This window comes from Kosakonia sp. (genome assembly GCF_032052965.1).
Taxonomy (GTDB): Bacteria; Pseudomonadota; Gammaproteobacteria; order Enterobacterales; family Enterobacteriaceae; genus Kosakonia.
In genome coordinates, this window is record NZ_DAMBVN010000005.1 from 173014 (window position 1) to 230074 (window position 57061).

57 protein-coding genes and 1 other RNA gene (2 of these 58 running past the window's edge) are annotated in these 57061 nt (G+C 53.6%); 31 read left to right on the forward strand and 27 right to left on the reverse strand.

Going from position 1 to position 57061, the window contains the following annotated elements; translation table 11 throughout:
* The 7 genes from cyoE to RTX30_RS09010 all read right to left on the reverse strand — a co-directional run.
* Window positions 1-161 carry the beginning of a heme o synthase gene (gene cyoE, locus RTX30_RS08980; RefSeq protein ID WP_263097803.1) on the reverse strand. 727 nt of this gene lie to the left of the window's left edge, so the window shows 161 of its 888 coding nt (coding positions 1-161); it begins with the start codon at window positions 159-161; its stop codon lies beyond the left edge, outside the window.
* Between the two features lie 11 nt (window positions 162-172).
* Entirely contained in the window at window positions 173-499 is a 327-nt protein-coding gene (locus tag RTX30_RS08985; protein ID WP_312689001.1) for a cytochrome o ubiquinol oxidase subunit IV, read from the reverse strand.
* Window positions 499-1113: a cytochrome o ubiquinol oxidase subunit III gene (locus RTX30_RS08990; RefSeq protein WP_312689003.1), complete on the reverse strand. Its 615-nt coding sequence runs from the start codon at window positions 1111-1113 to the stop codon at window positions 499-501. Before RTX30_RS08990 ends, RTX30_RS08985 begins: the two co-directional genes overlap by 1 nt.
* Window positions 1103-3094: a cytochrome o ubiquinol oxidase subunit I gene (gene cyoB / locus RTX30_RS08995; RefSeq protein WP_312689004.1), complete on the reverse strand. Its 1992-nt coding sequence runs from the start codon at window positions 3092-3094 to the stop codon at window positions 1103-1105. Before cyoB ends, RTX30_RS08990 begins: the two co-directional genes overlap by 11 nt.
* A gap of 19 nt (window positions 3095-3113) precedes the next feature.
* A complete protein-coding gene (gene cyoA, locus RTX30_RS09000; RefSeq protein WP_312689005.1) occupies window positions 3114-4061 on the reverse strand; it encodes a cytochrome o ubiquinol oxidase subunit II in 948 nt (315 codons plus the stop codon).
* 603 nt (window positions 4062-4664) lie between these two features.
* A complete protein-coding gene (gene ampG, locus RTX30_RS09005) occupies window positions 4665-6140 on the reverse strand; it encodes a muropeptide MFS transporter AmpG (protein WP_312689006.1) in 1476 nt (491 codons plus the stop codon).
* Between the two features lie 39 nt (window positions 6141-6179).
* On the reverse strand, window positions 6180-6758 hold the full coding sequence (locus RTX30_RS09010) for a lipoprotein (RefSeq protein WP_312689007.1): 579 nt from the start codon (window positions 6756-6758) through the stop codon (window positions 6180-6182).
* A 303-nt stretch (window positions 6759-7061) separates the two neighbouring features.
* Between RTX30_RS09010 and bolA the strand changes: the two genes are divergently transcribed.
* The 9 genes from bolA to RTX30_RS09055 all read left to right on the forward strand — a co-directional run bounded on the left by bolA (window position 7062) and on the right by RTX30_RS09055 (window position 17480).
* Window positions 7062-7379: a transcriptional regulator BolA gene (bolA, locus tag RTX30_RS09015; protein WP_312689009.1), complete on the forward strand. Its 318-nt coding sequence runs from the start codon at window positions 7062-7064 to the stop codon at window positions 7377-7379.
* A gap of 350 nt (window positions 7380-7729) precedes the next feature.
* On the forward strand, window positions 7730-9028 hold the full coding sequence (gene tig / locus RTX30_RS09020) for a trigger factor (protein WP_312689011.1): 1299 nt from the start codon (window positions 7730-7732) through the stop codon (window positions 9026-9028).
* Between the two features lie 284 nt (window positions 9029-9312).
* Entirely contained in the window at window positions 9313-9936 is a 624-nt protein-coding gene (gene clpP / locus RTX30_RS09025; protein ID WP_017458886.1) for an ATP-dependent Clp endopeptidase proteolytic subunit ClpP, read from the forward strand.
* Window positions 9937-10063: 127 nt separating this feature from the next.
* Window positions 10064-11338 (forward strand): ATP-dependent protease ATP-binding subunit ClpX, encoded by a 1275-nt coding sequence (gene clpX, locus RTX30_RS09030; RefSeq protein WP_263097794.1) that lies wholly within the window; start codon window positions 10064-10066, stop codon window positions 11336-11338.
* Between the two features lie 183 nt (window positions 11339-11521).
* Entirely contained in the window at window positions 11522-13876 is a 2355-nt protein-coding gene (gene lon, locus RTX30_RS09035) for an endopeptidase La (RefSeq protein WP_312689015.1), read from the forward strand.
* 210 nt (window positions 13877-14086) lie between these two features.
* On the forward strand, window positions 14087-14359 hold the full coding sequence (gene hupB / locus RTX30_RS09040) for a nucleoid-associated protein HU-beta (RefSeq protein WP_312689017.1): 273 nt from the start codon (window positions 14087-14089) through the stop codon (window positions 14357-14359).
* A 207-nt stretch (window positions 14360-14566) separates the two neighbouring features.
* A complete protein-coding gene (ppiD, locus tag RTX30_RS09045; protein ID WP_312689019.1) occupies window positions 14567-16441 on the forward strand; it encodes a peptidylprolyl isomerase in 1875 nt (624 codons plus the stop codon).
* Between the two features lie 156 nt (window positions 16442-16597).
* Window positions 16598-16978 (forward strand): helix-hairpin-helix domain-containing protein, encoded by a 381-nt coding sequence (locus tag RTX30_RS09050; protein ID WP_312689021.1) that lies wholly within the window; start codon window positions 16598-16600, stop codon window positions 16976-16978.
* A 94-nt stretch (window positions 16979-17072) separates the two neighbouring features.
* Window positions 17073-17480: a YbgC/FadM family acyl-CoA thioesterase gene (locus RTX30_RS09055; RefSeq protein ID WP_312689023.1), complete on the forward strand. Its 408-nt coding sequence runs from the start codon at window positions 17073-17075 to the stop codon at window positions 17478-17480.
* Between the two features lie 95 nt (window positions 17481-17575).
* On the opposite strand, the gene queC is transcribed toward RTX30_RS09055, so the two are convergent.
* Both queC and RTX30_RS09065 read right to left on the reverse strand, forming a co-directional pair.
* Window positions 17576-18271: a 7-cyano-7-deazaguanine synthase QueC gene (queC, locus tag RTX30_RS09060; RefSeq protein ID WP_312689025.1), complete on the reverse strand. Its 696-nt coding sequence runs from the start codon at window positions 18269-18271 to the stop codon at window positions 17576-17578.
* Window positions 18272-18318: 47 nt separating this feature from the next.
* Window positions 18319-20034, reverse strand: coding sequence for an SgrR family transcriptional regulator (locus RTX30_RS09065; RefSeq protein ID WP_312689026.1), 1716 nt, complete (start codon window positions 20032-20034; stop codon window positions 18319-18321).
* Between the two features lie 97 nt (window positions 20035-20131).
* Between RTX30_RS09065 and cof the strand changes: the two genes are divergently transcribed.
* Window positions 20132-20950, forward strand: a complete 819-nt coding sequence (gene cof, locus RTX30_RS09070) for an HMP-PP phosphatase (protein WP_312689028.1) — start codon at window positions 20132-20134, stop codon at window positions 20948-20950.
* A gap of 56 nt (window positions 20951-21006) precedes the next feature.
* Here the strand turns inward: cof and RTX30_RS09075 are convergent, their stop codons facing one another.
* Window positions 21007-22062, reverse strand: a complete 1056-nt coding sequence (locus RTX30_RS09075; protein ID WP_312689030.1) for a PLP-dependent cysteine synthase family protein — start codon at window positions 22060-22062, stop codon at window positions 21007-21009.
* 115 nt (window positions 22063-22177) lie between these two features.
* Between RTX30_RS09075 and RTX30_RS09080 the strand changes: the two genes are divergently transcribed.
* The 5 genes from RTX30_RS09080 (at window position 22178) to amtB (ending at window position 28134) form a co-directional block, all read left to right on the forward strand.
* On the forward strand, window positions 22178-22636 hold the full coding sequence (locus RTX30_RS09080) for an Lrp/AsnC family transcriptional regulator (RefSeq protein ID WP_312689032.1): 459 nt from the start codon (window positions 22178-22180) through the stop codon (window positions 22634-22636).
* 52 nt (window positions 22637-22688) lie between these two features.
* Entirely contained in the window at window positions 22689-24452 is a 1764-nt protein-coding gene (locus RTX30_RS09085) for a SmdA family multidrug ABC transporter permease/ATP-binding protein (protein ID WP_312689034.1), read from the forward strand.
* Window positions 24445-26223 carry a SmdB family multidrug efflux ABC transporter permease/ATP-binding protein gene (locus RTX30_RS09090; protein ID WP_312689036.1) on the forward strand — a complete coding sequence of 593 codons (1779 nt, stop codon included), beginning with the start codon at window positions 24445-24447 and terminating at the stop codon, window positions 26221-26223. The genes RTX30_RS09085 and RTX30_RS09090 overlap by 8 nt, the downstream gene beginning before the upstream one ends.
* A gap of 255 nt (window positions 26224-26478) precedes the next feature.
* The gene (gene glnK / locus RTX30_RS09095; RefSeq protein WP_002891893.1) at window positions 26479-26817 is read left to right on the forward strand and encodes a P-II family nitrogen regulator; all 339 of its coding nucleotides are present in this window, start codon (window positions 26479-26481) and stop codon (window positions 26815-26817) included.
* 30 nt (window positions 26818-26847) lie between these two features.
* Window positions 26848-28134, forward strand: coding sequence for an ammonium transporter AmtB (amtB, locus tag RTX30_RS09100; RefSeq protein WP_312689038.1), 1287 nt, complete (start codon window positions 26848-26850; stop codon window positions 28132-28134).
* A gap of 105 nt (window positions 28135-28239) precedes the next feature.
* On the opposite strand, the gene tesB is transcribed toward amtB, so the two are convergent.
* Complete coding sequence (gene tesB, locus RTX30_RS09105; RefSeq protein ID WP_312689040.1) at window positions 28240-29100, reverse strand: acyl-CoA thioesterase II; 861 nt, start codon at window positions 29098-29100, stop codon at window positions 28240-28242.
* Window positions 29101-29317: 217 nt separating this feature from the next.
* Here tesB and RTX30_RS09110 point away from each other — a divergent pair, with 217 nt between their 5' ends.
* Window positions 29318-29887, forward strand: a complete 570-nt coding sequence (locus tag RTX30_RS09110; RefSeq protein ID WP_312689042.1) for a YbaY family lipoprotein — start codon at window positions 29318-29320, stop codon at window positions 29885-29887.
* Between the two features lie 33 nt (window positions 29888-29920).
* Here the strand turns inward: RTX30_RS09110 and RTX30_RS09115 are convergent, their stop codons facing one another.
* On the reverse strand, window positions 29921-30232 hold the full coding sequence (locus RTX30_RS09115; protein WP_312689137.1) for an MGMT family protein: 312 nt from the start codon (window positions 30230-30232) through the stop codon (window positions 29921-29923).
* 166 nt (window positions 30233-30398) lie between these two features.
* Here RTX30_RS09115 and ffs point away from each other — a divergent pair.
* Window positions 30399-30495: signal recognition particle sRNA small type (gene ffs / locus RTX30_RS09120), an RNA gene on the forward strand.
* Window positions 30496-30513: 18 nt separating this feature from the next.
* Here the strand turns inward: ffs and RTX30_RS09125 are convergent.
* Window positions 30514-30924, reverse strand: a complete 411-nt coding sequence (locus tag RTX30_RS09125; RefSeq protein ID WP_312689044.1) for a GFA family protein — start codon at window positions 30922-30924, stop codon at window positions 30514-30516.
* A 172-nt stretch (window positions 30925-31096) separates the two neighbouring features.
* Here RTX30_RS09125 and RTX30_RS09130 point away from each other — a divergent pair, with 172 nt between their 5' ends.
* A complete protein-coding gene (locus RTX30_RS09130; RefSeq protein WP_312689045.1) occupies window positions 31097-31690 on the forward strand; it encodes a hypothetical protein in 594 nt (197 codons plus the stop codon).
* 3 nt (window positions 31691-31693) lie between these two features.
* Here the strand turns inward: RTX30_RS09130 and RTX30_RS09135 are convergent, their stop codons facing one another.
* Entirely contained in the window at window positions 31694-33115 is a 1422-nt protein-coding gene (locus RTX30_RS09135; protein ID WP_312689046.1) for a PLP-dependent aminotransferase family protein, read from the reverse strand.
* Window positions 33116-33199: 84 nt separating this feature from the next.
* On the opposite strand from RTX30_RS09135, the gene RTX30_RS09140 reads away from it, so the two are divergent.
* The 8 genes from RTX30_RS09140 to RTX30_RS09175 all read left to right on the forward strand — a co-directional run bounded on the left by RTX30_RS09140 (window position 33200) and on the right by RTX30_RS09175 (window position 40623).
* Window positions 33200-33811 carry a hypothetical protein gene (locus tag RTX30_RS09140; RefSeq protein ID WP_312689048.1) on the forward strand — a complete coding sequence of 204 codons (612 nt, stop codon included), beginning with the start codon at window positions 33200-33202 and terminating at the stop codon, window positions 33809-33811.
* Between the two features lie 139 nt (window positions 33812-33950).
* Complete coding sequence (locus RTX30_RS09145; protein ID WP_312689050.1) at window positions 33951-34418, forward strand: hypothetical protein; 468 nt, start codon at window positions 33951-33953, stop codon at window positions 34416-34418.
* A gap of 30 nt (window positions 34419-34448) precedes the next feature.
* Window positions 34449-34994, forward strand: coding sequence for a GNAT family N-acetyltransferase (locus RTX30_RS09150; RefSeq protein WP_312689052.1), 546 nt, complete (start codon window positions 34449-34451; stop codon window positions 34992-34994).
* A gap of 234 nt (window positions 34995-35228) precedes the next feature.
* Window positions 35229-35480 carry a hypothetical protein gene (locus tag RTX30_RS09155; protein ID WP_312689054.1) on the forward strand — a complete coding sequence of 84 codons (252 nt, stop codon included), beginning with the start codon at window positions 35229-35231 and terminating at the stop codon, window positions 35478-35480.
* Complete coding sequence (locus RTX30_RS09160; protein WP_312689055.1) at window positions 35477-35695, forward strand: hypothetical protein; 219 nt, start codon at window positions 35477-35479, stop codon at window positions 35693-35695. The genes RTX30_RS09155 and RTX30_RS09160 overlap by 4 nt, the downstream gene beginning before the upstream one ends.
* A gap of 253 nt (window positions 35696-35948) precedes the next feature.
* Window positions 35949-37028, forward strand: coding sequence for a LacI family DNA-binding transcriptional regulator (locus tag RTX30_RS09165; protein ID WP_312689057.1), 1080 nt, complete (start codon window positions 35949-35951; stop codon window positions 37026-37028).
* Window positions 37029-37135: 107 nt separating this feature from the next.
* Window positions 37136-40210, forward strand: coding sequence for a beta-galactosidase (locus tag RTX30_RS09170; protein ID WP_312689059.1), 3075 nt, complete (start codon window positions 37136-37138; stop codon window positions 40208-40210).
* A gap of 59 nt (window positions 40211-40269) precedes the next feature.
* Entirely contained in the window at window positions 40270-40623 is a 354-nt protein-coding gene (locus RTX30_RS09175) for a DUF1428 family protein (protein WP_312689061.1), read from the forward strand.
* A 5-nt stretch (window positions 40624-40628) separates the two neighbouring features.
* Here the strand turns inward: RTX30_RS09175 and RTX30_RS09180 are convergent, their stop codons facing one another.
* Together RTX30_RS09180 and RTX30_RS09185 are read right to left on the reverse strand one after the other, a co-directional pair.
* Window positions 40629-41174, reverse strand: a complete 546-nt coding sequence (locus RTX30_RS09180) for a flavin reductase family protein (RefSeq protein ID WP_312689063.1) — start codon at window positions 41172-41174, stop codon at window positions 40629-40631.
* Window positions 41175-41216: 42 nt separating this feature from the next.
* Window positions 41217-42776 carry an EAL domain-containing protein gene (locus RTX30_RS09185; protein WP_312689139.1) on the reverse strand — a complete coding sequence of 520 codons (1560 nt, stop codon included), beginning with the start codon at window positions 42774-42776 and terminating at the stop codon, window positions 41217-41219.
* 99 nt (window positions 42777-42875) lie between these two features.
* Between RTX30_RS09185 and RTX30_RS09190 the strand changes: the two genes are divergently transcribed.
* Window positions 42876-43592: a GntR family transcriptional regulator gene (locus RTX30_RS09190; RefSeq protein ID WP_312689064.1), complete on the forward strand. Its 717-nt coding sequence runs from the start codon at window positions 42876-42878 to the stop codon at window positions 43590-43592.
* A 3-nt stretch (window positions 43593-43595) separates the two neighbouring features.
* Here the strand turns inward: RTX30_RS09190 and RTX30_RS09195 are convergent, their stop codons facing one another.
* Entirely contained in the window at window positions 43596-44795 is a 1200-nt protein-coding gene (locus tag RTX30_RS09195; RefSeq protein ID WP_312689065.1) for an enolase C-terminal domain-like protein, read from the reverse strand.
* A gap of 277 nt (window positions 44796-45072) precedes the next feature.
* Here RTX30_RS09195 and RTX30_RS09200 point away from each other — a divergent pair, with 277 nt between their 5' ends.
* On the forward strand, window positions 45073-46443 hold the full coding sequence (locus RTX30_RS09200; protein WP_312689067.1) for a PTS transporter subunit EIIC: 1371 nt from the start codon (window positions 45073-45075) through the stop codon (window positions 46441-46443).
* A 1-nt stretch (window position 46444) separates the two neighbouring features.
* On the opposite strand, the gene RTX30_RS09205 is transcribed toward RTX30_RS09200, so the two are convergent.
* Genes RTX30_RS09205 through RTX30_RS09220 form a run of 4 tightly spaced genes read right to left on the reverse strand, consistent with a single transcriptional unit; the run spans window position 46445 to window position 49746 of the window.
* A complete protein-coding gene (locus tag RTX30_RS09205; RefSeq protein ID WP_312689141.1) occupies window positions 46445-47104 on the reverse strand; it encodes a methionine ABC transporter permease in 660 nt (219 codons plus the stop codon).
* Window positions 47101-47892 carry an ATP-binding cassette domain-containing protein gene (locus tag RTX30_RS09210; protein WP_312689069.1) on the reverse strand — a complete coding sequence of 264 codons (792 nt, stop codon included), beginning with the start codon at window positions 47890-47892 and terminating at the stop codon, window positions 47101-47103. Before RTX30_RS09210 ends, RTX30_RS09205 begins: the two co-directional genes overlap by 4 nt.
* The gene (locus RTX30_RS09215; RefSeq protein WP_312689071.1) at window positions 47889-48695 is read right to left on the reverse strand and encodes a MetQ/NlpA family ABC transporter substrate-binding protein; all 807 of its coding nucleotides are present in this window, start codon (window positions 48693-48695) and stop codon (window positions 47889-47891) included. Before RTX30_RS09215 ends, RTX30_RS09210 begins: the two co-directional genes overlap by 4 nt.
* Before the next feature lie 25 nt (window positions 48696-48720).
* A complete protein-coding gene (locus RTX30_RS09220) occupies window positions 48721-49746 on the reverse strand; it encodes an isopenicillin N synthase family oxygenase (RefSeq protein WP_312689073.1) in 1026 nt (341 codons plus the stop codon).
* Between the two features lie 263 nt (window positions 49747-50009).
* Here RTX30_RS09220 and RTX30_RS09225 point away from each other — a divergent pair, with 263 nt between their 5' ends.
* Window positions 50010-50270 (forward strand): type B 50S ribosomal protein L31, encoded by a 261-nt coding sequence (locus RTX30_RS09225; RefSeq protein ID WP_312689075.1) that lies wholly within the window; start codon window positions 50010-50012, stop codon window positions 50268-50270.
* Between the two features lie 3 nt (window positions 50271-50273).
* Window positions 50274-50414 carry a type B 50S ribosomal protein L36 gene (gene ykgO / locus RTX30_RS09230; RefSeq protein ID WP_006818844.1) on the forward strand — a complete coding sequence of 47 codons (141 nt, stop codon included), beginning with the start codon at window positions 50274-50276 and terminating at the stop codon, window positions 50412-50414.
* Here ykgO and RTX30_RS09235 read toward each other — a convergent pair.
* Window positions 50411-51112, reverse strand: a complete 702-nt coding sequence (locus RTX30_RS09235; RefSeq protein ID WP_312689078.1) for a GNAT family protein — start codon at window positions 51110-51112, stop codon at window positions 50411-50413. The genes ykgO and RTX30_RS09235 overlap by 4 nt on opposite strands.
* Before the next feature lie 100 nt (window positions 51113-51212).
* On the opposite strand from RTX30_RS09235, the gene RTX30_RS09240 reads away from it, so the two are divergent.
* The gene (locus RTX30_RS09240) at window positions 51213-52661 is read left to right on the forward strand and encodes a PLP-dependent aminotransferase family protein (protein WP_312689080.1); all 1449 of its coding nucleotides are present in this window, start codon (window positions 51213-51215) and stop codon (window positions 52659-52661) included.
* Here RTX30_RS09240 and RTX30_RS09245 read toward each other — a convergent pair.
* The 5 genes from RTX30_RS09245 to acrB form a co-directional block, all read right to left on the reverse strand.
* Window positions 52627-53106 carry a YlaC family protein gene (locus RTX30_RS09245; protein ID WP_312689082.1) on the reverse strand — a complete coding sequence of 160 codons (480 nt, stop codon included), beginning with the start codon at window positions 53104-53106 and terminating at the stop codon, window positions 52627-52629. The two genes, RTX30_RS09240 and RTX30_RS09245, sit on opposite strands and share 35 nt — an antisense overlap.
* A 100-nt stretch (window positions 53107-53206) precedes the next feature.
* Window positions 53207-53773, reverse strand: a complete 567-nt coding sequence (maa, locus tag RTX30_RS09250) for a maltose O-acetyltransferase (RefSeq protein ID WP_312689083.1) — start codon at window positions 53771-53773, stop codon at window positions 53207-53209.
* 75 nt (window positions 53774-53848) lie between these two features.
* Window positions 53849-54067, reverse strand: coding sequence for an HHA domain-containing protein (locus tag RTX30_RS09255; protein WP_061497097.1), 219 nt, complete (start codon window positions 54065-54067; stop codon window positions 53849-53851).
* A gap of 23 nt (window positions 54068-54090) precedes the next feature.
* On the reverse strand, window positions 54091-54465 hold the full coding sequence (tomB, locus tag RTX30_RS09260; RefSeq protein ID WP_312689088.1) for an Hha toxicity modulator TomB: 375 nt from the start codon (window positions 54463-54465) through the stop codon (window positions 54091-54093).
* A 510-nt stretch (window positions 54466-54975) separates the two neighbouring features.
* On the reverse strand, window positions 54976-57061 hold the 3' portion of the coding sequence (acrB, locus tag RTX30_RS09265; RefSeq protein WP_312689090.1) for a multidrug efflux RND transporter permease subunit AcrB. The gene runs 1064 nt beyond the window's last position; 2086 of the gene's 3150 nt are visible here — the last part of the coding sequence; its start codon lies beyond the right edge, outside the window; it ends in the stop codon at window positions 54976-54978.

A 57061-nucleotide genomic window follows, 5' to 3' on the forward strand; every position in this document is an offset into this window, starting at 1 on the left:
ACACAACCCGAGGCGACCACCAACGACACGCCAATCAGCGTGTAGACGAACAGGGGATAATCAATGTGGCCTTTGGAAGCCAGCAAGAACCCCCCGATCACGGAGATCAGATTGCCAAAAATAATGCCCGGTTTCGTTACTTGCAGGTATTGCTTAAACATACTCGCCGCTCTTAGTGAACCATCATGTTGTAGTTCAGGTTCCACATAATCCAGATTGAACCCACTACCAGGATAGCGATGATAATCACGGTAAAGATAAAGGCGGTCAGGTTCCAGCCTTCATCAGACTTGGTGTTCATGTGCAGGAAGCAAACCAGATGCACCAGAATCTGAACTACGGCAGTCACCAGGATCGTCCCCAGAATGACCGACTTAGAAGCAGAACCGTTCATCACCATCCAGAACGGGATCACCGTCAGGATGATCGACAGGATAAACCCTGTCATGTAGGTTTTTACGCTGCCATGGGAAGCGCCATGATCGTTAGAATGACTCATTACATCGCCCCCATCAGATAGACTACAGAGAACACGCAAATCCATACCACGTCCAGGAAGTGCCAGAACAGGCTCAGGCACATGATGCGGGTACGGTTAGTGCTGGTCAGGCCGCGACGGGATACCTGGAACATCAGTACCGCCATCCAGATCAGGCCAGACGTCACGTGCAGACCGTGGGTGCCCACCAGCGCAAAGAACGCTGAAAGGAAGCCGCTGCGATCCGGACCCATACCTTCGGCAATCAAGTGATGGAATTCATAGATTTCCATCCCGATAAAGCCCGCACCAAACAACCAGGTCAACGCCAGCCAGGAGACAACCTGGCTTTTGTTGTTGTTGTGCATGGCGATAGCCGCCATGCCGTAGGTGATGGAGCTGAACAACAGCAGCGCTGTTTCGACCAGAACGAACGGCAGCTCAAAGATGTCCTTACCTGTCGGGCCGCCCGCAGTGCCGTTCACCAGAACGGCATAGGTCGCGAACAGACAGCAGAACAGAATGCAGTCGCTCATCAGGTAGATCCAGAAACCGAAGACTTTATTCGGCCCTGCATCATGATGCCCATGTTCGTGCGCGTGGGCGTGCGCGTTGGTCAGAGTATCAGTTGCCATTTTTCAGCCCTGCTTTAGTGATCTCATCGAAATGCTGGTTTTCCAGTTTCTCGATTTCTGCAACCGGTACGTAGTAATCCACGTCCTCATCGAAGCTCTTGACAATCCAGCTAATGACGATACCTGCGAAGCTGGCGATCGCCATCCACCAGATGTGCCAGATCATGGCGAAACCGAATACCGTTGCAAAGGCAGCGATGACAATGCCAGCACCGCTATTTTTCGGCATATGAATTTCTTCATAGTGCGCAGGCTGTTTGTACGCTTCGCCTTTCTCTTTCATTTCCCAGAATGCATCGCGCTCATGAATGTGCGGAACATGGGCAAAGTTGTAGAACGGCGGAGGAGAGGAGGTTGCCCACTCCAGCGTACGGCCACCCCACGGGTCACCGGTCAGGTCGCGGTTCTTCTCGCGGTCGCGAATAGAAACGGCAATCTGAATCAGCAAGCACAGGATACCAATAGCAATCAGCGCTGCGCCAACCGCGGCCACCATCAGCATGGCGTGGAACTGCGGATCAATCTGCTGGCTCAGACGACGGGTCATGCCCATAAAGCCCAGCACGTACAGCGGCATAAATGCCACGAAGAAACCGATGATCCAGAACCAGAATGCGCGTTTACCCCAGGTTTCATTCAGGGTGTAGCCAAAGGCTTTCGGCCACCAGTAAGTCAGACCTGCGAAGCAACCGAACACCACGCCGCCGATGATAACGTTATGGAAGTGCGCAATCAGGAACAGGCTGTTATGCAGAACAAAGTCTGCGCCTGGTACAGCCAGCAGCACACCGGTCATCCCACCTACGGAGAAGGTGACGATAAAGCCGATAGTCCACAGCATGGAAGAGTGGAAAACGATACGGCCCTGGTACATGGTGAACAGCCAGTTGAAGATCTTCACCCCGGTCGGGATGGCGATAATCATCGTGGTAATACCGAAGAAGGCGTTAACGTTCGCACCGGCACCCATGGTGAAGAAGTGGTGCAGCCAAACGATAAACGACAGTACGGTAATACAGACGGTCGCCCATACCAGCGAGGTGTAGCCAAACAGGCGTTTACGCGAGAAGGTGGCGGTAATTTCAGAGAATACCCCGAACACCGGCAGCACCAGAATGTACACTTCCGGGTGGCCCCATGCCCAAATCAGGTTGATGTACATCATCATGTTGCCACCCATATCATTGGTAAAGAAATGGGTACCCAGATAACGATCCAGGGTCAACAAGGCGATGGTCACCGTCAGAATTGGGAACGATGCGATGATCAGCACGTTGGCGCACAAAGATGCCCAGGTAAAGACCGGCATTTTGAACATTGTCATGCCCGGCGCACGCATCTTCAAAATGGTTACGAAGAAGTTGATACCGGTCAGCGTCGTACCAATACCGGACAGCTGGAGACTCCAGATCCAATAATCGACCCCGACACCAGGGCTGTATTCAATTCCCGATAGCGGCGGGTAAGCCAGCCAACCTGTCTGTGCGAATTCACCCACGCCCAGAGAGATGTTAACCAGAATCACACCGACAACCGTGAACCAGAAGCTCAGATTGTTCAGGAACGGGAATGCAACGTCGCGCGCACCGATCTGTAACGGAACCACCAGGTTCATCAGACCGATAACGAATGGCATTGCCACGAAGAAGATCATGATCACGCCGTGGGCGGTAAAGATCTGATCATAGTGGTGAGGCGGCAGGAAGCCCGCTTCACCTGCAGAGGCCAGCGCCTGCTGGCTACGCATCATGACTGCATCGGCAAAGCCGCGCAGCAGCATTACGACCGCCACGAGGACGTACATAATACCAAGACGTTTATGGTCAACGGAGGTCAACCATTCTTTCCACAGCCAGGACCACTTACCGAAGTAAGAGATCAGGCCGACTACCGCCAAACCACCGACGATAATCGCAGCGATCGTAACCATGATAATGGGTTCATGGTACGGCACTGAATCCAGTGTAAGTTTTCCGAACATCGTTTTCTTCCTCGGCCCCTTAGTGAGAGCTTTCCGCGTGGCTCATGTCCATGCCTTCCATACCTTCGTGCGCGCTATGCTCGCCTTCAGGCTGGGTCATGTCCATGCTCTTGCCGTGGCCCATAAATTTGTTGATAACGTCTTTGAACAAATCGGGTTTCACGCTGGAGAAGTATTCAACCTTGTTGTATTCGCTCGGCGCAGCAAGCTTCTCGTACGCAGTCATGTCTGACAGGGTGTTTGAAGATTGTTTCGCTTTAGCGACCCACTGGTCAAATGCGGCGCGGTCAGGCGTAGCAATGGCTTTAAACTTCATTCCGGAGAAGCCAGGGCCACTATAGCTGGCGGAGATGCCATCATAAGTACCGGCTTCGTTGGCGATGAGATGCAGTTTGGTCTGCATACCCGCCATCGCGTAGATCTGGCTACCCAGACGCGGGATAAAGAACGAGTTCATCACGGAGTTCGAGGTCACTTTGAATTCCACCGGTGTGTTCGCCGGGAAGGCGATCTCATTGACGGTGGCAATGCCCTGTTCCGGATAGATGAAGAACCATTTCCAGTCCATAGCGACCACTTCAATCGTAATTGGGTGTTCGTCATGTGCCAGTGGTTTGCTCGGCTCGAGCGAGTGGGTGGTCTTCCAGGTCAATACCGCGAGGAACAGGATGATCAGAATCGGCACCGTCCAGACCACAGCTTCCACTTTATTGGAGTGTGACCAGTTAGGGCTATACTTCGCATCTTTATTGCTCGCACGGTACTTCCAGGCGAAACCAACGGCCATCAAAATGGCGGGAATCACGACGATCAACATCAGGCCAAAAGCCGTCAGTATCAACGAACGTTGCTCCAGTCCAATCTGTCCTTTGGGGTCAAGAAGTGCAGAATCGCAGCCACTGAGTAATACAGTACCGGCGATTAATGACAACCATCCCAAACTTTTATTGTATTTCCTGAGTCTCATTTAACGACCTCAATTCCACGGGATCTGGTGGCGCTTAAAGTGTGCGGGCATTTTACGGAAAGGTTACGTTACTGTAAACATACTTGGCTCTGTGTCAGTAAGGTGTTACTGGGTTCTGCCGTTTATGTCACACGGAATGCAACAATCTGTAAAATCGGGCATTCGCACAGCCAGAAGTTGCGATTATAACGAAAAGCTTACGTTATGATCAGCGTTGAGGGTAAATTGGTATAACCAATCAATTAAATAAACATTCAATTAACATATATTCAGCAATTACCGCACATTATTGGAACCAATCTGAAACCAAAAAATTAATTTCAGTGCTGAATCGTTAAAGAATAGACTTTAATTTATAGCGCACAAAATAATTAAGAAAAATTCATTAAAACGCATTAAAACGTAATTATGACTTCAGACATTAAATCGCCGTAATAATAACGGTAGTGAATTGTTTTTACCCGTTGTTATCCTTGACGTTGATTTTACAACGAAATATCCGACAGTGATTTTTTCGGCTGTCTGGAAAATATATCGCGCATTATTTAACCAAATATAAAACCAATGACGAAGAGATAAAAAAGGCGCACATCGGCGCCTTCGTTAAAGCAGCTGTGTTTTGCGCAGCGCCAGCAAATCCAACACGCCGCCAAAGACAATCCCCGTGATAGCCAGTGCCGCTCCCCATTCCAGCAACAGCGTTGCATGCTGCCAGTTTGCGAGGCCAGTAGCGTTAATGATCACCCCGACCAGCCAGCCACCCAGCAACAGACAGCCCACTGCAAGTATGCGCAATGCTATGCGGTAGGCCGCCGTGTATTCGGTACGTGGCATAAAGCGCTCGGTTTGTTGTGTAAAGGCCAGTGTCTTTTTGCAGACAATCAACAACACTAAGCCTGGAATCGCCGCTGCAATCGAAAAGAGATAGAACGTTGGCCAGTTGTATGTCTCCACGAACCAGCCTGCAATCGGCCCCACATAGACTCGCCCAACGGCAGACAACGCCGACAGCAGAGCAAACTGCGTGGCAGAAAATGATTTATTGCACAGCGACATCAATAATGCGACGAACGCTGCAGTTCCCATACCGCCGCAAAGGTTTTCAAAAAACACGGCGGCGCCCATGGTGGTGATCTCTTTCGCCGTGACCGACAACAGCCAGTATCCCGCGTTGGAAATGGCCTGCAATACGCCAAAAATCAACAATGCGCGGAACAATGAGAGCCGCTGCATTAATACGCCGCCAAACAGCGCGCCGACAATGGTAGCAATAAGCCCCAGGGTTTTGTTCACTACGCCCACTTCGCCAGCGTCGAAACCCACACCACGGATCAGGAACGTCGTGGTAAGACTCATGGCGAAGGCATCACCCAGCTTATAAAGGACAATCAGCAACAGGATCAGCCAGGCATTGTTGCGGCCAAAGAAATCACGCAGCGGTTCGACGACTGCACGCTCAAGCGATTTGGGCACCGGAATAACCTCATCCGGTTCCGGCGCAAGCAGGGTGGCGATGATGCAAGGAACCAGCAGCGCGGCCATTAACCAGTACATGCCCTGCCAGCCAAGGAAACGATCTGCGAGCCACAGCGCCAGGCCACCGGAAACCAGCATCCCAAGCCGATATCCCAGCACACTTATCGCCGCGCCTGCGCCACGCTCTTCAAGCGGCAGCACATCAGTTTTCCACGCATCAAAGACAATGTCCTGTGAGGCTGAGCAGAAGGCAATGACCACTGCCAGCGCCGCCATCCAGCGCAGGTGGTTGGCTGGATCAAGAAAACCCATTCCGCAAATGGCGACTAACAACAGAAGCTGGGTCAGTAGCAGCCAGCCCCGGCGACGCCCGAGCAGCGGCGGGGTATAGCGATCCATCAACGGTGACCACAAAAATTTAAACACGTAAGCCTGACCGACCAACGAGAAGAAGCCGATGGTTTTTAAATCGATATTCTCGACGGTCATCCATGCTTGCAGCGTGCCGCTGGTTAAGGCAAGCGGTAAACCGGATGCGAAGCCCAGTATCAGCAATATGGCTGATTTGGGTTGCGTAAAAATGCGTAAGTAGTGACTGGACATGAGTAAGAGACTGGCCCGGAAACCCCGGGCCAGAAAAGATTAACGGGCGTTTTGCTTGATGAAGTCGTGAATACTGGTGTCCTGAGACATATCCGCGATGGTATCGGTCAACACGCTATTAACCGCCTTGGCAATTTTATCGTTAGAGGCCTGGAACGCGCCTTCAACGTTATAGCTGGCACGGTAGTTTTTGGTCATCTTATTGCCATTTGCAGCAGTTGCAATGATGGCGATATCGGCCTTGGTGGCGATGTTGTAACGTACGTTGCCCTGAGACACGTCCGCATACAGCTGATTAACGATGATCTGCAGATTGACTGCGCCGTTCGGCCCAATCATATAACCGCGTGCTGTCATCTGTTTCTCCAGCACTTCCTGCAACAGGAAACGCAGATCGCGGGAAGCGGTTAACGTCACCAGCTGGTTTTCACGGGTCACTTTGGCCAGCGCCTGATCCTGACGCTGGTCGGCGCCGTTAATGCTGACGGTCACGCCCATCAGGCTCGGATCCTGCTGTGGCAGCGTAATTTTAGGAGAAACATCGATGGTGGATGGCGGGGTAGCGCACCCTGCCAGCATAAATAATGCGACCAACGGGAAGAGAAGTTTTTTTAACATGTTCATGCTCTCAAGAGATCGTAAGCTTTTATGGGAAAAATTCTCGCCATCATAACATTGCCGCCGTCAAGAGGAAGGCCTCAACGCATGTAAATTCATCGTCTTGTCCTTTTTTTCAGCGCAGTAGCGATCTTTGCCGCGAAAGCAAGGCAAAACCACTAGCGCTTTCAGTAGAGATCATGCGCTTGACGGGGAAAATCAGACGAACGCTAATTTTTTGTTGTTTTCTTGTTATGGAGACGGTAAAAGCGGCTAACATTTAAAGAGATGGCTGTCATCTCAGCGTTGTCGGAGGTGTATATCATGATGATGCGTGAACAAATTGAAGAGAAGCTTAAAGCTGAATTTGAACCCCTGTTCCTGGAGGTTGTTGATGAGAGCTATCGTCACAATGTTCCGGCCGGTTCTGAAAGTCATTTCAAAGTGGTCCTGGTCAGCGATCGTTTTACCGGCGAGCGTTTCCTTAATCGCCATCGCATGATCTACGGTACGTTGACAGCGGAGCTGTCTTCAACGGTACATGCGCTTGCGCTGCATACCTACACAACGAAAGAGTGGGAAGGATTGCAGGATACCATTTTTGCTTCGCCACCTTGTCGCGGTGCCGGGAGCATTGCCTAGAAAACCAGGTTGCAACAGGCTGAACTTTTCCAGTATGTTGCATGCAGATTATGTAAAAACGGCCTGCGGGCCGTTTTGTTTTGTCTGAATTTTGAGCGAGAAACGCAGTTTTTTGGGCGAAATTGCTTCAGAAGTGTGAAAAATGGCGCAGCATTGCGGCATTCCCGTTCTCGACTCATATCTGTGATGCCGCTATAATGCTGCGTCTTATTTTTCGGAATGTCTCCGGGATGATTCTGACGACAGGGAATGTATATCTGATTTGAGAGAACATTCCGGTTCTGCAAAGCGAAAAGGTTTGCTTCGCAGAGTAGAGTTGACCGAGCACTGTGATTTTTTGAGGTAACAAGATGCAAGTTTCAGTTGAAACCACTCAGGGCCTTGGGCGCCGCGTAACGATTACAATCGCTGCTGACAGCATCGAGACCGCTGTGAAGAGCGAGCTGGTCAACGTAGCGAAGAAAGTTCGCATTGACGGCTTCCGTAAGGGCAAAGTACCGATGACTGTCGTTGCTCAACGTTATGGCGCTTCTGTTCGCCAGGACGTACTGGGCGACCTGATGAGCCGTAACTTCATCGACGCGATCATTCAGGAAAAAATCAATCCGGCTGGCGCACCGAACTATGTGCCGGGCGAATACAAACTGGGTGAAGACTTCACTTACTCCGTTGAGTTTGAAGTGTATCCGGAAGTTGAACTGAAAGCGCTGGACACCATCGAAGTTGAAAAACCGGTTGTAGAAGTTACCGATGCTGACGTTGACACCATGCTGGAAACCCTGCGCAAACAACAGGCGACCTGGAAAGATAAAGATGGCGCAGCTGACGCAGAAGATCGTGTGACCATCGACTTCAACGGTTCTGTTGACGGCGAAGAGTTTGAAGGCGGCAAAGCGACTGATTTCGTACTGGCAATGGGTCAGGGTCGTATGATCCCGGGCTTTGAAGACGGTATCAAAGGTCACAAAGCTGGCGAAGAGTTCACCATCGACGTGACCTTCCCGGAAGAGTACCACGCTGAAAACCTGAAAGGTAAAGCAGCGAAGTTCGCCATCAATCTGAAGAAAGTTGAAGAGCGTGAACTGCCGGAACTGACCGAAGACTTCATCAAACGTTTCGGCGTAGAAGATGGTTCAGTTGCTGGCCTGCGTGCTGAAGTGCGTAAAAACATGGAACGCGAACTGAAAGGCGCCGTGCGTAACCGTGTTAAGTCTCAGGCAATCGACGGTCTGGTGAAAGCGAACGAAATCGAGATCCCAGCGGCCCTGATCGACAGCGAAATCGACGTGCTGCGTCGCCAGGCTGCTCAGCGTTTTGGTGGCAACGAGAAACAAGCGCTGGAACTGCCGCGTGAACTGTTCGAAGAGCAGGCAAAACGCCGTGTCGTTGTTGGTCTGCTGCTGGGCGAAGTGATCCGTACCAACGAGCTGAAAGCTGACGAAGCGCGCGTTAAAGGCCTGATCGAAGAGATGGCTTCTGCTTACGAAGATCCGGCTGAAGTTATCGAGTTCTACAGCAAAAACAAAGAGCTGATGGACAATATGCGTAACGTCGCACTGGAAGAACAAGCGGTTGAAGCGGTTCTGGAAAAAGCGAAAGTGACTGAGAAAGCCACTTCCTTTAATGAACTGATGAACCAGCAGGCTTAATCGACTTCTGCGATAGCTAAAAGCTATAAGCCCGTCACCCGCTGGTGACGGGCTTTTTTTATCGCATCGCCATTATCAGATGTGTGCTAAAAGAGCGTTTCAGTGTTAGCGTAACAGCAAAAGATTGTTATGCTTGAAAACAGGTAATGTCATCCCCACTAAGGGAATAGTGACAGTAAAGACTCTGGCTGATAATCCGTCCGTGAGGGGTCATAGTCAGACCTCGCTCACTCAAGTACAATCAGTACAGCAGGTTTGTTTATTTTTTTATCCAGGAGACGGAAATGTCATACAGCGGCGAACGAGATAACTTTGCACCCCATATGGCCCTGGTGCCTATGGTTATTGAGCAGACTTCGCGCGGTGAGCGCTCTTTCGATATCTACTCCCGTCTTCTTAAGGAACGCGTCATTTTCCTGACCGGTCAGGTCGAGGATCATATGGCGAATCTGATTGTTGCGCAGATGTTGTTTCTGGAAGCTGAAAACCCGGAAAAAGACATTTATCTGTACATTAATTCCCCTGGTGGGGTGATTACTGCCGGTATGTCCATTTACGACACCATGCAATTTATTAAGCCGGACGTCAGTACCATTTGTATGGGGCAGGCCGCCTCTATGGGGGCGTTCCTGCTGACGGCGGGCGCAAAAGGCAAGCGTTTCTGCCTGCCGAATTCACGCGTGATGATCCATCAGCCGCTGGGCGGCTATCAGGGGCAGGCGACGGATATTGAGATCCACGCCCGTGAAATCCTGAAAGTGAAAGGGCGCATGAATGAACTTATGGCGCATCATACGGGTCAATCTTTAGAACAAATTGAACGTGATACAGAACGTGACCGCTTCCTTGCCGCGCAAGAAGCAGTAGAGTACGGGCTGGTTGATTCAATTTTAACCCATCGTAACTAATGCTCAGTACGCATGTGTCGCTATACTATTCAGTAAAAGCGGCATCATGCCTGAGTAACGTTTTGCGCCTGGATTGGCATTTGCGTCGTCGTGTGCGGCACAAAGAACAGATAAGAGGTTTTGACTCATGACAGATAAACGCAAAGATGGTTCGGGCAAACTGTTGTACTGCTCTTTCTGCGGCAAAAGCCAGCATGAAGTGCGTAAGCTGATTGCCGGGCCGTCCGTGTATATCTGCGACGAATGTGTTGATCTGTGTAACGACATTATTCGCGAAGAGATTAAAGAAGTTGCGCCGCACCGTGAGCGCAGCGCGCTGCCAACTCCGCATGAAATTCGCCACCATCTCGATGACTATGTCATTGGCCAGGAACAGGCGAAAAAAGTGCTGGCTGTTGCAGTCTATAACCACTACAAACGCCTGCGTAACGGCGACACCAGCAATGGCGTCGAGCTGGGCAAAAGTAACATTCTGCTGATTGGACCGACGGGTTCAGGTAAAACCCTGCTGGCGGAAACGCTGGCGCGTTTGCTGGATGTTCCGTTTACCATGGCGGATGCCACAACGCTGACAGAAGCAGGTTATGTGGGTGAAGATGTTGAGAACATCATCCAAAAACTGTTGCAGAAGTGCGATTACGACGTACAGAAAGCGCAACGCGGGATTGTCTACATCGATGAGATCGACAAAATTTCGCGAAAATCGGATAACCCGTCGATCACTCGCGACGTTTCCGGTGAAGGTGTGCAGCAGGCGCTGTTGAAACTGATTGAAGGTACCGTTGCTGCTGTTCCTCCGCAGGGCGGGCGTAAGCATCCGCAGCAGGAGTTCTTGCAGGTCGACACCTCCAAGATTCTGTTTATCTGTGGTGGCGCGTTTGCGGGACTCGATAAAGTCATTTCTCACCGTGTTGAAACCGGCTCCGGTATTGGTTTTGGCGCAACGGTGAAGGCGAAGTCTGAGAAAGCTAACGAAGGTGAACTGTTATCGCAGGTCGAGCCGGAAGATTTGATCAAGTTTGGTCTGATCCCGGAGTTCATCGGTCGTCTGCCGGTCGTAGCAACGCTGAATGAGTTGAGCGAAGAAGCGCTGATTCAAATCCTGAAAGAGCCGAAAAATGCGCTGACCAAACAGTATCAGGCGCTGTTTAATCTGGAAGGTGTTGATCTGGAATTCCGCGACGAAGCGCTGGATGCTATCGCCAAAAAAGCGATGGTGCGTAAAACCGGTGCGCGTGGTTTACGTTCCATCGTGGAAGCGGCGTTGCTGGACACCATGTACGACCTGCCATCAATGGAAGATGTCGAGAAAGTGGTGATTGATGAGTCGGTCATTGCCGGGCAAACCAAGCCGTTACTGATTTACGGCAAGCCGGAAGCGCAGCAGGCGTCTGGCGAATAATTCATCAATTCATACAATCAGTTAATCTAGAAGGGGGGATTTTATCTCCCCTTTTATTTTTCCTCATTCCCGCCGTTGAATGTGTGGGAAACATCCCCATATACTGCTTTACATGTTAATGGTGCGTGTTGCACAGTCACGTCACCTTATTACCTGGCGGACTTTAAACTAAGAGAGAGCTCTATGAATCCTGAGCGTTCTGAACGCATTGAAATCCCCGTATTGCCGTTGCGCGATGTGGTGGTTTATCCGCACATGGTCATTCCCTTATTTGTGGGACGGGAAAAGTCTATCCGTTGTCTCGAAGCGGCCATGGACCATGATAAAAAAATCATGCTGGTTGCACAGAAGGAAGCGTCAACGGATGAGCCGGGTGTAAACGACCTGTTCACCGTCGGGACCGTGGCGTCTATTCTGCAGATGCTGAAGCTGCCTGACGGCACTGTTAAAGTGCTGGTCGAGGGGCTTCAGCGCGCGCGCATCACCACACTTGCTGACAATGGCGAGCACTTCTCTGCGAAAGCAGAATACCTTGAATCGCCGGCCATTGACGAGCGTGAGCAGGAAGTGCTGGTACGTACAGCGATTAGCCAGTTCGAAGGCTATATCAAGCTGAATAAAAAAATTCCACCGGAAGTGCTGACGTCGCTGAATAGCATCGACGATCCTGCGCGTCTTGCGGATACCATCGCTGCACATATGCCATTGAAACTGGCGGACAAGCAGTCCGTGCTAGAAATGTCCGACGTTAACGAACGTCTGGAATATCTGATGGCGATGATGGAATCCGAAATCGATCTGTTGCAGGTTGAGAAACGTATTCGCAACCGCGTGAAAAAGCAGATGGAGAAATCCCAGCGCGAGTACTACCTGAATGAGCAGATGAAAGCCATTCAGAAAGAGCTGGGCGAGATGGACGACGCGCCGGATGAAAACGAAGCGCTGAAGCGTAAGATCGACGCGGCGAAAATGCCGAAAGAGGCAAAAGAAAAAGCCGAGTCTGAACTGCAAAAACTGAAAATGATGTCGCCGATGTCTGCTGAAGCAACGGTAGTGCGCGGTTATATCGAATGGATGGTCCAGGTACCATGGAATGCCCGTAGCAAGGTGAAAAAAGACCTGCGCCAGGCGCAAGAGATCCTGGATACCGACCATTACGGCCTGGAGCGTGTGAAAGACCGCATCCTTGAGTATCTTGCGGTTCAAAGTCGCATGAACAAGCTGAAAGGCCCGATCCTCTGCCTGGTGGGGCCGCCGGGGGTGGGTAAAACCTCGCTGGGTCAGTCCATTGCCAAAGCCACAGGGCGTAAATACATCCGTATGGCGCTGGGCGGGGTGCGTGATGAAGCGGAAATTCGCGGTCACCGTCGCACCTATATCGGTTCTATGCCGGGTAAATTGATCCAGAAAATGGCGAAAGTGGGCGTAAAAAACCCGCTGTTCCTGCTCGATGAGATCGACAAGATGTCGTCTGATATGCGCGGCGATCCGGCTTCAGCACTGCTGGAAGTCCTGGATCCGGAACAGAACGTGGCCTTCAGCGATCATTACCTGGAAGTGGACTACGACCTCAGCGATGTCATGTTCGTTGCTACCTCCAACTCCATGAACATTCCGGCTCCTCTGCTGGATCGTATGGAAGTGATCCGTCTTTCTGGTTACACCGAAGACGAAAAACTGAACATTGCAAAACGCCATCTGTTAACAAAACAGATTGAACGTAACGCGCTGAAAGAAAGCGAATTGACGGTTGATGACAGCGCAATCGTCGGCATCATCCGTTACTACACCCGCGAAGCAGGTGTGCGTGGTCTGGAGCGTGAAATCTCTAAATTGTGCCGTAAGGCGGTCAAACAGCTGCTGCTGGATCCGGAACTGAAGCACATTGAGATTAATGGTGACAATCTGCACGATTATCTGGGTGTTCAGCGCTTCGATTACGGTCGTGCCGACGACGAAAACCGCGTAGGTCAGGTCACCGGTCTGGCGTGGACGGAAGTAGGCGGCGATCTGCTGACCATTGAAACCGCGTGTGTTCCGGGCAAAGGAAAACTGACGTATACCGGTTCGTTGGGTGAAGTGATGCAGGAGTCTATCCAGGCGGCGCTTACCGTGGTACGCGCACGCGCCGAGAAACTGGGCATTAATGGCGACTTCTACGAAAAACGTGACATTCACGTTCACGTACCGGAAGGTGCAACGCCGAAAGATGGCCCGAGCGCCGGTATTGCGATGTGTACCGCGCTGGTTTCTTGCCTCACCGGGAACCCGGTGCGCGCTGATGTGGCGATGACCGGCGAAATTACCCTTCGCGGTCAGGTTCTGCCAATCGGTGGCTTGAAAGAAAAACTGCTGGCGGCACATCGTGGCGGGATTAAAACTGTTCTGATCCCTTACGAAAACAAGCGCGATTTGGAAGAGATCCCGGACAATGTCGTTGCCGATCTGGATATCCATCCGGTGAAGCGAATCGAAGAGGTTCTCAGCCTTGCGCTGCAGAATGAACCCTTCGGCATGCAGGTTGTAACGGCAAAATAGTGATTTCGCGCAAAGAGCGTTGATAAAAACAAGGCTGGTAAGTGATTTCGTACTTGCCAGCCTTTTTTTGTATAGCTAATTTAGATGGCTGGTTGGGTGTGTCATTATCAACTGCTGTTGTAAGGGCATGACAGGCCTGATATAACTGCTGCGCGGTCGCGCTGTGAAGGATGCAGGTGCGATATAAATTATAAAGAGAGGAAGAGAAGAGTGAATAAATCTCAACTGATAGACAAGATTGCCGCAGGTGCTGATATCTCTAAAGCTGCGGCTGGACGTGCGTTAGATGCTTTAATTGCTTCCGTTACCGAATCTTTGAAAGCCGGGGACGATGTTGCACTGGTAGGTTTTGGTACTTTCAAAGTTAAAAACCGTGCTGCCCGTACCGGTCGTAACCCGCAGACCGGCAAAGAAATCACTATCCCGGAAGCGAAAGTTCCAGGATTCAGTGCAGGTAAAGCGCTGAAAGACGCAGTAAACTGATCCCTTACCCCTGTGGGGAAGGTGTTATATATCAAGGGCGCATCGCGAGATGTGCCTTTTTTTTTGTGCAAACGTATTTTCTGCGAGTTTATCCGCGTTGCGGACTAACAATTGCCCCGTTTTCTTGTCAGAATACGGCTTCACGCGCAGCAGGCAACCAAAGCTGCCTGAGATCTATAGTCACCTACAGCGGAGTGTTGTTACACCATGATGGACAATTTACGCGCGGCGGCAAATCACGTCGTGCTCAAGATCATTCTGGGTTTGATTATCGTGTCATTCATTTTGACTGGCGTGGGTAACTACCTGATTGGCGGTAACAATAATTATGCCGCAGAAGTTAATGGCCAGGAAATTGGTCGTGCGCAATTTGAAAACGCCGTCTCCAGCGAACGTAACCGCATGGCGCAGCAGTTGGGCGATCAGTTTTCAGAACTGGCTGCTAACGAAAACTATATGAAATCCGTGCGTCAGCAGGTACTCAATCGCATGATTGATGAAGCGCTGCTTGACCAGTACGCGAAAAAGTTAGGCCTCGGTATTAGCGATGAGCAGGTGAAAAAAGCGATTTTCTCCACTCAGGCTTTCCAGTCTAATGGCAAATTCGATAACACCCGCTTCAACGCGCTTGTAAACCAGATGGGCATGAGCGCCGATCAATACGCGCAGGCGCTGCGTAACCAGTTAACCTCTCAACAGCTGATTAACGCAGTTGCCGGTACCGACTTTATGCTGAAAGGCGAGACAGACGAACTGGCGGCGCTGGTGGCGCAGCAGCGTGTTGTTCGCCAGGCGGTGATTGATGTTAACGCACTGGCGGCAAAACAGACCGTAAGCGATGCGGAAGTCCAATCTTACTACGATCAGAACAAGAATCGCTTTATCGAGCCGGAGCAGTTCCGCGTGAGTTACATCAAGCTGGACGCCGCAGCCATGCAGGAAAATGCCAGCGATGAAGAGATTCAGTCTTACTACGATCAGCATCAGGATCAGTTCACTCAGCCGCAGCGTAATCGTTACAGCGTTATCCAGACCAAAACGGAAGACGAAGCCAAAGCGGTACTGGAAGAGCTGAACAAAGGCGCTGACTTTGCAGCTGTTGCTAAGGCAAAATCCTCCGACATTATTTCTGCCCGTAACGGCGGCGATATGGGCTGGCTCGAAGAGGCCACCACGCCAGACGAATTGAAAAACGCCGGCCTGAAAGAAAAAGGGCAATTATCAGGCGTAATCAAATCCTCGGTGGGCTTCCTGGTTGCACGTCTTGACGACATCCAGCCGGCAAGGGTTAAACCGCTGAGCGACGTACGTGATGAACTTGCAGCGAAAGTGAAGCAAGAAAAAGCGCTGGATGCATGGTATGCGTTGCAGCAGAAAGTAAGTGAAGCCGCAAGCAACGATAATGAATCGCTGGTTGGTGCAGAACAGGCTGCCGGGACGAAAGCGGTGCAGACAGGCTGGTTCGGCCGCGACAACCTGCCGGAAGAGCTGAATTTTAAACCGGTCAGCGAGGCGATTTTTAATGGGGGTTTGGTGGGGCAGAACGGCGCGCCCGGCAGCAACTCCGATATCATCACTGTTGATGGCGATCGTGCATTTGTACTGCGTATTACCGAGCATAAAGCGGAAGCAGTAAAATCGCTGGATCAAGTGAAAGCCCAGGTCAGCGACATTGTGAAGCATACCAAGGCTGAACAGCAGGCGAAGCTGGATGCCGGGAAGCTGGTCAACGATCTCAAAGCGGGCAAAGGCGATGAGGCGCTGAAAACCGCAGGCCTGAGCTTCGGCGAAGCCAAAACGCTGGGCCGGGTGAGCCAGGATCCGGTCAGTCAGGCAGCCTTTAACCTGCCGTTGCCGACAGAGGGCAAACCCTCCTTTGGCACCGCCAGCGATCAGCAAGGTAACGTTGTGATTATCGCGCTGGACGAAATCAAAGCTGGCACAATGCCGGATGCGCAGAAAAAAGCCATGGTTCAGGGCATCACGCAGAACAATGCCCAGATCGCTTTCGAAGCACTGATGAGTAACCTGCGCAAAGAAGCCAAAATTAAACTTGGCGCCATTGCTGAGCAGCAGCAATAAGCCGTAAGGCGCAAAGCGTTACGCAAAAAGACTGCAACGTGTTGCAAACCCCAAAGGCCGCTTTCGCGGCCTTTTCCATTTCTTGTTTTTGCTGTTTGGCGGCAAGCGCACGCCTGGATATTGTGGCTTTGCTGTTGAACATAAAGGAGAAACAGAATGAAACATGGAATTAAAGCACTCTTAATTACTCTCACCGTTGCCTGTTCAGCGTTAAGTTACAGCGCGCATGCAGCCCCCACGGCTGGCGCAAAACCGCCGTTGATGCAGAGCAAAAGTGAAGCAACGTCGTCGGCCCAGAGCAAAGCAACAGAGGGGGTAAAAACGGCAGACGAAGAGGGTGGTACCCGGATCAGCATCAATAACGCAACTGCTGCCGAACTGGCAAAGGTGATGAACGGTGTCGGTCTGAAGAAAGCCCAGGCCATTGTCAGTTACCGGGAGGAGTACGGCCCGTTTAAAACTCTGGAGGATTTAAAGCAGGTGCCGGGAATGGGGAGCGCGCTGGTGGAACGCAATCTGTCGTCTCTGAAATTGTAAGGCGCTTGCGTAGTCGCTAATCTTTGCCAGAATAAAGAGGTCATACCAGTATGACCTCTGTCTCTATAACAATAACGGTAAAGGTTAAAGCGCTATGCAGACTCAAATCAAAGTTCGTGGTTTCCATCTCGATGTATACCAGCATGTGAACAATGCCCGCTATCTTGAGTTTCTTGAAGAAGCCCGCTGGGATGGGCTTGAAAATAATGACAGTTTTAAGTGGATGACCGCTAATCACATCGCCTTCGTGGTGGTTAACATTAATATTAACTATCGGCGACCGGCCGTACTAGGTGATGTACTGACGGTGACCAGTCACGTACAGCAAATCAACAGTAAAAGTGGCGTGCTCAGCCAGATAGTGACATTGAACCCTGAAGGAGAGGTCGTGGCCGACGCACTGGTTACGTTTGTGTGTATTGATTTGCGAACGCAAAAAGCGCTGGCGCTGGAAGGTGAACTGCGGGAGAAACTGGAGAAGATGATCCGCGAAGGGGATTAATAATAAATCCGGGTTACATACCGCAGGCTCCTAAACCTGAGCGCCACCAGCAACCTGCTGAGGCGGCGCTCTGTTTACCGGTACTGTCTGTTGGCTTATTTGAGCCCGGTCTTATGCTTCATTGCCGCCATTACGCCGGTTTTATCCGCCAGATAGTGCTGTAACCCGTTAGCACGCAGGTTACAGGCCGCACAGTGGCCGCATCCGTCACCTTTAATGCCGTTATAGCACGTCAGCGTTTCACGGCGCACCAGATCGAGCTTGCCCCAGTAATCGGCCAGCGCCCAGGTTTCAGCTTTATCGATCCACATCAGTGGTGTTTCAAAACGGATATCTTTCGCCAGACCAAGCGTGACCGCGTGATTAAGTGCTTTCACAAACTCATCGCGGCAGTCCGGATAGCCTGAAAAATCGGTTTCACATACACCCGTGATCACCGCTTCAGCCTGCACCTGGTAGGCATACACCGAAGCCAGCGTCAGAAACAGGATATTGCGGCCTGGTACAAAGGTGTTTGGAATACCGGTTGCGTCAGGCTCGTAGTCCGGTACCGGAATGCTGTCACGGGTCAGGCTGCTCACTGCCAGTTCATTCAGCAGGGTCACATCCAGTACTTTATGGGCCCGTGCGCCCAGCGTCAGCGCCAGTTCGCGCGCAACATCGATTTCGGCGCGATGGCGTTGCCCGTAATCAAAAGTGACGCAGTGAACTTCATCATACTGCTGTAACGCCTGAACAAGGCAGGTTGTGGAGTCTTGTCCGCCACTAAATACCACAACGGCACGTTTCATAATTCTTCCTGACAATCGCAAATAAAGCGCTATGTTAGCGCGAGCCGTCAACAGCGACCAGCTTCTTCAGCGCGAGGGGCTGGCAACCAGGCTTCGGTAAAATCAAACCAGCCGCGTGTGTTCAGTTCGATCCCTTCTACGCCAGGCGGCGCGCTAATACGATACTGGTAATTAAACAGCGGCGTGAGGGTCGCGGCATGCATCAAATTATCAAACACGTCCTGTAACGCTGCATTCCGCTGGCACTGATCGGGCTGACGCTGAACCTCATCCAGCGTGGCTTGTAAATGAGCATATTGCGGTGCTGCCAATAAATTTGGCCAGAGGGGATCGCAGCGCAGCCACTGTTCCAGCGTATACTCCGGCGCTTCGCCAATCAGCCTGTCGCCCATCATCAAGTCGGCAGTGGCCAGTTGCGTACAGCCTTCCCAGTTTTTGCCATCATGGAAGATGACCGTTAATTCGCAACCAAGCATTGCCAGATAACGCTTCAGTTGCTCCGCCATAGCGTGCAGTTCAACCGGTAAGTGATAGAGCAGTGTCAGCTTCTCGGGCAACGGAACATTCTGCTGCGGCCAGTCCGGCATTGCCCATCCAGGCAGGAGTTCTCGGGTCGGATTGATCAAGTTTTCATCCAGCGGCAGCGTCTGGAGTAGCGATGTATCGTGAATGATCTGGACCAGGCGGCGTGATTGTGCCGGGCTGAGCCGTGCGCCGGGGCGCTGGGCAAAATAACAGAAGCCAAGGCTAATGCTGTTGCCGACTGGCTGCAAATGCTGCAGTTCATCCGCCTGACCAATGGCGATTTGCACCGGGTGGCGGCAACTGGTCCCCAAATTCTGCTCAAACAGTTGCGGGGTGATCCAGTACTCCACGGCTTTCAATAAGGGGTGGCCCAAATGATAGTGCTCGTGACTTTCCAGCCGCACCAGCTCCCGGCTGAATGTCACCAGGCGAAAAGCCCCGGTTCCCACCAGTGGCTGCTGCGGATGTGCCAGACGGCTACCGTAGCTGGCGAGCCGGTGAGCCAGCCAGTAATCCGGGCGGTACAGCATAAAGGTCAGGCACCAGGGATGGCTGACTTCAATACGTGCCACACTGGCGAAAAGTTTACGCAGTGCCGGCAGATCGAGCAGCATTAGCAGGCGCGTTTGCAACTGCCCGGCGGTGACGGCATCGCCGTTATGCCAGTGGAGTGTGGCATGCAAATGAAAACGCCATTGCAGCGCATCCTGACTGACATCCCAGTGGTGCGCCAGGTCACCCTGAGGCAAAAAGCTGCGTGTAATAAAACGCGTTAAGCCACTGAAGATCTGCCCGGCCAGATGTTGTTCCGCTCGCCCCGGCAGGAAACCCGGTACCAGCGGCTCCAGCGGGCGGTAATAGGGAATACGCAACGTGGGGGTTTCGTTTTGCCATAACCCGCCAAGGAATGGGTTCAGCAATGCGCGCAGGTCATCCGCATCAAGCTGTGCCAGCGCCAGCGCATTCTGTTGTTGCCCGGTATTCAGCGCCTCCTCCAGCATACGGCTGCGCAGGGAGTCCGGCGCAACATGGAAATGCAAGTTGCCACGTTTTCCCCGCCCGGATTGCGCCTCCCAGCTTAACCAGCCAGAGGCCTGCATCTGGCGCAACAGCGTGCGCATATGCCGCTCGCTACAAAAACAACGCGAGGCGAGTGCCGTCACACTCACAGATTGGTCTTCGCCAGCGGAAGTTTGCCACAGCCGCTGGTACTGATTGAGTCGGTTAAGGCGTCGCATAAACCCGGAACAAAAATTTTTATCTATTCAGTATTACTTCCGTATATATCAGGCAATACTGAATAGCAACTGAACCTCTCACAACCGGAGAAGAAACATGGCGCGTCTGGCTGCATTTGACATGGATGGCACATTGCTTATGCCCGACCATCGCTTAGGCGAGAAAACGCTGTCGACGTTACGGCGTCTGCGCGAACGCGATATTACGCTCGCCTTTGCCACCGGGCGGCATGCACTGGAGATGCGTCAGCTTACCCGGCATTTTGAACTGGATGTCTTCCTTATCACCGGTAACGGTACCCGTATCCACTCCCGTGAAGGTGAGGTGCTTTATCGCCAGGATCTCGAACCGGCAGTCGCCGATCTTGTGCTGCACAGCAAATGGGAGACGCAGGCGACGATACATGTGTTTAATGATGCCGGCTGGCTGACGGACAAAGCGCTGCCCGATCTGCTGGAAGCGCATCTGCAAAGCGGTTTTACCTATCATCTGGCGGATCTTAAACGCCTCTCGGCGCATGAAGTCACCAAGATCGGTTTTGTTGGCGTGCATGAGGATCTCTGCCGGTTGCGTATTCAGCTTAATGAAGCCCTGGGAAACCGCGCACACTTGTGTTTCTCAGCGACTGACTGCCTGGAAGTGCTGCCGGTGGGCTGCAATAAAGGATCGGCATTGGCCGTACTCAGTGCATCGCTGGGCCTTACGTTGCAGGATTGCATGGCGTTTGGTGATGCAATGAATGACAGAGAGATGCTGGAAAGCGTGGGCTACGGCATGATTATGGGCAACGCGATGCCGCAACTTTTGGAGGCATTACCCTCTTTACCGGTTATCGGGCACTGCCGCGATCAGGCGGTGTCGCACTTTTTAACTCACTGGCTGGACACACCTAATCTTCCTTATTCCCCCGAATGACGACGATATTTCCAGCAAGCCGGGCTGTTTCAGCCCGGCTTTTTTCTTTTGGCGCCTTACCCTTGCGGGCGGGCCAGCGCAGCAATTTCCGCCTGCCACGGCGTAATATCGCCGAAGTTGGCCGCAACCCACTGCGGGTTATAGTAAGTATCAAGGTAACGCTCGCCGCTGTCGCACAGTAAGGTCACAATCGAGCCGCTGCGCCCTTCATCACGCATGCGTGCGGCAAGCTGCAGCGCACCCCACATATTGGTACCGGTAGATGCCCCCACTTTTCGTCCCAACTGCGTCTCCAGCCATTGTGCGGTCGCAACGCTGACTGCATCCGGTACGCGAAGCATTTCATCTACCACATCGGCAATAAAAGAAGGTTCGACACGCGGGCGGCCGATCCCTTCGATTTTGCTACCCACCGGGCTACGCAGGCTGGCGTCACGTTGCTGCCAGTAGTCGAGAAACACGGAGTTTTCCGGATCGACGACCATCAACTGCGTACTATAGCCCTGGCTGCGAATATAGCGGCCAATTGTGGCGGAGGTGCCGCCGGTACCGGCGCTCATCACAATGTGATCCGGCACCGGGTGCGGTTCGTTTTTCATCTGCCGGAAGATGCTATCGGCAATGTTGTTATTGCCGCGCCAGTCGGTAGCGCGTTCTGCGAAGGTAAATTGATCCATATAATGGCCATTCAGCTCTTTCGCCAGGCGCTCAGATTCGGCGTAGATTTCACACGCGCTGTCAACAAAGTGGCAGCGACCACCGTAAAACTCAATTTGTTCAACTTTGCGCTTCGCCGTGCAGTACGGCATAACCGCAATAAAGGGCAAACCCAGCAGACGGGCAAACCATGCTTCTGAAACGGCGGTAGATCCGGAAGAAGCTTCTATAATCGTTGTGCCTTCTTTGATCCAGCCATTACACAAGCCATACAGGAACAGCGAACGCGCCAGGCGGTGCTTCAGGCTGCCGGTCGGATGGGTACTTTCATCTTTCAGATAAAGGTTAATTCCCGGAAATGCTGGCAGCGTCAGGCGGATCAGATGTGTATCCGCTGAGCGTTGTGCATCGGCGTTAATCTCATTAATGGCGTATTTAACCCAACTGCTGTTCATGGTGCTTTTCCGTTTGTCATTTTGTGCCCAGTCTAGCGAAAGCGAAAGAAAAAAGGGTTGCCATTTAGCCTTTGATATAGACTAAAAAGAGAAATATTTTCTCCAGGAGTGAGGGATGTTAGATAAAATTGACCGTAAGCTGCTTTCCCTGTTGCAACAAGATTGCTCACTCTCTTTGCAGGCGCTGGCAGATGCCGTTAATCTGACCACCACACCCTGCTGGAAGCGTCTTAAGCGTCTGGAAGACGACGGGATTGTGCTCGGTCGGGTGGCGGTGCTGGATGCGGAAAAACTGGGTTTAAATCTGACGGCGTTTGTGCTGATCAAAACCCAGCATCACAGCAGCGACTGGTATTGCCGCTTTGTCAGTGAAGTAACGCAAATGCCGGAGGTGCTGGGCTTCTGGCGTATGGCAGGGGAGTATGATTACCTGTTGCGGGTACAGGTCGCGGATATGAAACGCTATGACGACTTCTACAAGAAGCTGGTGAATAGCGTCCCGGGGCTGTCAGATGTCACTTCTAGCTTCGCCATGGAACAGATAAAATACACCACGGCTTTGCCCATTGAATAACCCTCCAGGCTGTAAACCGACAGCCGGAAAATCACGTTCAGGATGTAACCGCGTGCGATTATTTGCTCAGTTAGGCTGGTATTTTCGCCGGGAATGGCGACGCTATCTCGGCGCAGTAGCCTTACTTATCATCATTGCTATCTTGCAACTTATCCCACCGAAAGTCGTGGGGATTGTTGTCGATGGCGTCACTAAAAATCAGTACACCACACAACAGGTGTGGATGTGGGTAGGCTTACTGGTCGCTGTTGCGGTGATCACCTACCTGTTGCGCTATGTCTGGCGCGTCTGGCTGTTCGGTGCCTCCTATCAACTTGCCGTTGAGCTGCGAGAGGATTTCTACCGCCAGCTCAGCCGTCAGCACCCTGAGTTCTATCTACGCCACCGTACTGGTGATTTAATGGCACGGGCCACCAATGACGTTGACCGGGTGGTGTTCGCGGCGGGCGAAGGGGTGCTGACGCTGGTGGATTCGCTGGTGATGGGCTGTGTAGTGCTGGTGGTGATGTCGACGCAAATCAGCTGGCAATTGACGCTGCTGTCGTTGCTGCCAATGCCGATTATGGCGGTGGTAATCAAACGCTACGGCGATCAGCTGCACCAGCGCTTTAAGCTCGCGCAGGCGGCGTTTTCCGCCCTAAACGATCGCACGCAGGAGAGCATGACCAGCATTCGTATGATCAAAGCTTTTGGTCTGGAGGATCGTCAGTCAGCGCTGTTTGCCAGCGAGGCGGCGGATACCGGGGCAAAAAACATGCGTGTGGCACGGGTCGATGCGCGCTTCGATCCGACTATTTATATTGCCATTGGCATGGCCAATATGCTGGCGATTGGCGGTGGGAGCTGGATGGTGGTGCACGGGAGTTTGACCCTCGGGCAACTGACCAGTTTTGCAATGTACCTCGGCCTGATGATCTGGCCGATGCTGGCGCTAGCCTGGATGTTCAACATCGTTGAACGCGGTAGCGCAGCTTACAGCCGGATCCGTGACATGCTGGCGGAGCTGCCGGTAGTGACGGACGGCAGCGAACCCGTGCCGGAAGGGCGCGGCAACCTGACGATTGCCATCCGCGAGTTCCGCTACCCGCAAAGTGAAAATGCGACGCTGAACAACGTCAGTACGGTGCTCGCACCAGGTCAGATGCTGGGGATTTGTGGGCCAACTGGCGCAGGGAAAAGTACGCTGCTGTCTTTGATCCAACGTCATTTTGATGTCACCGAGGGCGAGATCCGTTTTCACGAGACGCCGCTGCCGCAGCTGAAACTGGATGCATGGCGCAGCCGCCTGGCGGTAGTAAACCAGACGCCGTTTCTGTTTTCTGACTCTGTCGCCGCCAACATCGCGCTGGGCAAACCCGGTGCCACGCAGGAAGAGATCGAACATGTGGCGCGGCTGGCCAGCGTGCATGAGGATATTCTGCGCCTGCCGCAAGGCTATGCGACCGAAGTCGGCGAACGCGGTGTGATGCTCTCCGGCGGGCAGAAACAGCGTATTTCCATTGCCCGCGCCCTGTTGCTGAATGCCGAGATTTTAATCCTTGATGATGCGCTCTCTGCGGTTGACGGACGCACCGAACACCAAATTCTGCATAACCTTCGCCAGTGGGGGGAAGGACGCACGGTGATCATCAGCGCACACCGTTTGTCGGCGCTGACGGAAGCCAGCGAAATCCTTGTCATGCAGCATGGGCATATTGCCCAGCGCGGCCAGCATGAGCAACTGGCGCGCCAGCCCGGCTGGTATCGCGATATGTATCGCTACCAGCAGCTGGAAGCTGCGTTAAATGATGTACCGGAGGAGGCCGTCGATGCGTAATTTTGGTAAGCAGTGGCCCACCCTCAAACGTCTGCTTAAGTACGGTTCGCCGTGGCGTAAACCGCTGGCGAAAGCCGTGGTGATGTTGTGGGTCGCGGCAGCCGCGGAGGTCTCCGGGCCGGCGCTGATAAGCTACTTTATCGACAATATGGTGGCAAAAAATAACCTGCCGCTTGCGCTGGTTGCCGGGCTGGCGGCTGTTTACGTCGGTCTGCAATTTCTGGCGGCACTGCTGCACTATTCCCAGTCGCTGTTGTTCAACCAGGCAGCAGTGGGTGTGGTGCAACAATTGCGGACTGACGTGATGGATGCCGCGCTGCGTCAGCCCTTAAGCGAGTTCGATGTTCAGCCGGTCGGGCAAATTATCTCCCGCGTGACGAACGATACGGAAGTGATCCGCGATCTCTACGTGACGGTGGTGGCAACGGTGTTGCGCAGCGCGGCGCTGATTGGCGCGATGCTGGTGGCGATGTTCAGCCTCGACTGGCGCATGGCGCTGGTGGCGATGGCGATCTTCCCGGCGGTGCTGATTGTTATGCTGATTTACCAGCGTTACAGCACGCCGATTGTGCGGAGAATGCGCGCTTACCTTGCCGATATCAATGATGGCTTTAACGAAATCATTAACGGCATGAGCGTGATCCAGCAGTTCCGCCAACAGGCCCGCTTTGGCGAGCAACTCGGCGAGGCCAGCCGTTCGCACTATATGGCGCGGATGCAAACCCTGCGGCTGGATGGTTTTTTACTGCGCCCGCTGCTGAGCCTTTTCTCTGCGCTGGTGCTGTGTGGCTTGCTCATGCTGTTTGGTTTTTCTACCGTTGGTACGGTAGAAGTCGGAGTGCTCTATGCCTTTATCAGTTACCTTGGCCGTCTGAATGAGCCCTTGATCGAACTGACTACCCAGCAGTCGATGTTGCAGCAGGCAGTGGTTGCCGGTGAACGCGTGTTCGAGCTGATGGATCGTCCGCGCCAGTCTTACGGCGAAGACGAGACGCCCTTGCGCAGCGGCGCTATTGACATCGACAATGTCTCGTTTGCCTACCGTGAAGATCAACTGGTATTGCAGGACATTTCGTTGCATGTGGAGCCGCGTAGCTTTGTTGCGCTGGTCGGGCACACCGGTAGCGGTAAGAGCACGCTGGCCAGCCTGCTGATGGGCTACTATCCCTTAACGCAAGGGGAGATCCGCCTCGACGGGCGCCCGCTGGCCGCGCTGAGCCACAGCACGTTGCGTAAAGGCGTTGCGATGGTGCAGCAGGATCCGGTGGTACTGGCAGACAGCTTTTTTGCCAATGTGACGCTGGGCCGTGATATCAGCGAAGCGCAGGTTTGGCATGCGCTGGAAGTGGTGCAACTGGCGGAACTGGCGCGCGGAATGAGCGAAGGTATTCATACCCGGCTGGGTGAGCAGGGCAATAACCTGTCTGTGGGGCAGAAGCAGTTACTGGCGCTGGCGCGGGTGCTGGTGGAAACGCCACAGATCCTGATCCTCGATGAAGCCACGGCGAATATCGACTCGGGTACCGAGCAGGCGATCCAGCATGCACTGGCGGCAGTGCGTGAAAAGACTACCCTGGTGGTCATTGCGCACCGGTTGTCGACTATTGTCGAGGCCGAAACCATTTTGGTGCTGCACCGCGGGCAGGCGGTAGAACGGGGTACGCATCAGCAACTGCTTGAAGCGAAAGGGCGCTACTGGCAAATGTATCAATTACAACTGGCGGGCGAAGAGCTGGCGGCCAGCGCCAGGGAAGAGTCTCTTACCGCCTGATGCACCAAAAGTAAGCGCACCTGTGACAGTCATCGCTGTTGGTGCAAAAAAATAACGCACCATGCACTATCATGGTGCGTTATTTCTGACCAGGAACATTCCGAGCGGCAACCTCTCATTCCCCCTTATCGCCTTTTCTCTGGCTACACGCGCTAATAAGCTGAAATCCTCTCTGTTTTGATTTTTGGCACACCGCTTGCAAAGTCTATTGCGTATTAGCTGCGGCCATTATCGAATTCGACTGGAGGGGGATGTATGAAGCTGGTTACCGTGGTGATTAAACCATTCAAACTCGAAGACGTTCGTGAAGCACTGTCTTCAATTGGTATTCAGGGGCTGACCGTGACGGAAGTGAAAGGTTTTGGCCGTCAGAAAGGTCATGCCGAGTTGTACCGCGGTGCGGAATATAGCGTCAATTTCCTGCCGAAAGTGAAAATTGATGTGGCAATTGCTGATGATCAGCTCGATGAGGTTATCGATGTCATCAGTAAAGCGGCCTACACCGGAAAAATTGGCGACGGCAAAATTTTCGTTGCCGAGCTGCAACGCGTCATTCGTATTCGTACCGGCGAAGCCGACGAAGCGGCCCTGTAATACCTGGCACACAGTGATAGGGATGGAAAAATGAAGAACACAACACTAAAAACAACGCTCGCTTCACTGGCCTTGCTGCCAGGTCTGGCTCTGGCGGCCCCGGCCGTTGCAGACAAAGCGGATAACGGCTTTATGATGATCTGCACCGCACTGGTGCTGTTTATGACAATCCCTGGCATTGCGCTGTTTTACGGCGGCCTGATCCGCGGTAAAAACGTCCTCTCTATGCTGACGCAGGTTGCGGTAACGTTCGCGCTGGTGTGCATTCTGTGGGTGGTGTATGGCTATTCGCTGGCTTTCGGCGAAGGCAACAGCTTCTTCGGCAGCTTTAACTGGGCGATGTTGAAAAATATCGAACTGACCGCCGTGATGGGTAGCATCTATCAGTACATTCATGTTGCCTTCCAGGGCTCTTTTGCCTGCATTACGGTCGGCCTGATCGTGGGCGCGCTGGCGGAACGTATTCGTTTCTCTGCGGTGCTTATTTTCGTGGTGGTATGGCTGACGCTCTCTTATGTACCGATTGCGCATATGGTCTGGGGCGGTGGTTTGCTGGCAACCCATGGCGCACTCGATTTCGCGGGCGGTACGGTTGTCCACATTAACGCCGCGATCGCCGGGCTGGTCGGTGCCTACCTGATTGGTAAACGTGTCGGTTTTGGCAAAGAAGCCTTCAAACCGCACAACCTGCCGATGGTCTTCACCGGCACGGCAATCCTCTATGTCGGCTGGTTCGGTTTTAACGCCGGTTCCGCAAGCTCTGCTAACGAAATCGCAGCGCTGGCCTTTGTGAATACCGTCGTGGCGACCGCGGCGGCGATCCTCTCCTGGGTGTTTGGCGAGTGGGCTATGCGTGGTAAACCTTCGCTGCTCGGTGCCTGTTCTGGTGCGATTGCCGGTCTGGTTGGCATTACCCCGGCTTGCGGTTATGTCGGTGTTGGCGGCGCGCTGATTATTGGTCTGATCGCTGGTCTGGCGGGCTTGTGGGGTGTCACAGCTCTGAAGCGTATCCTGCGTGTTGATGACCCGTGCGACGTCTTCGGTGTGCACGGCGTCTGTGGCATCGTGGGCTGTATTCTGACCGGGATTTTCGCCTCAACCTCGCTTGGTGGTGTAGGCTTCGCCGCTGGCGTAACCATGGGCCACCAGTTGCTGGTGCAACTGGAAAGTATCGCGATCACTATCGTGTGGTCGGGTGTGGTGGCCTTTATCGGTTACAAACTGGCTGATATGACCGTGGGCCTGCGCGTACCGGAAGAGCAAGAACGTGAAGGGCTGGATGTGAACAGCCACGGCGAAAACGCCTACAACGCCTGAATGCATTGCGTTATCTCCTGAGCATAAAAAAGCCTCCCTTCGGGAGGCTTTTCTTTCTCTGCCACACCCCTGCTAGCAAGGGTGACATGATTGCCCACAGTGGTGTCAGTTACGGTTACGCATTACCCCTTCCTGCACAGTCGAGGCGACCAGCACACCGTCCTGGGTGTAGAACTCACCGCGCACAAAGCCGCGCGCGCTGGATGCCGAGGTGCTTTCCACGCTGTAGAGCAGCCATTCGTTGATATTGAACGGACGATGGAACCACATCGAGTGGTCGATAGTTGCCACTTGCATACCGCGCTCCAGAAAACCCACGCCGTGCGGCTGTAAAGCAACCGGCAGAAAGTTGAAGTCAGACGCGTAGCCCAGCAGGTACTGGTGCACGCGAAAATCTTCCGGTACCAGGCCATTGGCGCGGATCCACACCTGGCGCGTCGGTTCAGCCACATGGCCTTTTAACGGGTTATGAAACTCTACCGGGCGGATCTCCAGCGGTTTGTCGCTGATGAACTTCTCTTTGACCACAGGCGGCAGCAAATGTGAGAGATCGCGGGCGATTTCGGTTTCCGACTTCAGTGAATCGGGTGACGGGGCAGGTGGCATGGTTTTTTGATGTTCATACCCCGGCTCGGGTGCCTGGAAAGAGGCCGTCATATAGAAAATAGGCTTACCGTTTTGCACAGCAGCAACGCGACGGGCGCTAAAGCTGTTGCCATCCCGCAGGACTTCCACATCGTAAACAATTGGTTTCTGACTGTCGCCCGGACGCAGAAAGTAACTGTGAAAAGAGTGAACCAGACGATCGACCGGGACCGTCTCTTTTGCTGCATACAGTGCTTGCCCCACAACCTGGCCGCCAAACACCTGGCGCAGGCCTAAATCTTCGCTCTGCCCACGGAACAGACCTTCTTCAATCTTTTCCAGATTTAATAATGCCAGCAGATTAGTAAGCGCTTGACTCATAGATTTCCTCAACATAAATAACAGCCGACAAAGCGAATGACAGGTTGATTATAACCTGGAAATGAAAGTGGTCCGATGGGTGCAATAATCTGAATAGAAGGGGGTTTACAGGAAGAAATCGCGGATATGTGCCACACTTGTTCTCGTTACGATGGTTTAACCACACACATGCTGGCAGGGGTGATCCTGCCGGTGCATTGAAGATAAGGAGAACTCAATGAAACTCGTGCACATGTTAAGTGGTTTAGCAGTGGCTGTTGCACTGTCTGCCTGCGCCCAACGCGGCGGGGATATTCCTACACCTGCACCGAATCCGAACGCGCCAGCGGCGACCAATAAACCGGCCATTACTCAGCCTAATGTTTCTGGTTCGGTTTGGATCCGCCAGAAAGTGGCGCTGCCGCCGGACGCCGTACTTACTGTCACCGTTTCCGATGCGTCGCAGGCCGATGCCCCGTCCAAAGTGATTGCACAGAAAGCGGTGCGCACAGAAGGCAAACAGGCACCTTTCAGCTTCGTGCTGCCGTTTAACCCGGCGGACGTCCAGCCGAATGCCCGTATTTTGCTGAGTGCGGCCATCACGGTTGACGATAAAATCGTGTTTATTACCGATACCGTGAAACCGGTGATCAACCAGGGCGGTACCAAAGTTGACCTGACGCTGGTGCCCGTACAGCAAACCGCAGTGCCTTTGCAGCAGAGCGGCGGTGCGGCGACCACGGTACCCTCGACGTCACCGACGCAGGTAAACCCGTCTGAAGCCACGCCGGCACCGACTCAGTATTAATCCCCCGTGCTCCTCTCCTTTGGAGAGGAGCCGTCAAAACTGCCAGCGATAGCGCTGCATATCGATTTGCCCACTTCCCGACACGATGACACCCTCGGTCAGTAATGCCTGGCGTTGACGCAGCAGATCCGGTCCCGTTAGTGAAATGCAACCATGGCGGTTCACCACACGGTGCCACGGCAGCGTGCTGCCTTCGGGTAAACGTTTAAGTACGCCGCCAACTTGTCTCGCTGCTCGCGGCGAACCCGCCAGACGCGCCACGTCGCCATAAGTCGTGACGTAGCCTTCCGGTATGGCAGCAACAATTTGCCAGACGCGTTGAGGAAAGGAATCTTCGTTATCCATCATCGGTTCCTGAAGGGAAGAAGGTGCAGCATAAACAGCGTTACGCAGGCTGTGAAGTGCGGATTGTGCAAGAAACCAGCATCCGTCCGGGCGCGGCTTGCATTTGCCACCCCGGATAGGGATAATGCGCCAGCGCGTTGGTTAACAACGCTCTCAATGGGGGCTCTGTTGGTTCTCCCGCAACGCTACTCTGTTCACCAGGTCAGGTCCGGAAGGAAGCAGCCAGGGCAGAAGACGTGTGTGCCGGGATGTAGCTGGCAGGGCCCCCACCCATTTGTGCTTCACGTAGCTGAATAGCGCAAATATCCCACCGTACCCTGACAACCGCCGTCTGAAGGGTGGCTGACCCCGTCAGAGACCGGCACTTCAGAAAAATCAAACGGTGATACGCCTTCAATACACGCGACATTCACACCATACTGATCCGGGTTCGACCGCCTCTGGTGAAAGGTGTAAATACCGCAGACAGAGCAAAAATAGTGCACGGCCTGCTGCGTATTAAAGCGATATTCGGTTAATTTTTCCTGCCCCTTTATGATGTGTATTCCGGATAGCGGAGCAGAAACCGCTACCGCGCCACGCATGCGGCAAAATGAACAATTGCAGCGGCGCACGGTGTTAAACCCATCACTCAGTTGCACGGTAAATACCACTGCGCCGCAATGGCATTGTGCCTTTAGCCTTTCTGACATGGTTTCTCCTGGTTAGTGAACATCAGATGCTTCAACCTTAGCCTTTTTATGCTGCTGCGCCAGGCTGTAACAGCGTTGCGCTTTGTCTGCGCAAAAAAAACGGGTAGGGTTAGCCGTGGCGTTTTCGCCCGCCGTTGTTCACCAAAAAAGCACAGGATAAACAGGAAGGGAAATGCGTAAATTTCTGATGGTATTAACATTATCAATGTCCACCGCATCGTATGCCGCCACCTTGCATTCGGGGGTCTATGAAGAGCTGCAGCTTGCTGTTTCTCCCGCCGGAGATATCACCGGTTACTATTCTGAAACCATGGGCCAGGGTGTCACGCGTACCTGTGCATTTGCACTGGCAGGGAAATCAGGCACGTCGCAGGAAGCGGAGATACGCAGTTGGTCGTCAGACGTGCTGCCGGGGCACCTTACCGCAACGGACAAAGGCGTAATATTACGTATCCCGCAGGGGCAAACTCACGATGGCTGCATGAATGTGATGGTGCCGCTGATAGATGAGGGGCTGGAGCTGCAGAGTACGCGGCAGACTCACTGGTCGTCGATGATGGAAGTCTCCGGTGAGCGCGTCTATTTAAGCAGCTCACCGGATGTCGCCACGCGGCGTAAAGCGTGGATTGTCCAGGGCGATGTGGTCGGTGTGCTGAAAAGCCAGTCAGGCTGGACGCAGATTGAGTATGTGAGCGAAAGCGGTAAAAGCACCATCGGCTGGGTAGAAAACAGTGCGATTAAACCCCTAACACCGCCTGCGCCATGATCGTCACACCACGCTCCGTTTGACCTGCGGGTGATGCTGGTTAAGCGCCATCCACAGCGGCTTGAGCCGCAGCAATGCGTGCTCAAGCGTTGTTGGCTCCAGTGCAAAAGGCATTCGCAAATAGCGTTCAAATGCGCCCGACAGGCCAAAACGCGTGCCGGGCCCAAGGTGAATGCCTGTGCTTTCTGCCCGCGCAGCAAACGGTGTGGCCAGCCTGTCAGGCAATTCTACCCAGAAGGAAAGTCCGCCTTCAGGCATCTGAAACTGCCACTGCGGAAAGTGCTCGCGTAGTAATAAGGCGCAGCGATCGCGACGCGTTTTCAGTACCCGTCGGTGATCCGGCAAAAACGTCTGCGCGTTTTCCATCAGCCACTGCGTCGCCAGCTGTTCCAGCAGCGGCGATCCCAGATCGAGTGTGTCGCGAGTCTGCACGAGTGCGGCGATAGTGCGCGATGAGGCGCGGATCCAGCCCAAACGCAACCCTCCCCAAAAACTTTTGCCTGTCGACCCCAGTGTGATCACCGAGCCTTGCGCGTCAAATGCGGCCAGCGGCGGGGGTGGCGGGGCGTCGTACCAAAGATCAACCATGGTTTCATCCACCACCAGCGTGGTACGCGTCCGGGCGGCAATAGCGGCGATGGTTTCCCGCGTCGCGCTATCCATGCAGCGTCCGGTCGGGTTGTGGAAATCCGGCATCAGATAGGCCAGCCGCGGTGCGGTTTGCGCCAGCGTAGCGGCAAAGCCGTCACTGTCCCAGCCATTTTGCGGGAGCGATACCCCCACCGGTCTGCACGACGAGCCCTGGATCGCGGCGATCGCCAACGGATAGGTCGGGTTTTCGACCACCACGCGATCGCCAGGCCCGGTGAGCAGGCGCAGTACCAGCGCCAGGCCGCTGACCGCGCCATTGACGATCATCACCTCATCCGCGTGCGTCGGCAAACCGCGCTCGCAATACCGTGCGGCAATGGCCTCACGCAGCGGCAACACACCGAGCTGACCATAGCCGGTTTGCGAAAGCCATGGGGCCATCGCATTGAGGGCATGGGTATACGCCTGGTGAATATGCGGCCCGGCGCTGAGTGCGGCAGTAGAAAGGTCCAGTGCGTTACCCGCGGTACTGAGCGTTGGGACGCTGCCGCTCTGCGGCAGGATCACACGCGAGCCGCTGCCGTGTCGGCTTTCCAGAAACCCCTCATCGCGCAGGTGCGCCAGCGCGCTGGCGATGGTCGTACGGCTCACGGCAAGTGTGGTAGCCAGTTCCCGTTCCCCTGGCAAACGGCTGTCCACGGCCAGTCGGCCATCAAGGATCAACAAACGCAGGGCATCTGCAAGCTGACGCCAAAGCGGCGTGCGTGAAGTGGGTTGTTGCCAGTGCCCCAACAGACGCTGTAGTGACTGGCTACCAAATCGGCGGGATGACATATGCAGTCCACTTTCTAAAAACTGGACATTAATCATAATGCCATTTCCGGTAAAGATGAAAGCCTGAACAGCCGGAGAACGAGAATGTTACGTCGATTACTGCAACTCTATATGGGTTTAGTCCTTTACGGTGTTTCCACTGCCATGTTTGTGCGTGCGGATCTGGGTGCCGATCCGTGGAATGTGTTCCATTTGGGCGTCGCGAAGCTGCTGTCTCTGGATATCGGGACGGTAATGATCGTCACTGGCGTGCTGGTGCTGCTGTTGTGGATCCCGATTCGTCAGCGTCCCGGATTGGGTACGATCAGTAACGTGATTGTGCTTGGCCTCGCTGCCGATGCGGCGTTGTCGTTGCTTCCGCAGCCCGATACGCTGGTAGCGCGTAGCGTGCTGCTGGCCGCAGCCATTGTGGTGAATGCCATTGCCACCGGCATGTATATTGGCGCCGGGTTTGGTGCCGGGCCGCGTGACGGTCTGATGACCGGCATTCATGCCCGCACGGGCTGGTCGGTGCGGAGTATTCGCACCACGATTGAGATTTCGGTGCTGTCGGTTGGCTGGTTACTCGGCGGTACCGTTGGGGTGGGAACGGTGTTGTACGCCCTGACCATTGGCCCGCTGATCCAGATCTGCCTGCCATGGTTTCAGCAAAAGCCGCAGTCAACGCCGGAGCCGCAAGCTGAAGCAGTTCGTTAGAAGGTGCGTTTAACACGGTGCATTTCTTAGCGTCCAGACCCTAAATTTCGTAGTGAAGCGGGCGGTTTACTTTACTGAAAAGATAAAGGATTCTGGTACGACTTAAGAATTTTCCTAGTTACCCGAAAAGGCACGCCACGTGAAACATCCCTTTCTGATCGTGATGGCAGCAACCCTGTTTGTGGGTTGCGCCGCACAAAAACGCACCATTCCAGTTCAGAACTATCAACTTATCGCTGCGCAAGAAGTCGCCGCGAATAAATGTGCTGAACTGGGGTATATGGATTTCCAGGTTGCCGCCGCTGCGAAGAATTTTGCCGCTCAGGCTCTGAATAGCTGGGCCTACGATCCACAAGCCTACCAGTCCGCATTCGCGAACATGACCTCACGCGCTGCCGTAGCACCGCCGACAAAAAGTCAGTGTGACGCTTTTTCTGTCTCCGTCATTCAACACAGCCAGCAACAGCAGCAGGCGTATCAGCAACAACAGCTGGCGCTACAGCAACAGCAGCAACTGAATCAATCTTTACAGGCTATTCAGAACGCCGCACCAAAAACCACTTACTGTAATAAAATTGGCTGGCAGACCGTATGTAACACCTACTGACAGGCATACCTGTATAAAGGAGCGACACGTATGGCAACACCTCCGCTGGAAACCGAACGGCTTCTTCTTAAGCCCCTGGTGTCGGAAGATGCGGCGCAAATTCAGCGCATCTTCCCGCGCTGGGAGATTGTGCGCTACCTGATCGCCAGCGTTCCCTGGCCTTATCCCGAAGGCGCGGCACAGCACTATGTCGATAATGTGGCGCTGGCAGCCAGTAAAGAGGGGAAAGGCTGGTACTGGACGCTGCGGCGAAAAGCGGAGCCTGATGTGTTACTGGGAGTCATCTGTCTGATGGATCACCCCGACAACAATCGGGGTTTCTGGCTGGTACCGGAATGGCAGGGGCAGGGGTATATGAGTGAGGCCTGTCGTGCCGTAAACGAGTATTGGTTCAACGTTCTCGATCGGGAGGTGTTACGGGCACCCAAAGCCGTGGCGAACACCCGTTCGAAGAAGATCTCCGAGCGCAGCGGCATGCGGATGATCCGCATTCAGAAAGGGGACTATGTTGCTGGGGAGTTAGAAACAGAACTGTGGGAAATCACCCGTGACGAGTGGCAAAAAATTAACCGCTGAAACCAGTCAGCCTTAACTGGCTGGCTGGATAAGCCTGCTGCTGCACACTATATTTATTTGTTTAAGATTATACTGTCATGTAATTGAAATATTACCTTCATTTAAATGTCATAAAAATATGGCAATTTTATTGTGGGTGTTTTTAAGTTGTTATAAATTTGAAATATATTTCTGGATCACTTTCATAAGTTCGTGTATTAATTAGCATGCTTATTCACACGAGAAGGGATAACCATGACCAGTGCGGTATTAAACGTAAAAATTGATGAAGCGCTAAAAGAAAAACTTCGTCATTATGCCGAAGTGAATAGTGAAAATTTAAGCACGGCGACAGAGAAACTGCTGCTGCTGGCGTTCCAGGCAGTAGAAGAGGCGGGAGTATCGGAAGAAGATGTTGATAATCAACATACTGAAGAAGAGAGTACTGCTCCGTTAAATCCCAAGGAAATTAAAGCATTACGTAAACTTCTGAAGAAGAAAAAATGACTCAACAACTGCTCGAAACGGCCAGTAACTATGGTGAAGCCTGCGACATGTTGCGCTCTGGCTACGTAAAACAAGTTCGACTGGACTGGAATATTGGAAGCGATGAGTTTTTCCGCATCGCCTCTGACTGGTGTGACGCAGGTGCAAAAATTAAAAAAGAGGGAAGCAGCTTTATTATTTCCATTAAGGGTTTCCCTATTCCGCGTCAGCAGTAATTTATTTGTCATGAAACTGTCATTGAAATTGCATTGAAAAATGTGACGATGGTTCGACAATTACATTAAAAACCATCTCAAAACACATTACGGACGATGTTTACGGCGAGCCATCTGTGGCTCGCCGCTATTTCTTTTGCTGTCGGCAAATATAAATATATTCGCGCTTATGGCTATCTCCACTGACGCCTCTCACAGGCGTAGCCGGGCAAAACAGGTATACTGGCGCAAATCATTGCAGCCAGGATGCGCCATGAAAACCATTACCCTTTATGACGTCGCCACGTTGGCCGGCGTCTCATACCAGACCGTTTCTCGCGTGATCAACGATGCAGAGCACGTTTCGGTGCGTACCCGGCAAAAGGTGCTGGCGGCGATGGCCGAACTGCATTACGTACCGAACCGTGGGGCGCAGCAGTTAGCCGGAAAGCGCAGTAAAACGCTGGGGCTGCTGACCACCGATCTGGCGCTGCATGCGCCTTCGCAAATTGCCTCTGCGGTTAAATCACGCGCCGGGCAGACCTCTGCCAGCGTCATTATCTCTATGCTGACCCAACATGATGCCGCCAGCTGTTTAGCCGCATTGCAGGAACTGCTGGCCCAGCGGGTTGACGGGGTACTGATTAATCTCCCGCTGGATAACGCACTGGCGGAGCAACTGGCAGCGCAGGCAAAGCCGACGCCGGTGCTGTTTCTGGATGTCAGTGAAACTGCGGCGGTCAATAGCCTGGTTTTTGACGCCGGCCAGGGGGCGCGCCTGGGAGTTGAACATCTGCTCTCCCTTGGGCACCAGCGTATCGCGCTATTGGGCGGACCAGAAAGTTCTGTCTCTGCCCGGGCGCGCTTCAGCGGCTGGCTGGCCGCGCTCAGGCAAGCCGGCATCGCGCCTTGCGCCGAGGCGCATGGCGACTGGAGTGCGGCATCTGGTTATGAGAAAGCGCATACCTTACTCAGCGGCGGCAGCCTGCCGCAGGCAATTCTGGTGGCTAACGATCAGATGGCACTGGGCGTATTACGAGCCTGTGCGGAAAAAGGGATGACGGTGCCGGGGCAGATCTCGGTTGTGGGCTATGATGATACGGCGGACAGCGCCTGGTTTTCGCCGCCGCTGACCACCGTGCGGCAGGCCTTCAAACAGGCGGGAGAGCAAAGTGTGGACTGGTTACTGAAAGCGCCTGAACCAACGGATATGCTCAGTCAGATCCTTTTACCGGTGACGCTGGTTGAACGCCTTTCAAGTGGCCCGGCGCAAACGCAAGAGGTCAGTGGTGAACTGCTTGCCCGGCGTTTATATGAACTGGCGCAGTTAGCGGCTTTGCTGGATCGCCGCTAAGGCTTTTGTGATCCCTTTCGCTTTCAGCGCCGCAGCCGCTTTACCTGTGATAGATATTGCGGCATTGTGACTTAAATTGTGAGCGCTTCGCAAAAATAGAGGATTTTATGTCTGCATCCGCATTCGGTTCATTGCTATCCCGCCGCGACTGGGAAAATCCGGTTATCACAAACTGGCATCGTCTGCCTGCTCATGCACCGTTACAAAGCTGGCGTGACGAGCAAAGCGCGCGTGATAATGTCGCATCACCCGCCCGGCGGCTACTGAACGGCTTATGGCGTTTCAGCTTTTTTGCAGCGCCGGAAGCGGTACCGGCCAGCTGGATAACCGAAGATTGTGCAGATGCGGTAGACATGCCCGTGCCTTCGAACTGGCAAATGCAGGGCTTTGATACACCGATTTATACCAATGTGACCTACCCCATCCCGGTCAATCCGCCTTTTGTTCCGGCAGAAAACCCTACCGGTTGTTACTCGCTCACATTCGAAGTCAGCGAACACGCGTTGGCGCAGGGGCAAACGCGAATTGTGTTCGATGGCGTGAACTCAGCACTTTACCTGTGGTGTAACGGTCAGTGGGTCGGGTATTCGCAGGATAGCCGTTTACCGGCCGAGTTCGATCTTAGCGGTGTGTTGCGCGCCGGTGAAAACCGCCTGGCGGTGATGGTGCTGCGCTGGTGTGACGGCAGTTATCTTGAAGATCAGGATATGTGGCGGATGAGCGGCATTTTCCGTGATGTTTCGCTCCAGCATAAGCCCGCCACGCAGATTGCGGATTTTCATTACACAACTGAACTGAACGCAGAGATGAACCATGCCTGGCTGAAGGTACATGCGCAACTGGCAGGGGCGTTTAGCGGTTGCCGTGTGGCATTTACTCTGTGGCAGGGCGCGGAAAAAGTGGCTTACACCGAACAGATCCCGGGCAGTGCGATTGTAGATGAACGCGGCGGGTGGGACGAACGCCTGAGCGTGGCGCTACCGATCGCCTCACCGCGGCTGTGGAGTGCGGAAATGCCGCACCGCTATCGTCTGACGTTAAGCCTGTTCGACGAGCACGGCGCGTTACTGGAAACCGAAGCCTGTGATGTGGGTTTTCGCAAGGTGGAAATCGATCAGGGTTTACTCAAACTTAACGGCAAACCGTTGCTGATACGCGGTGTTAACCGTCATGAGCACCACCCGGAAACGGGGCAGGCTATTGATGAAGCGACCATGCGGCGTGATATCGAACTGATGAAACAGCACAACTTTAATGCCGTGCGCTGTTCTCATTACCCTAACCATCCGCTGTGGTATCGCTTGTGTGATGAGTACGGTTTGTACGTCGTGGATGAGGCGAATATTGAAACGCATGGCATGGTGCCAATGAGCCGGCTGTCGGATGATCCGCAGTGGTTGCCCGCCATGAGTGAGCGTGTCACGCGTATGGTGCTACGCGATCGCAACCATCCATCAGTCATTATCTGGTCGCTGGGCAATGAATCCGGCCATGGCGCCAGCCATGATGCGCTCTACCGCTGGCTGAAAACCACCGATCCGACGCGTCCGGTGCAATACGAAGGCGGCGGTGCCAATACTGCAGCGACAGACATTGTCTGCCCAATGTATGCCCGCGTCGATCAGGATCAACCTTTCCCGGCGGTGCCCAAATGGTCGATCAAAAAATGGATCGGTCTGCCGGATGAAACCCGCCCGCTGATTTTGTGCGAATACGCTCATGCCATGGGCAATAGCTTTGGCGGTTTTGCCAAATACTGGCAGGCATTTCGCGCCACACCGCGTTTGCAGGGCGGCTTTGTCTGGGATTGGGTCGATCAGGCGCTCAGCAAAACCGATGCCAGCGGCATGTCTTTCTGGGCTTACGGAGGCGATTTTGGCGATACGCCAAACGATCGTCAGTTCTGCATGAATGGGCTGGTATTCCCGGATCGCACCCCGCATCCGGCGTTGTATGAAGCTCAGCGCGCACAGCAGTTTTTCCAGTTCAGCCTGGCGAGCACCACGCCGCTGGAAATTGACGTGGAGAGTGAGTATCTGTTCCGCGCCACCGACAATGAATATCTCCGCTGGGCCGTGGTGCGAGAGGGCGAGGTGCTGGCGCAAGGCGAAACCGTGCTGAATATTGCGCCGCAGGGCAAACAACGGATCGCGCTGGCCATTCCTGAACTTGAAAGCGCGCCGGGCGATGTGTGGCTGAATGTCGACGTTTACCAGAGAGCGGCCACGTCGTGGTCCGGGGCTGATCACCGCTGCGCCTGGGATCAATGGCGGTTACCGACGCCGCTTTATATCACGCCGCGTCTTGCCAGCGCCCCCCGTCCACAGCTAGAGGTGAATGAACAGACGTATAATATCTGCCATCAAAACCAGCGCTGGCAGTTCTGCCGCCGCAGCGGCAACCTGGTGCAGTGGTGGCGCGACGGGCAACCCACTCTGTTGGTACCGGTGAGCGACTGCTTTAGCCGTGCGCCGCTGGATAACGATATCGGCGTGAGCGAAGCCACGCGTATTGACCCCAACGCCTGGGTTGAACGCTGGAAAGCCGCCGGGATGTATGATTTGCGCGCGGAGCTGCTGGATTGCACCGTTGAAGAACGGGCCAGTGAGGTGGTTGTGACCACGGTTCACCGCTGGTCTGGCGCAGGGAAGAACGCTTTTGTCAGCCGGAAGATCTGGCGTATTGATGGCCATGGTGTGCTGCAGGGGGACGTGGAGGTGCAGGTGGCCGGCGATATTCCTCCGCCTGCGCGCATCGGGCTGGTTTGTCAGCTGGCTGACATCCACCCTACCGTTAGCTGGCAAGGGTTGGGGCCACATGAAAACTACCCTGACCGTAAGCTGGCGGCGCGCCAGGGGCAGTGGACGTTGCCGCTAGCCGCACTGCACACGCCGTACATTTTCCCTGGCGAAAATGGTCTGCGCTGCGAGACGCGATCCCTGCGTTATGGCGCGCACCAGTTGAATGGCGATTTCCATTTCTCGCTGGGGCGCTATAGCGACCAGCAGTTACGCGAAACCACACATCACCATTTGCTGCGTGAAGAGCAGGGCTGCTGGTTACATTTGGATGCCTTCCATATGGGGGTCGGCGGTGATGATTCGTGGAGCCCGAGCGTATCGCCGGAGTTTATTCTCAGCAAGGAGAGGGTGCGTTACGCCTTTTGCTGGCGGCAGGACTAAACTTATCGGGCCTGATGCAGCGGGAGTGTCCCGCTGCACAGTCACTCGGGGGCTGGCTCATGAAGTATGTTGATGGTTTTGTGGTTGCCGTTCCGGCGGGCAAAAAAGAAGCCTACCGCCAGCTGGCGGCAAAAGCTGCGCCGTTATTTAAAGCGTTTGGTGCGACACGGATCGTGGAGTGCTGGGCAGATGAAGTGCCCGACGGGCAGCTCACCGATTTCCGCCGGGCGGTTAAGGCGCAGGAGGATGAAGAGGTGGTCTTCAGCTGGATTGAATACCCGTCGAAAGCGGTACGCGATGCCGCAAACCAAAAAATCATGTCCGATCCCCGCATGCGTGAACTGGGCGACGAGATGCCTTTTGACGGCAAACGCATGATCTACGGCGGGTTCATGCCCATTGTCGACGAGTAAATCCTTCAGGACACTTTGGTAAACAGCGCCTTGCGCTCAAGCACATCGCCATCGGTACGGAACACGCCTCCACCCACGTAGTGCAGAGTCTGCGGCCAGCTGGGCTGCGGATTAACCCGTGCGGCAACCACTTCAAAAATAAAAAAATTATAGTTATCGACCAGCGCATCATCATAGAGACGGCATTCAAACTGGCCGAAACACTCCTTGATCGAAGGTGCCACCACCTGCTCGCTTTTCTCGGCGGTCAGGCCAAACTGGCTGAATTTATCCACCTCTTCGCCCGTACTGTTGCCAATCCGCGCAACGGTGTCGATCATCTTCGCTTCTGGCAGGTTAATGACACACTCGCCGCTGTGCCGGATGCGCCCGAAACTGGCATTGCCCGCCGAAATCATGCAGCCGACCAGCGATGGCGAAAATTCGAGGATCGTGTGCCAGCCTAAGGTCATGATATTGTGCTGGCCCTGCCAGCAACTGCTGAGCAGTACTACCGGGCCAGGCTCCAGCCAGTGCCGGACGTCATGCAGCGGCCAGGATTGCTTTTTCATTCTGCGTCCTCCGCGTGTTAAGCCACTTTAAACAGTAGCAAATCAGCGGGACAGCAGGTTATTTTCTGCCCAATGGATAAACGCTTCCGTTGGCAATGCTTTGCTGTAAAGCCAGCCCTGACCATATTCCACGCCATACTGCGTGAGCCATTGTAACTGGCCTTCCGTTTCGATCCCTTCCGCAACCATCGCCAGCCGCAGTGCTTTGGCCATCTCAATGATATGCGGGGCGACGGTCTTGTATTCCAGCGCATCGACAAACGACTTGTCGATTTTAATGATGTCCACATCCAGGTTTTGTAGATAGCTCAGGCTGGAATAACCGGTGCCAAAATCATCAATATAAATGGCGTGGCCCGCCGCCCGTAGCGCATTAATTGCCGGGCTGCTCACGGAAGGATCGGCAAAACCGCGTTCGGTAATTTCAAGGGCAATTTGGGATGGAACCAACTGCCAGTGGGCAATATGCCGCGCCAGTTGTGCGGGCAGGCCGGGATTGAGTAAATCAGAGGGCTCAAGGTTAATTGAAATGTGCAGTTCCGGGTGTTGCTGTAACCAGCGCCCCATATCGTGAAACACCGTGTCGATGATCAATTGTGTCAGTTGCGGCATCAAGCCGCTGTGCACAGCCAGCGGGATAAAAATATCCGGCGTGAGCACCGTGCCATCCTGCTGCTGGCAACGCGCCAGCGCTTCGGCCCCGACAATACGACCGCTGTCCAGTGCGACAATCGGTTGGTACACCATGGTGATTTCACGGCTGCGGATGGCATCCTGCAATTGCGATGTTGGCGACTGCAAACGGCGCAGCACACGCAACAGCAGCAAGGCAATCAACACACTGATCAGTAAACCGAACGGCAGCCAGATCATCAACAACCGGTGCCAGTTTTGCGTCAGCGGTGCCAGCGAAGCCCAGGTAACGATCGCGAGCCCCATGTCTGCGTCGCGCAGGATAGCGTAAGCTGAACCGTCGATTTGCATCGTCTTTGGCCCGTCCGGCATGATATTGGCCAGCACTTTCATATCCAGTTTTGCGCTGCCAGCAATGATCTGATGGGTTTTGGTGCTGATCAGTGCGACATTCACGGGCCAGGCGCCAAACGACAGGACATCAATAAATGACATTGGATCGATCATCACCACGTGATGCTCCGTCCCGATGGCTATCATGTATTGCGACAGTCCCAGGTCGTTATGGCGCGTCAGCCAGGCGCGGAAGCCGTCGTCGGTGATTTTTTCCGGCGCGGGGAACGGGGGAACGTGGCTGTTTACCTCCAGCGATGAGCAGACCGGTTGCAGCCCGTTCATATAAATCGCTTCGCGCACATAGCGCCAGGAATAAGAGGTACGGCGCATCGCCAGCAAGTGCTCTGGTGAACAAGGGGGGCCGTTAAAGCTGTCCAGCTGCCGTAGCGCCTTTTTGCTCTGGTTGACGACGCGCTGCGTGCGCATGTCGGCCAGGCTGGAATAGGTTTCCAGCTCATTCATAAAGGTTTCTTCAGCCTGACGGTGCGTAACCCAGACACTCAGCCCTACGGGCATGATAAAGGCGAGCACCAGCACGCCTGTAATAAGACTCACCAGTTGTCGGTTCGTCATCACCAAAAATCCCTCTTTGATACTGATAAACGTAAAGTATCTTTAAACAGCTGATGTTATAACACGGCGCAGTGATTGTTTTCTTTCAGGACCGGATGGATGAAGAAAAAAGATTTCGTGACTCAGGATTTGCTAAGCAAAATTTATCAAATCAGCGAGCCAGGCCCGCGTAAACTCCCTCCTGAAAGACAGCTTGCTCAGGAGTATGGTGTGTCGCGCTTTACCGTCCGTCAGGCGGTGGAGAAACTGGCCAGTATTGGCGTGGTGCGTATTGTGCAGGGATCCGGGATCTGGATTAACGAGCAAGCACGCAACAACCCGCTGGTGTATAACTCGATCACGGAAAAACGCTTTGATCAGATCCGCTTTCGCCTGATAAGCCTGCATAAAAAGCGCCCGGATCGCGATGAGCAGCAAATGTTTGGCGTCGATGATGACAGTTTTATCTGGCAATTTTGCCGCTTGCGTTATGTGGATGAGCAGGCGGTGCAGATCGAAGTGTCCCGCATGCCAGTGGCCGGGTTTACGGATTTAAATCAACAGGTGATTGAAAGTTCGTTGCAGCAATATGTGTTGAGTAAGGGCTACCGTATTTCGCACATGCTCACCACCTATCGCGCGGTGAGCGTCAGCCGCGAACAGGCAACATTGCTGGGCTGTAAAAAAGGGAGCCCGGCAATGCATATTAACAACCGCGGCATTCTCGAAGGCGGGCAGGTCTATGCGGTCAGCGACATTATCGATATCAATTACACCTGCACCTACATTATTCCCCATAACCGCGAAAACCTGACGTTCCGCCAGGGGGGCGGATAAGCTTTACGGAGTATGGATCGCGCCGTCTGCAAGGCGGCTTTGTGTCCACTCATGTGGCCGATAAATCCCCGGGCAGGTCAGCGCCTGTCGTTCATCAAACCCGACGCCAATACCCGGCGTTTCGGTGGCATAAACAAACCCCTCTTTAACCTGCGGTGCGCCGGGGAATACCGCATCAGTACGGGCGGAACGGGGGATGTACTCCTGGATCGCAGCATTATGCAGATGAATATTAAGATGGGTGTTCACCGCCACGCCAATCGGCGTCATATCGCCGGGGCCGTGCCAGGCCAGGCGCACACCGAAGGCCTGGCACAGAATCGCCAGTTTTAATGCCGGAGTAATGCCGCCAATTTGTGAAATATGGCAGCGAATAAAATCAATACGGCGATGAACAATCAGATCGTGCCACTCCGCCGGGTTATTAAACAGTTCACCCATCGCCAGTGGCGCACTGCTGTGCTGGCGCACCTGTTCCAGCCATGCGCTTTGCGCAGGGGGCAGAATGTCTTCAATAAAATAGGGCTGGTACGGTTCCAGCTGTTTCGCCAGTTGTACCGCCTGTTGCGGGAACAGACGTTCGTGGACATCGTGCAAAAAATGCAACCGAAAACCGTATTTCTCACGCAGCGCTTTAAACATTTCCACGGTGTTGGTCATGTACTCCTGCTGATCGTAATACGCCCCGGCAGTGGGGTTTTCCGGCGTGTGCAGGTTGGCTGGCGTCCCGCCGTAAAAACCTAACTGGCAGCGGATATGGCGATAACCCTGTGCAACCAGCGTATCCACCGCGCTGAACAGCTCTGGCAGTGTTTCTCCACTGGCATGACTGTATGCGGCGATAGCATCGCGGGATTTGCCGCCCAACAGCTGGTAGAGCGGCATGCCCGCCAGCTGGCCTTTGATATCCCACAGCGCCATATCTACGCCGGAAATGGCGTTATTCATTATCGGGCCATTACGCCAGTAGGCATTTACATTCATCATTTGCCACAGGTCTTCGATGTGGTTAGCGTCGCGGCCTGTCAGCAGAGGTTTTAAATATTCATCGACCAGCGTTTTCACCGCCAGCGGACGCTGCTGGAACGTTGCGCAGCCGTGCCCCGTCACGCCTTTATCGGTAGTGACCCGCACCGTGACCAGGTTATGGCGATCGGGGCGGGTAATAAAACATTCGATATTCTGGATAAGCGTCGGCGTCACGGAGACTCCTTAAGTAGCATAAAGTGAGTAAGCAATGGCTATTATCTTCGCCCTAATTTTGGCGAAAGGTAAACCCTTTTATTGAATAAAATTTTTGGTCAGCTATTTGTTATTTATTTAATTAAAAACCAGACCAATTTGCAGTTTTATCTGTGTTATTGCTCTTTGTGGTAGCGAATTGTGATGAGATTCATATTTTATTGGTTTGTTTTCGCGTTTTGATTTCTTTACCCTTTATAGCCATGATTAAAACGACAACCATCCGGCAGGAGTTTTTATGGGGACGCAAGAAGCCATCAGCAATATTATTCGTCTGGTCGGCGGACGAGATAATATCAATAATGTCTGGCACTGTATGACACGCTTACGTTTCTCGCTGATTGATGACAATAAGGTCGATCAGAATGAGATAAAAAAACTGCCGGGCGTACTCGGTGCGCAGCTGCAAAGCGATCAGTTCCAGATTGTAATTGGTCCAAAAGTTAACAACTGGTATGAACAATTGCTCGCTATGCTGGGCAATGCACCGGACCAGGCTGTTGCGCAGGGCAAGAGCCGTAAAAGCCTGGTCTCAATGTTTATGGACACGGTTTCCGGTGTTTTCGGGCCGATAGTACCGGCGATAGCCGGGGCCGGGATGATTAAGGGGCTGCTGGCCGGGTTAATTGCGTTGAAGGTAGTGTCGGCCAAAAGCGATACCGTGATGATCATTGATTTGATCGCCAGCGGTGTTTTCTATTTTCTGCCTTTTTTCCTTGCGGTGTCGGCAGCGAAAATCTTTAAAACCAATGAATACCTGGCTGCCGCCATCGCGGCATGCCTGATGTATCCGTCGTTAATTGAGGCCGCGAAAGCGCTCGCGGCGCATCAGGAAGGGGCGACCAATGCCTTGTGGTTGCTCGGTGCAATTCCGGTATCGGTGTTTAACTATTCCGCCAGCGTGATCCCGGTTATTTTCTCGATCCTGGCGCTCAGCTATATCCACCGCTGGGTCGACAGTATTATGCCCGATGTGCTGAAAACGGTATTTACCCCCACGCTAACGCTGTTTCTTGGCGCACTGGCAGCGCTGGCGGTGATTGGCCCGATCGGTATTTACCTGGGCAAAGGGCTGGCGCTGTTTATCGAAGGGTTATTCGGGGTTTCCGCCAGTTTTGCCGGCCTGATTGTTGGGGCTATTCGCCCGGTTGCGATCCTCACCGGGATGCACCACGCCATGACGCCTATTGCGTTGCAAAACTTTAGCGAGCATGGCTTCGACATGCTGATGCCAATGATGTTTATGGCCAATATGGCCATTGCCGGGGCCACGTTCGCTATCTGGCGGTTGAGCAAAACCCGTGAGGATAAAACGGTCACACTGTCGGCGGCCATCTCCGCGCTGCTGGGCATTACCGAACCGGCACTGTTTGGGGTGCTGACCCGTTATAAAAAAGCGTTTATCGCTGCAACCGTTGCCAGTTCCCTGGCCTCGGCGTTTATCGCATTCTTCGGCGTACGGCTGTATGGCTATATTCTGTCGAGCATTTTCAGCTTACCGGCTTATATCGGCCCTTACTTTATTTTTGCCCTCTCGGGCGTAGCGATGGCGCTGGTATTGTCATTTGTCCTCACGACAATGCTGGTGGGGAAGGGAATGCAGGAATAACTTACCGTCGGTGCGCCAACCGGCGCACCAGACGCTCTCCAGCCATTTGCACAGTCTGCACCATTACCACCAGAATCAGTACCGTTCCCAGCATGACCTGATCGTTAAATCGCTGATAGCCATAGCGAATGGCCAAATCGCCCAGACCGCCACCGCCAATCACGCCAGCCATTGAAGTAAAACCAATCAGCATCACCACGGTTAAGGTGATGGCGGACAGTAACGTCGGCAAGGCCTCCGGCAACAGCGCCTTGCCAATCACATGCCAGAGCGTACCGCCCATTGATAAAATGGCTTCAATGCGCCCGTAATCGACCTCATCCAGTGCGCTTTCCGTCAACCGGGCGAAAAAGGGAAAAGCGCCGATAGTAACCGGCACCACGGCGGCAGTGCTGCCAAGCGTGGTACCAATCAGCAGGCGGGTAAAGGGGATCAAGGCAATCAGCAGCACAATAAACGGCAGCGAACGGCCAACGTTGATCATTGCCCCTAATACCGCGTTCAGTGTCGGCATTGGCGCCAGACCATTACGGCGGGATATAAATAACAGTACGCCAACCGGCAGACCAATCAGGACAGTAAACAGGGCCGCAAGCCCGACCATATAAAGGGTTTCCAGCGTGCCGTTTACCAGTAATGGCCAGAGATCTTCCCAGTTCATGCGACCACGCATAAGGGCCTCCCGTTAAAACCGTGACGGGCCAGGAAATCCCGCTCTGCTTGTGGATCGTGTAATAATGCCTGGCGCAGACGTGACCAGGGGGCCACCAGCAGATCGGCAATTCTGCCGCTCTCAACTATTTCGCCGCTTTCCAGCAATGCCGCGTGGTCACACAGGGTTTTTACCACCTCGAGTTCATGGGTGATCAGCACAATCGTCAGTTTCAGTCGCTGGTTGATGTCTGCCAGTAACTGGAGCACCGACGCTGTGGTTTCTGGATCCAACGCGCTGGTGGCTTCGTCACACAGCAGGACGTCTGGCCTGGCGGCCAGGGCTCTGGCAATGCCCACGCGCTGCTTTTGCCCGCCAGAAAGCTGCGAGGGAAAAGCCTGGGCTTTTTCACTCAGCCCAACCAGATTAAGCAACTCTTCGACGCGGGCATGGCGCAGTGGCCCAGGGACGCCTGCGATTTCCAGCGGCACGGCGACGTTGTCGGCCACCGTGCGCGCATGCAGCAAATTGAAGTGCTGGAAGATCATGCCGGTACGCAGGCGATACTGGCGCAGTGCTGACTTATCCAGTTGCGTGATATCGACACCGTTGACAATAATGCGGCCCGTCGTCGGCCGCTCCAGCAGATTGAGGCAGCGGATAAGGGTGCTTTTGCCCGCACCGCTGCGCCCGAGGATGCCGTAAATGGCGCCTTTGGGCACACTTAGCGACACCTCTTTCAGCGCCGGCTGGCCTGCTCCGGCATAGATCTTACTCAGCCCTTCAACCTCAATCATGACTGCGGCGTGACCGGGATCACCGAGCCGTTATACTGCTTACGGATAAATTCTGCGACCTGCGGCGAGGTCAGATCTTTCGCCAGCTCTTTGATGCGGGGATCGTTGGCCAGTTGCGGGTTAGTCACCAGAATATTGGCGTAAGGATTATGGCTGGCGCTCTCCAGCCCCAGCGCATCTTTTGACGGTGTTAAACCCGCCTCCAGCGCGTAGTTTCCATTGATCACGGCTAAATCGACGTCATCCAGCGAGCGCGGGATCTGTGGCGATTCGACTTCAAGGATTTTCAGGTGCTTCGGGTTGCTGGCGATGTCCTTTGGCGTTGCCAGTGTGCTCGATGGATCGGTGAATTTCGCATCAAGCTTGATTAAGCCCTGGCTCTGTAACAGGAACAGGGCGCGGCTTAAGTTGGTGGCGTTATTGGGAACAGCAACGGTAGCGTTATCCGGTATGGATTTGAAATCTTTATATTTGTGCGAATAGATACCCAATGGCTCAATATGCACAGTGGCGGCGACAGCAAATGTTTTTCCAAGCGCTTTTTCCTGATCCTTCAGATAGGGCACGTGCTGGAAGTAGTTGGCATCGACATCGCCATTGGCCAATAGCTCGTTAGCGTTCGCGCCGCTGGTCAGTTCCACGACCTGCAAATCCAGTTTCGGATCGATTTTTTTGATGTAGTTAAGTATTTCGGCATGCGGAACCGGGTCCGCAGCGACGCGCAGTGCGGCGGCCTGAGCGGATGTCCAGACCAGTGAAAGAGACAGTGCTACCCCTGCCAGAGTAAAAGCGGCATGTTTCATATTGTGTGTTCCTGTGTGGTTTTTGTCAGACGATCAATTGTTCAGTGCGCTCGCGCAGCACATCGCGGTAATAACGCTCCGCCACATCCGGGTGGGAGCGCAGGCGCCCTTTCAGGTAATTCCATCCCACATCGCGCAGCAACGGGTTATGCGGATCGCTCTCCGGACCGTTGGCTTCTTGCGCCAGTGCAGGCGGCAGGGTGTAAACCGGCACCACGGCATCCAGTTGAGCGCCCAGGAAAAATGCAATCGACAGCCGTTGTTGATTAGCGGGCGGGGAGACTACCCGATGCACGGTGGCGCGCAAATAACCGTTTGTGGCCAGCTCCAGTAATTCGCCGATATTGACCACAAAACTCCCGGGCAACGGTACGGCATCGATCCAGCGCCCAGGCGCGATTTCGACCTGCAACCCTTTTTGATCGTCCTGCAACAGGAAGCTCAAAAAACCAGAATCTTTATGCGCACCAACGCCTTGTGAACTTTGTGTTTCCTGCTGGCCCGGGTAACGGATCAGCTTGATGTGCTCATTGGGCTTGCTGCCATACAGCGTGTCAAAAGCATCGGACGGGAGCTGCAACGCTTCGGCGAACGCGCGCAGGAGATCGATGGCCATACGGGTCATTGCCCGTTGCCAGTCGAGCAAGGCGGGTTTCAGTGTGGGTAATGCCTGCGGCCATAAATTCGGGCCTTGCAGACGCCGCCAGCCGGGATCGTCATCACTTAATAACAGTGCCGGGCGTTCCGCGCCAATGTCGAACTGTTCGCGCCAGTCTGGTTGCCCACGCGTCAGTTCAGATGCGGCACGGTTATAACCGCGAAAATGGGGGGAGTGGATCATCGCCACCTGCTGTTTTTGCGCGTCAGAAAGGGCAAAAAAACGGGTAGATTCGTGCTGAACAGCCTGTTGCAGGGCGTCGTCAACGCCGTGATTGATCAGATAAAAAAAGCCGATATCACGTGCAGCGTGGCGCAGATCGGCAAGAAAGGCGTCACGTTCAGTGCTGTGATAACGGGCAAGATCGAGGATCGGTAATGTTGTGGCGTTCATTGTGTTCTCCGAAGGCGGCAGGTAAAGGTTTTTGCTTTGTATTCAGGGGCCGGTGGCAACAACAACGCATTTTTTCGTCCTCATTTCCGGGGGCGATCACAGCTTGCCTGATGGCATCGCATTCAACCAATAACGTTCTTTTCTAATTTATGACCGAAGCAGATCACGTGCTTTTGCAAAAAACGCATAACGCGGAGCGCTTGAACTGGACAACTAACTCCGATAGACTTTTGTTATGTTATAACAAAACAAAAGAGCCAGATATGAAAGCTGATATTCATCCCCACTACCGCACAGTGGTGTTTCACGACACCAGTGCTAATGAGTACTTCAAAGTCGGTTCGACTATTAAAACGGATCGCCAGATTGAGTTGGAAGGCGTGACGTACCCGTATATCACTATCGATGTCTCTTCCGCTTCCCATCCGTACTACACCGGCAAGCAGAAAGTGATTTCTAACGAAGGCAGTACGGCGCGTTTCCAGCAGCGCTATGGCCGTTTCTTCGCCGATAAAAAGGAGTAACCGATGCAGGTATTAAATTCGTTGCGCAGCGCAAAACAACGCCACCCTGACTGCCAGATCGTCAAGCGCAAGGGGCGTTTATATGTGATTTGTAAATCGAATCCGCGCTTTAAAGCCGTACAGGGCAGAAAGAAAAAACGTTAAGTGCGCAGAGACACCAGGGCGTGACGCTGCTTGCCGTCGGCAGTGAAGTTGTCGGCGGCAAGCCAGCGTCGCAATGCCCGATCCACTTCAGGCCATTCTTTATCAATAATGGAAAACCAGTCGGTATCACGGTTATAGCCTTTACTCACCAGCGCCTGACGAAAACGCCCCTCATAGTGAAACCCCAGCCTGAGTGCCGCCTGGCGGGAGGGTTCATTCAGACTGTTACATTTCCATTCATAGCGACGATAGCCCAGCGTGTCGAAGGCGTAACGCATCAGCAGCCACTGCGCTTCGGTTGAGGCCGGAGTGCGCGCCAGCAACGGCGAGAAATGAACACTGCCCACTTCGATCACACCATTTTTTTCATCAATACGCATCAACGATAAGCTGCCAACCGGGGCGCCACTGCGTTTATCTATCACCGCAAAGTGCAATGGATCCTGTAGCGTGCTCACACGGGTGACCCAGGCGGTGAATTCCGCCTCGTCTTTTTCGGGTTCGCGCAGCAGCCATGTCCAGCTACGACCGTCACCTGCCAGCTGGTGTGCCTGAAACAGTGCCGGAGCATGGTGTGGCGTTAATGGCTCCAGATGGCAGTACTCGCCTTCCAGTGTTACGCGTTGCGGTGACGGACGCGACTGCCAGTCGGGTAGTGCTTCACCGAGGGGTTGGTGATAGTGATTCAGTTGCATCATTCGCTCTCCTTTTGTGTGCAGGCAGCGTAACGTTGCCGTGGCTCTATAAAAAGAGCCATGAGAAGATGGTTTTATGGAGCCACGAAGGAAGCGAAAAGAAATGAACATTCCGGATGACGAGTTATATGCGTTGTTGCATCGTGCGCTGGCGGCGCGGGACGGGGGAACGCGCCAGCGATCGCTCTATCTGGCACTGCGCGATATGGTGCTCAACGTTCGCTTAAAGCCGCACAGCCAGTTACCAGGTTCCCGCGTTCTGGCGCAGGCGTTGGGCGTCTCGCGTAATACGGTGAATGCAGCGCTGGAACAACTGGCTGTCGAAGGATATGTCCTGCGTGACCGCCAGGGGACGCGGGTATTAAAGCTGGCGAGCGCAGACGAAAAACGGGCGTCGCCACCGCCGGTGACGCTGGCCAGCCGGATGCAGCAGTTGCCTGCTGGCATCCTGCGCCATTCACCTGCGCTTGCGCTGACACCCGGTATTCCTGCGGTGAATTATTTTCCGTTGGCTATCTGGCGGCGCTTAACTGAACGCGTCTGGCGTGATGAAGGCAGTACGTTGCTGAATTATGGCGATTCAGCAGGAGAGTGGCGTTTACGCGCGGCCATCGCCCGCCACCTTGCGATTTCGCGAGGGATTGATTGCGAAGCGGATCAGATTGTCATCACCGAAGGCGCGCAAGAAGCGCTGATGCTGTGCGTTCGTTTACTGTGCGACGAAGGTGATCATGCATGGGTCGAGGAGCCGGGATATGCCGGTGCAAAAAGTGCATTTTTATCGGCGGGTTTGCAGGTCAGCGGCTGCGCAATTGATGATGAAGGCATGACCTTACCTGCGCCAGCGATCCCGCCACGGATTATTTATACCTCGCCATCACACCAATATCCCCTGGGCCAGGTCATGAGCGCTAGCCGACGCCTTGCGTTGCTGGAGTATGCCCGGCAAACGGGCAGCTGGATTGTGGAAGATGATTACGACAGCGAGTTCCGCTTTCCTGGTGATCCGATCCCGGCCATGCTCGGTATGCGCGCCCATGCGCCGGTAGTCTACATTGGTACCTTCAGTAAGACGCTGTTTCCCTCGTTGCGCATCGGTTTTATGGTTATGCCGCCTGCGCTTGCTCAGGCCGCCGGATCGGCAATCAGCAGTTTGTTGCGCGGCGGTCATCGCGGTGAACAGCTGACGCTGGCACGTTTTATTGAAGAGGGGCATTATGCCCGCCACCTGGCGGCGATGCGCCGTCTGTACCGCAAGCGGCAGGAGCATTTACTGGCGGTGCTGGATCAAGAAATGACCACGGCGCACAGGATCTATGGTGGCGGCGGCGGTATGCATTTGACGCTGTCTGTTCCGGGAATTGATGATTTTGCGCTGGTGCGCGAGGCGCGAAAATGGCAACTCGCGCCCCATGCTTTAAGCCGTTTTTGGCTGCACCCAGATGCCTCGTCCAGCGGGCTGGTATTAGGTTATGGCAATACGTCTGCCAGTCTGTTTGGCCCCTCGGTACGAACCCTTAACCGCCTGGTTGTACAACAGCGGGGCGGGTGAGGGTGAACACATCATAAAAGGAGAGTTCTCCTTTTCGCGCCACCATCTGCTGCAACTGCTCTTTACGCTCGGCGTCGACCTGAGGCGAATGCAGAATGGCCTCGATGAGGTCATTCGGCACAAAACGGGTGTTATACCATTCGCCGTTATAACAGACGCGAAAATCCAGGACGTCGATATCGTCGTAATGGTAGCGGGGGTAGACATCGAAAAAGAAAAACGCGTTAAGCACCACGAACAGTAGCACCAGCAGCCAGACGGAGCCGACAAGCGTCTCAGATTGCAGCATTACTGCAAGTGTTGCCAGCCATGCCAGATACATACCGACAAACAGGCCCGGGTGTTTGCGAATAAAGCTGATGCTGAAGCGTGGTCGGTTATCCCGTTTTTCACGCTGGTTGATCTCTTCAATTGTTTCGGTGAGCAGCCGTTGTATTTCTGTCATCTTAGGCCTTTACTGATACCCTTTTGCAGGTGGACACACTATTTTAAGTTGCCGCCTTGTGTGAAAAAAGTAACAGTTTTGCTCCAAAAAACGATAACAGTTACTGAACCGAAGGGGCGAGCGTCTTAATAATTCGGGCCGGGTTACCAACAACTACCGTGTTCGCAGGCACATCTTTAACCACCACAGATCCCGAACCGATGACAGCATTATCGCCAATGGTGACGCCCGGGTTAATAACGGCCCGACCGCCAATCCACACATTATGCCCAATTGTTACGGGTTGACCGTATTCAACACCGCTAATGCGCTGCATGGCATCAAGGGGATGTGTTGCGGTGTAGATGTGCACGCCGGGTGCCAGCATACAGTTATCGCCAATGTGGATAGGGCAAACATCAAGCATGATGCAGTCGAAATTGGCGTAGAAATCTTTGCCGAGGAAAATATTGTAACCATAATCGCAGCGGAAATTGGGTTCAATATATGCCCCTCCACTCTGACCGAGTAGTTCAGCCAGTATAGCTTTGCGTTCGGCTTTTCCTTCCGGGCTGGAATGGTTGTAACGATGAAGCAGTTGGCGGGCGCGGAGGCGATCCGCACGCAAGGTTTCGTCTGCGGAGAGATAGGGCAAGCCCGCAATCATCTTCTGCTTTTCTTCATTCATCGGGATCGGTTACACCTGTCAATGAGGCTGAACGCTGTGTTACATAATAGAAAAAACAAATAAAGACCGGGTAAATTAGCGCACAAATTTCCACACTGAGGAGGGGATTTTGTCGTAAAGCTTATTCATGGTCAGTTCTGCCAGCCGGTGATCTGCTGCTGAATAAAACACCGCGAGTTCATCGTCTGAAAGTTCGTATTTATTTTTTTCAATCACGCGTTCTAATGTATCAATTGTCTGACAGCGTCGTAACCGCATCAAATAATCAATTTTTGTTAATGGTTTTTCGGACATACTTTCACCTTAGTGTTGAAATACTAACAAGAGTGACTAACAGGATTAGCCTTGCTCACATTGACGAAGCAGCGGAACAGTTTGTTGCCTGTTTTGCGCCATTTCTGCAAGTCGTGTGTATTTATGCCATAGCTACTGAACAACATAAACGTATCATCCAGGTATTCGTCTATCTGCGCAATCAGCTTATTATCTTCATTGTACTTAATCTTATAATTGAGCGCGAAGGTAGCAATGTGCTCAATCAGCTCGTTTAACTGCAAATTGATTGCTGAAGTTGGATCGTTAACCCATCCATGATGACTCTCTTCAAGATTGGCGAGGCAATCATGATACAAACTTTCGCAGAGAAATTTGAGCTGTGCGATATCATGCCTTTTCGGCGAGTATTCGTCCATAACGCATCCCCTTCTGAGTGGCATTTTTTTACTAACAGAACACGGTTTCGGGATGGGTACTTCTGCTCTGACCAGAGACTAATGCTATGTTGCTGATTGATTATAACTATAAGACAGTCCTAATCCGATTTCATTGCGCTATTACGAAAAATTACAATTATCGCCACTTTTTACTGTCGGGCGCAGAAATAATAGCGCAGTTTAAGGACAAATCGTGTTGTATTTATGCGCTTAGATATTCATGGTTCCTTATGATTCATTAAGTTAGCGCATTCGTAATTATTCTGCTTGTGGGAATAATTTAGCCAGGATAATTCTTACATAAAGTGATTATAGCTGATAATTAAGAATATTACCTAAGCGGTAAGAGGTAGGCCAAATACACAGTAATTATACGTCATATATCGCTTGCATAAAATAAACATTCTGACAATAACTTCTTTCAAAACGTCGGGCCGTCAGAAAGAAAAAGGCCGCTTAACGCGGCCTTTTCTAATAGAGAGACTTCGATCAGTGTTGCTCAACCTTGTGGCTGTGCTCAATGTCATCACCACGCCGACTAAAGCGACGACGAACCACGACAAAGAACACCGGAACAAAGAAGATCGCCAGCACGGTTGCCGTGATCATCCCGCCCATTACGCCAGTACCGACGGCGTTCTGCGCGCCGGAGCCTGCACCAGAGCTGATAACCAGAGGCAGTACCCCGAGGATAAATGCCAGCGAAGTCATCAGGATGGGACGTAAACGCATACGCACCGCTTCCAGTGTCGCTTCGATCAGGCCTTTGCCTTCTTTATCCATCAGATCTTTGGCGAATTCGACGATAAGTATCGCGTTCTTCGCCGACAAACCAATCGTTGTCAGCAGGCCGACCTGGAAGTACACGTCGTTGCTCAGACCCCGGAACGTTGCGGCCAGAAGTGCACCGACAACCCCCAGCGGTACCACCAGCATGACCGAGAACGGAATCGACCAGCTTTCATACAGCGCTGCCAGACACAGGAACACCACGATCAGCGAGATGGCGTAAAGTGCAGGCGCCTGGTTGCCGGAGAGACGTTCCTGATAGGACATGCCTGTCCAGTCATAGCCAATCCCGGTCGGCAGCTTGCTGGCCAGCTGTTCCATCATTGCCATCGCTTCACCGGTACTTTTACCCGGCGCCGCCTGGCCTAACAGTTCCATAGACGGCAGACCGTTGTAACGTTCCAGACGCGGTGAACCGTATTCCCAGTGCGTGGTGGAGAAGGCCGAGAAGGGCACCATCTGACCATCGCTGGCGCGGACAAACCAGTTGCCAATATCGTTTGGCAGCATGCGGTACTTCGCTTGTGACATAACGTAGACTTTCTTCACGCGACCACGGTCGATAAAGTCGTTTACGTAGCTGCCGCCCCAGGCTGCGCCCAGCGTGGTGTTGATGTCGCTAATCGACACTCCCAGCGCAGTGGCTTTTTCCTGATCAATATCGATCTTGAACTGCGGCGTATCTTCCAGGCCGTTCGGACGCACGCCCACCAGCAGGTCCGGGTGCTGTGCAATCTCACCAAACAGCTGGTTACGCGCCTGTGTCAGTTTTTCGTGACCCAGGTTCGCCTGATCGATCAGCTGGAAGTCAAAGCCGGTCGCCGTACCCAGTTCCACAATTGCTGGCAGGTTAAACGCGAACACCATGGCATCTTTAATCGATGCGAAATGTCCGCTTGCACGGCCTGCTATTGCCGGTACTTTGTTTTGCTCGCCGGGACGCTCGTCCCAGTTTTTCAGCGACACGAACGCCAGACCGGTGTTCTGCCCACGACCCGAGAAACCAAAGCCGTTAACGGTAAACACCGAGTTAACGTTGTCTTTCTCGTTTTCCAGATAGTACTTCGTTACTTCGTCCAGCACTTTCTGCGTGCGCTCTTGCGTGGCGCCCGCAGGCAACTGGGCCATGGTCAGAAATACACCCTGGTCTTCATCAGGCAGGAAGGAACTTGGCAGGCGAACGAACAGGATCGCCATCCCCGCTACGATCAGGATATAGAGCAGCAAATAACGACCGGTACTGCGCAGGATGTTGCCTACGCTGTCGGTGTAGTGATGCGTGCTCTTCTCGAACATGCGGTTAAACCAGCCGAAAAAGCCTTTTTTACTTTCGCCATGATCGCCTTTAGCAACCGGCTTCAGCATGGTGGCACACAGCGCTGGCGTCAGCACCAGAGCAACCAGTACAGACAGCACCATCGCAGAAACGATAGTAATCGAGAACTGGCGATAGATAGCACCGGTAGAACCACCGAAGAAGGCCATCGGGATAAATACCGCTGACAGCACCAGCGCAATACCGACAAGTGCGCCCTGAATCTGATCCATAGAACGGCGTGTCGCCTCTTTCGGCGGCAGCCCTTCTTCCATCATGACACGTTCAACGTTCTCCACGACCACGATGGCGTCGTCCACCAACAGGCCTATCGCCAGCACCATACCGAACATGGTTAGGGTGTTAATCGAGTAGCCAAACGCCGCCAATATCGCAAAAGTACCGAGCAGGACCACAGGCACCGCGATAGTGGGGATCAGTGTTGCACGGAAGTTCTGCAAGAACAGGTAC

Coding starts and splice junctions, on each gene's coding strand:
- RTX30_RS09175 (WP_312689061.1), top strand. CDS start 40,270: ATGAAGTATGTTGATGGTTTTGTGGTTGCCGTTCCGGCGGGCAAAAAA.
- RTX30_RS09125 (WP_312689044.1), bottom strand. CDS start 30,924: ATGTCAGAAAGGCTAAAGGCACAATGCCATTGCGGCGCAGTGGTATTT.
- RTX30_RS09055 (WP_312689023.1), top strand. CDS start 17,073: ATGCAGACTCAAATCAAAGTTCGTGGTTTCCATCTCGATGTATACCAG.
- RTX30_RS09050 (WP_312689021.1), top strand. CDS start 16,598: ATGAAACATGGAATTAAAGCACTCTTAATTACTCTCACCGTTGCCTGT.
- ppiD (WP_312689019.1), top strand. CDS start 14,567: ATGATGGACAATTTACGCGCGGCGGCAAATCACGTCGTGCTCAAGATC.
- RTX30_RS09185 (WP_312689139.1), bottom strand. CDS start 42,776: ATGACGAACCGACAACTGGTGAGTCTTATTACAGGCGTGCTGGTGCTC.
- RTX30_RS09215 (WP_312689071.1), bottom strand. CDS start 48,695: ATGAAACATGCCGCTTTTACTCTGGCAGGGGTAGCACTGTCTCTTTCA.
- RTX30_RS08985 (WP_312689001.1), bottom strand. CDS start 499: ATGAGTCATTCTAACGATCATGGCGCTTCCCATGGCAGCGTAAAAACC.
- RTX30_RS09200 (WP_312689067.1), top strand. CDS start 45,073: ATGGGGACGCAAGAAGCCATCAGCAATATTATTCGTCTGGTCGGCGGA.
- ampG (WP_312689006.1), bottom strand. CDS start 6,140: ATGTCCAGTCACTACTTACGCATTTTTACGCAACCCAAATCAGCCATA.
- RTX30_RS09170 (WP_312689059.1), top strand. CDS start 37,136: ATGTCTGCATCCGCATTCGGTTCATTGCTATCCCGCCGCGACTGGGAA.
- RTX30_RS09065 (WP_312689026.1), bottom strand. CDS start 20,034: ATGCGACGCCTTAACCGACTCAATCAGTACCAGCGGCTGTGGCAAACT.
- clpP (WP_017458886.1), top strand. CDS start 9,313: ATGTCATACAGCGGCGAACGAGATAACTTTGCACCCCATATGGCCCTG.
- cyoB (WP_312689004.1), bottom strand. CDS start 3,094: ATGTTCGGAAAACTTACACTGGATTCAGTGCCGTACCATGAACCCATT.
- RTX30_RS09240 (WP_312689080.1), top strand. CDS start 51,213: ATGAACATTCCGGATGACGAGTTATATGCGTTGTTGCATCGTGCGCTG.
- glnK (WP_002891893.1), top strand. CDS start 26,479: ATGAAGCTGGTTACCGTGGTGATTAAACCATTCAAACTCGAAGACGTT.
- cof (WP_312689028.1), top strand. CDS start 20,132: ATGGCGCGTCTGGCTGCATTTGACATGGATGGCACATTGCTTATGCCC.
- RTX30_RS09135 (WP_312689046.1), bottom strand. CDS start 33,115: ATGTCATCCCGCCGATTTGGTAGCCAGTCACTACAGCGTCTGTTGGGG.
- RTX30_RS08990 (WP_312689003.1), bottom strand. CDS start 1,113: ATGGCAACTGATACTCTGACCAACGCGCACGCCCACGCGCACGAACAT.
- RTX30_RS09010 (WP_312689007.1), bottom strand. CDS start 6,758: ATGTTAAAAAAACTTCTCTTCCCGTTGGTCGCATTATTTATGCTGGCA.
- lon (WP_312689015.1), top strand. CDS start 11,522: ATGAATCCTGAGCGTTCTGAACGCATTGAAATCCCCGTATTGCCGTTG.
- RTX30_RS09075 (WP_312689030.1), bottom strand. CDS start 22,062: ATGAACAGCAGTTGGGTTAAATACGCCATTAATGAGATTAACGCCGAT.
- maa (WP_312689083.1), bottom strand. CDS start 53,773: ATGAATGAAGAAAAGCAGAAGATGATTGCGGGCTTGCCCTATCTCTCC.
- cyoA (WP_312689005.1), bottom strand. CDS start 4,061: ATGAGACTCAGGAAATACAATAAAAGTTTGGGATGGTTGTCATTAATC.
- RTX30_RS09255 (WP_061497097.1), bottom strand. CDS start 54,067: ATGTCCGAAAAACCATTAACAAAAATTGATTATTTGATGCGGTTACGA.
- RTX30_RS09155 (WP_312689054.1), top strand. CDS start 35,229: ATGACCAGTGCGGTATTAAACGTAAAAATTGATGAAGCGCTAAAAGAA.
- RTX30_RS09160 (WP_312689055.1), top strand. CDS start 35,477: ATGACTCAACAACTGCTCGAAACGGCCAGTAACTATGGTGAAGCCTGC.
- RTX30_RS09220 (WP_312689073.1), bottom strand. CDS start 49,746: ATGAACGCCACAACATTACCGATCCTCGATCTTGCCCGTTATCACAGC.
- RTX30_RS09190 (WP_312689064.1), top strand. CDS start 42,876: ATGAAGAAAAAAGATTTCGTGACTCAGGATTTGCTAAGCAAAATTTAT.
- RTX30_RS09140 (WP_312689048.1), top strand. CDS start 33,200: ATGTTACGTCGATTACTGCAACTCTATATGGGTTTAGTCCTTTACGGT.
- RTX30_RS09205 (WP_312689141.1), bottom strand. CDS start 47,104: ATGAACTGGGAAGATCTCTGGCCATTACTGGTAAACGGCACGCTGGAA.
- RTX30_RS09115 (WP_312689137.1), bottom strand. CDS start 30,232: ATGGATAACGAAGATTCCTTTCCTCAACGCGTCTGGCAAATTGTTGCT.
- RTX30_RS09225 (WP_312689075.1), top strand. CDS start 50,010: ATGAAAGCTGATATTCATCCCCACTACCGCACAGTGGTGTTTCACGAC.
- RTX30_RS09080 (WP_312689032.1), top strand. CDS start 22,178: ATGTTAGATAAAATTGACCGTAAGCTGCTTTCCCTGTTGCAACAAGAT.
- RTX30_RS09090 (WP_312689036.1), top strand. CDS start 24,445: ATGCGTAATTTTGGTAAGCAGTGGCCCACCCTCAAACGTCTGCTTAAG.
- tesB (WP_312689040.1), bottom strand. CDS start 29,100: ATGAGTCAAGCGCTTACTAATCTGCTGGCATTATTAAATCTGGAAAAG.
- RTX30_RS09110 (WP_312689042.1), top strand. CDS start 29,318: ATGAAACTCGTGCACATGTTAAGTGGTTTAGCAGTGGCTGTTGCACTG.
- amtB (WP_312689038.1), top strand. CDS start 26,848: ATGAAGAACACAACACTAAAAACAACGCTCGCTTCACTGGCCTTGCTG.
- RTX30_RS09180 (WP_312689063.1), bottom strand. CDS start 41,174: ATGAAAAAGCAATCCTGGCCGCTGCATGACGTCCGGCACTGGCTGGAG.
- RTX30_RS09210 (WP_312689069.1), bottom strand. CDS start 47,892: ATGATTGAGGTTGAAGGGCTGAGTAAGATCTATGCCGGAGCAGGCCAG.
- RTX30_RS09150 (WP_312689052.1), top strand. CDS start 34,449: ATGGCAACACCTCCGCTGGAAACCGAACGGCTTCTTCTTAAGCCCCTG.
- clpX (WP_263097794.1), top strand. CDS start 10,064: ATGACAGATAAACGCAAAGATGGTTCGGGCAAACTGTTGTACTGCTCT.
- tig (WP_312689011.1), top strand. CDS start 7,730: ATGCAAGTTTCAGTTGAAACCACTCAGGGCCTTGGGCGCCGCGTAACG.
- RTX30_RS09165 (WP_312689057.1), top strand. CDS start 35,949: ATGAAAACCATTACCCTTTATGACGTCGCCACGTTGGCCGGCGTCTCA.
- RTX30_RS09235 (WP_312689078.1), bottom strand. CDS start 51,112: ATGATGCAACTGAATCACTATCACCAACCCCTCGGTGAAGCACTACCC.
- ykgO (WP_006818844.1), top strand. CDS start 50,274: ATGCAGGTATTAAATTCGTTGCGCAGCGCAAAACAACGCCACCCTGAC.
- bolA (WP_312689009.1), top strand. CDS start 7,062: ATGATGATGCGTGAACAAATTGAAGAGAAGCTTAAAGCTGAATTTGAA.
- RTX30_RS09245 (WP_312689082.1), bottom strand. CDS start 53,106: ATGACAGAAATACAACGGCTGCTCACCGAAACAATTGAAGAGATCAAC.
- queC (WP_312689025.1), bottom strand. CDS start 18,271: ATGAAACGTGCCGTTGTGGTATTTAGTGGCGGACAAGACTCCACAACC.
- tomB (WP_312689088.1), bottom strand. CDS start 54,465: ATGGACGAATACTCGCCGAAAAGGCATGATATCGCACAGCTCAAATTT.
- RTX30_RS09130 (WP_312689045.1), top strand. CDS start 31,097: ATGCGTAAATTTCTGATGGTATTAACATTATCAATGTCCACCGCATCG.